The sequence below is a fragment of the Spirosoma fluviale genome (genome assembly GCF_900230225.1).
Taxonomy (GTDB): domain Bacteria; phylum Bacteroidota; class Bacteroidia; order Cytophagales; family Spirosomataceae; genus Spirosoma; species Spirosoma fluviale.
The window spans coordinates 1-57,671 of record NZ_OCNH01000001.1 but is presented as its reverse complement, the minus strand read 5'-3'; the positions used below and the strand labels follow the sequence as shown (position 1 = coordinate 57,671).

46 protein-coding genes (1 of these 46 running past the window's edge) are annotated in these 57,671 nt (G+C 49.4%); 18 read left to right on the top strand and 28 right to left on the bottom strand.

All coding sequences use genetic code 11. The annotated features are described in order from the left end of the window. From CRO74_RS00220 to CRO74_RS00190, 7 genes are all read left to right on the top strand, one after another. Positions 1-891 carry the end of a SusC/RagA family TonB-linked outer membrane protein gene (locus CRO74_RS00220; protein ID WP_097125951.1) on the top strand. The gene continues 2,361 nt to the left of window position 1, outside the view, so only the last 891 of its 3,252 coding nucleotides appear in the window; the start codon falls outside the window, past its left edge; it ends in the stop codon at positions 889-891. Between the two features lie 13 nt (positions 892-904). Beyond that, entirely contained in the window at positions 905-2,653 is a 1,749-nt protein-coding gene (locus tag CRO74_RS00215; RefSeq protein ID WP_097124006.1) for a RagB/SusD family nutrient uptake outer membrane protein, read from the top strand. Between the two features lie 126 nt (positions 2,654-2,779). After that, positions 2,780-3,040, top strand: coding sequence for a hypothetical protein (locus CRO74_RS00210; RefSeq protein WP_097124005.1), 261 nt, complete (start codon positions 2,780-2,782; stop codon positions 3,038-3,040). 90 nt (positions 3,041-3,130) lie between these two features. Further along, positions 3,131-4,336 carry an AGE family epimerase/isomerase gene (locus CRO74_RS00205; protein ID WP_097124004.1) on the top strand — a complete coding sequence of 402 codons (1,206 nt, stop codon included), beginning with the start codon at positions 3,131-3,133 and terminating at the stop codon, positions 4,334-4,336. 123 nt (positions 4,337-4,459) lie between these two features. Next, positions 4,460-6,892 carry an endonuclease MutS2 gene (locus tag CRO74_RS00200; RefSeq protein WP_097124003.1) on the top strand — a complete coding sequence of 811 codons (2,433 nt, stop codon included), beginning with the start codon at positions 4,460-4,462 and terminating at the stop codon, positions 6,890-6,892. 109 nt (positions 6,893-7,001) lie between these two features. After that, positions 7,002-7,664, top strand: coding sequence for an HAD family hydrolase (locus tag CRO74_RS00195; RefSeq protein WP_097124002.1), 663 nt, complete (start codon positions 7,002-7,004; stop codon positions 7,662-7,664). Between the two features lie 124 nt (positions 7,665-7,788). Continuing rightward, entirely contained in the window at positions 7,789-8,568 is a 780-nt protein-coding gene (locus tag CRO74_RS00190) for a peptidase associated/transthyretin-like domain-containing protein (protein ID WP_097124001.1), read from the top strand. A gap of 19 nt (positions 8,569-8,587) precedes the next feature. On the opposite strand, the gene CRO74_RS00185 is transcribed toward CRO74_RS00190, so the two are convergent. Continuing rightward, the gene (locus tag CRO74_RS00185) at positions 8,588-9,076 is read right to left on the bottom strand and encodes an MOSC domain-containing protein (RefSeq protein WP_097124000.1); all 489 of its coding nucleotides are present in this window, start codon (positions 9,074-9,076) and stop codon (positions 8,588-8,590) included. A gap of 696 nt (positions 9,077-9,772) precedes the next feature. On the opposite strand from CRO74_RS00185, the gene CRO74_RS31870 reads away from it, so the two are divergent. Together CRO74_RS31870 and CRO74_RS31865 are read left to right on the top strand one after the other, a co-directional pair. Next, positions 9,773-10,153: a hypothetical protein gene (locus tag CRO74_RS31870; protein WP_245877717.1), complete on the top strand. Its 381-nt coding sequence runs from the start codon at positions 9,773-9,775 to the stop codon at positions 10,151-10,153. 7 nt (positions 10,154-10,160) lie between these two features. Beyond that, complete coding sequence (locus tag CRO74_RS31865; protein ID WP_245877716.1) at positions 10,161-10,364, top strand: transposase; 204 nt, start codon at positions 10,161-10,163, stop codon at positions 10,362-10,364. A 171-nt stretch (positions 10,365-10,535) separates the two neighbouring features. Here the strand turns inward: CRO74_RS31865 and CRO74_RS00175 are convergent, their stop codons facing one another. From CRO74_RS00175 to CRO74_RS00140, 8 genes are all read right to left on the bottom strand, one after another. Beyond that, positions 10,536-11,459 carry a metallophosphoesterase family protein gene (locus CRO74_RS00175; protein ID WP_097123999.1) on the bottom strand — a complete coding sequence of 308 codons (924 nt, stop codon included), beginning with the start codon at positions 11,457-11,459 and terminating at the stop codon, positions 10,536-10,538. A 531-nt stretch (positions 11,460-11,990) separates the two neighbouring features. After that, complete coding sequence (locus CRO74_RS00170; RefSeq protein WP_097123998.1) at positions 11,991-12,407, bottom strand: DUF1842 domain-containing protein; 417 nt, start codon at positions 12,405-12,407, stop codon at positions 11,991-11,993. A gap of 350 nt (positions 12,408-12,757) precedes the next feature. Continuing rightward, positions 12,758-13,264 carry a hypothetical protein gene (locus tag CRO74_RS00165; RefSeq protein ID WP_097123997.1) on the bottom strand — a complete coding sequence of 169 codons (507 nt, stop codon included), beginning with the start codon at positions 13,262-13,264 and terminating at the stop codon, positions 12,758-12,760. 694 nt (positions 13,265-13,958) lie between these two features. After that, positions 13,959-14,756, bottom strand: coding sequence for a tol-pal system YbgF family protein (locus CRO74_RS00160; protein ID WP_097123996.1), 798 nt, complete (start codon positions 14,754-14,756; stop codon positions 13,959-13,961). Positions 14,757-14,764: 8 nt separating this feature from the next. Further along, positions 14,765-15,340 (bottom strand): RNA polymerase sigma factor, encoded by a 576-nt coding sequence (locus CRO74_RS00155; protein WP_179830088.1) that lies wholly within the window; start codon positions 15,338-15,340, stop codon positions 14,765-14,767. Positions 15,341-15,557: 217 nt separating this feature from the next. After that, positions 15,558-18,686: a CHAT domain-containing protein gene (locus CRO74_RS00150; protein WP_179830087.1), complete on the bottom strand. Its 3,129-nt coding sequence runs from the start codon at positions 18,684-18,686 to the stop codon at positions 15,558-15,560. Between the two features lie 973 nt (positions 18,687-19,659). Next, positions 19,660-20,286, bottom strand: coding sequence for a hypothetical protein (locus CRO74_RS00145; RefSeq protein WP_097123993.1), 627 nt, complete (start codon positions 20,284-20,286; stop codon positions 19,660-19,662). Between the two features lie 486 nt (positions 20,287-20,772). After that, on the bottom strand, positions 20,773-23,475 hold the full coding sequence (locus CRO74_RS00140) for a DUF5686 and carboxypeptidase regulatory-like domain-containing protein (RefSeq protein WP_097123992.1): 2,703 nt from the start codon (positions 23,473-23,475) through the stop codon (positions 20,773-20,775). Between the two features lie 219 nt (positions 23,476-23,694). On the opposite strand from CRO74_RS00140, the gene CRO74_RS00135 reads away from it, so the two are divergent. After that, on the top strand, positions 23,695-25,056 hold the full coding sequence (locus tag CRO74_RS00135; RefSeq protein WP_097123991.1) for a M24 family metallopeptidase: 1,362 nt from the start codon (positions 23,695-23,697) through the stop codon (positions 25,054-25,056). Positions 25,057-25,160: 104 nt separating this feature from the next. On the opposite strand, the gene CRO74_RS00130 is transcribed toward CRO74_RS00135, so the two are convergent. The 3 genes from CRO74_RS00130 to fbaA form a co-directional block, all read right to left on the bottom strand. Beyond that, positions 25,161-26,291: an efflux RND transporter periplasmic adaptor subunit gene (locus CRO74_RS00130; RefSeq protein WP_097123990.1), complete on the bottom strand. Its 1,131-nt coding sequence runs from the start codon at positions 26,289-26,291 to the stop codon at positions 25,161-25,163. Further along, on the bottom strand, positions 26,272-29,586 hold the full coding sequence (locus CRO74_RS00125) for an efflux RND transporter permease subunit (protein ID WP_097123989.1): 3,315 nt from the start codon (positions 29,584-29,586) through the stop codon (positions 26,272-26,274). The genes CRO74_RS00130 and CRO74_RS00125 overlap by 20 nt, the downstream gene beginning before the upstream one ends. A gap of 381 nt (positions 29,587-29,967) precedes the next feature. Beyond that, positions 29,968-31,047, bottom strand: a complete 1,080-nt coding sequence (fbaA, locus tag CRO74_RS00120; RefSeq protein ID WP_097123988.1) for a class II fructose-bisphosphate aldolase — start codon at positions 31,045-31,047, stop codon at positions 29,968-29,970. A 207-nt stretch (positions 31,048-31,254) separates the two neighbouring features. Here fbaA and CRO74_RS00115 point away from each other — a divergent pair, with 207 nt between their 5' ends. Continuing rightward, positions 31,255-32,061 carry a TIM barrel protein gene (locus tag CRO74_RS00115; RefSeq protein WP_245877715.1) on the top strand — a complete coding sequence of 269 codons (807 nt, stop codon included), beginning with the start codon at positions 31,255-31,257 and terminating at the stop codon, positions 32,059-32,061. 120 nt (positions 32,062-32,181) lie between these two features. Then, positions 32,182-33,753, top strand: coding sequence for a hypothetical protein (locus tag CRO74_RS00110; protein WP_097123986.1), 1,572 nt, complete (start codon positions 32,182-32,184; stop codon positions 33,751-33,753). On the opposite strand, the gene CRO74_RS00105 is transcribed toward CRO74_RS00110, so the two are convergent. Beyond that, positions 33,722-33,952 carry a DUF2905 domain-containing protein gene (locus tag CRO74_RS00105; RefSeq protein WP_097123985.1) on the bottom strand — a complete coding sequence of 77 codons (231 nt, stop codon included), beginning with the start codon at positions 33,950-33,952 and terminating at the stop codon, positions 33,722-33,724. The genes CRO74_RS00110 and CRO74_RS00105 overlap by 32 nt on opposite strands. A 201-nt stretch (positions 33,953-34,153) precedes the next feature. After that, entirely contained in the window at positions 34,154-34,387 is a 234-nt protein-coding gene (locus tag CRO74_RS31215; RefSeq protein WP_144035861.1) for a hypothetical protein, read from the bottom strand. A gap of 21 nt (positions 34,388-34,408) precedes the next feature. Between CRO74_RS31215 and CRO74_RS00100 the strand changes: the two genes are divergently transcribed. Then, a complete protein-coding gene (locus CRO74_RS00100; RefSeq protein WP_097123984.1) occupies positions 34,409-36,601 on the top strand; it encodes a DEAD/DEAH box helicase in 2,193 nt (730 codons plus the stop codon). A gap of 111 nt (positions 36,602-36,712) precedes the next feature. On the opposite strand, the gene CRO74_RS00095 is transcribed toward CRO74_RS00100, so the two are convergent. From CRO74_RS00095 to apaG, 3 genes are read right to left on the bottom strand one after another with little or no spacing between them, the layout of a single operon-like run. Then, entirely contained in the window at positions 36,713-38,077 is a 1,365-nt protein-coding gene (locus tag CRO74_RS00095) for a monooxygenase (RefSeq protein WP_097123983.1), read from the bottom strand. 57 nt (positions 38,078-38,134) lie between these two features. Beyond that, positions 38,135-38,914: an O-methyltransferase gene (locus CRO74_RS00090; protein WP_097123982.1), complete on the bottom strand. Its 780-nt coding sequence runs from the start codon at positions 38,912-38,914 to the stop codon at positions 38,135-38,137. A gap of 3 nt (positions 38,915-38,917) precedes the next feature. After that, positions 38,918-39,304 carry a Co2+/Mg2+ efflux facilitator ApaG/CorD gene (apaG, locus tag CRO74_RS00085; RefSeq protein ID WP_012924864.1) on the bottom strand — a complete coding sequence of 129 codons (387 nt, stop codon included), beginning with the start codon at positions 39,302-39,304 and terminating at the stop codon, positions 38,918-38,920. 145 nt (positions 39,305-39,449) lie between these two features. Between apaG and ung the strand changes: the two genes are divergently transcribed. Further along, on the top strand, positions 39,450-40,115 hold the full coding sequence (ung, locus tag CRO74_RS00080; RefSeq protein ID WP_097123981.1) for a uracil-DNA glycosylase: 666 nt from the start codon (positions 39,450-39,452) through the stop codon (positions 40,113-40,115). 87 nt (positions 40,116-40,202) lie between these two features. Here ung and lepB read toward each other — a convergent pair whose 3' ends face one another. The 9 genes from lepB to CRO74_RS00035 form a co-directional block, all read right to left on the bottom strand. Next, positions 40,203-41,375: a signal peptidase I gene (lepB, locus tag CRO74_RS00075; RefSeq protein ID WP_097123980.1), complete on the bottom strand. Its 1,173-nt coding sequence runs from the start codon at positions 41,373-41,375 to the stop codon at positions 40,203-40,205. 133 nt (positions 41,376-41,508) lie between these two features. Further along, a complete protein-coding gene (gene dapB, locus CRO74_RS00070; RefSeq protein ID WP_097123979.1) occupies positions 41,509-42,243 on the bottom strand; it encodes a 4-hydroxy-tetrahydrodipicolinate reductase in 735 nt (244 codons plus the stop codon). A 102-nt stretch (positions 42,244-42,345) separates the two neighbouring features. Next, positions 42,346-43,209, bottom strand: coding sequence for a DUF5683 domain-containing protein (locus CRO74_RS00065; RefSeq protein ID WP_097123978.1), 864 nt, complete (start codon positions 43,207-43,209; stop codon positions 42,346-42,348). A gap of 79 nt (positions 43,210-43,288) precedes the next feature. Continuing rightward, positions 43,289-44,203: a ParB/RepB/Spo0J family partition protein gene (locus CRO74_RS00060; protein WP_097123977.1), complete on the bottom strand. Its 915-nt coding sequence runs from the start codon at positions 44,201-44,203 to the stop codon at positions 43,289-43,291. Between the two features lie 116 nt (positions 44,204-44,319). Next, on the bottom strand, positions 44,320-45,102 hold the full coding sequence (locus tag CRO74_RS00055) for a ParA family protein (RefSeq protein WP_041615784.1): 783 nt from the start codon (positions 45,100-45,102) through the stop codon (positions 44,320-44,322). A gap of 176 nt (positions 45,103-45,278) precedes the next feature. Continuing rightward, positions 45,279-46,316 (bottom strand): SPASM domain-containing protein, encoded by a 1,038-nt coding sequence (locus CRO74_RS00050; RefSeq protein ID WP_097123976.1) that lies wholly within the window; start codon positions 46,314-46,316, stop codon positions 45,279-45,281. Between the two features lie 24 nt (positions 46,317-46,340). Next, entirely contained in the window at positions 46,341-46,820 is a 480-nt protein-coding gene (locus tag CRO74_RS00045) for a Uma2 family endonuclease (protein ID WP_097123975.1), read from the bottom strand. Positions 46,821-46,875: 55 nt separating this feature from the next. After that, on the bottom strand, positions 46,876-48,861 hold the full coding sequence (locus tag CRO74_RS00040; RefSeq protein ID WP_097123974.1) for an alpha-amylase family protein: 1,986 nt from the start codon (positions 48,859-48,861) through the stop codon (positions 46,876-46,878). 163 nt (positions 48,862-49,024) lie between these two features. Further along, entirely contained in the window at positions 49,025-49,606 is a 582-nt protein-coding gene (locus CRO74_RS00035) for a hypothetical protein (protein WP_097123973.1), read from the bottom strand. Positions 49,607-49,711: 105 nt separating this feature from the next. Between CRO74_RS00035 and CRO74_RS00030 the strand changes: the two genes are divergently transcribed. After that, positions 49,712-50,779, top strand: a complete 1,068-nt coding sequence (locus CRO74_RS00030; RefSeq protein WP_097123972.1) for an Ldh family oxidoreductase — start codon at positions 49,712-49,714, stop codon at positions 50,777-50,779. Positions 50,780-51,005: 226 nt separating this feature from the next. Further along, on the top strand, positions 51,006-51,992 hold the full coding sequence (locus CRO74_RS00025) for an aldo/keto reductase (RefSeq protein ID WP_097123971.1): 987 nt from the start codon (positions 51,006-51,008) through the stop codon (positions 51,990-51,992). Positions 51,993-52,032: 40 nt separating this feature from the next. Here the strand turns inward: CRO74_RS00025 and CRO74_RS00020 are convergent, their stop codons facing one another. Continuing rightward, positions 52,033-52,644, bottom strand: a complete 612-nt coding sequence (locus CRO74_RS00020; RefSeq protein ID WP_179830086.1) for an outer membrane beta-barrel protein — start codon at positions 52,642-52,644, stop codon at positions 52,033-52,035. 132 nt (positions 52,645-52,776) lie between these two features. After that, positions 52,777-53,454, bottom strand: a complete 678-nt coding sequence (locus CRO74_RS00015) for a PepSY-like domain-containing protein (protein ID WP_097123969.1) — start codon at positions 53,452-53,454, stop codon at positions 52,777-52,779. Positions 53,455-53,797: 343 nt separating this feature from the next. On the opposite strand from CRO74_RS00015, the gene CRO74_RS00010 reads away from it, so the two are divergent. Together CRO74_RS00010 and CRO74_RS00005 are read left to right on the top strand one after the other, a co-directional pair. After that, entirely contained in the window at positions 53,798-55,303 is a 1,506-nt protein-coding gene (locus CRO74_RS00010; RefSeq protein ID WP_097123968.1) for a circularly permuted type 2 ATP-grasp protein, read from the top strand. Positions 55,304-55,455: 152 nt separating this feature from the next. Further along, positions 55,456-57,671: fibronectin type III domain-containing protein (locus CRO74_RS00005; protein WP_097123967.1), on the top strand; the 2,216-nt coding region annotated here is incomplete at its 3' end.

The following is a 57,671-nucleotide window of genomic DNA, read 5'->3' as shown; positions in this document are numbered from 1 at the left end:
TCGGTAAACATTGGGGAAATGAGAAACAAAGGAATTGACCTTCAGGTAATTAACCGAGGAAAGATTGGCGGTGAAGTAGGCTATGAAGTCAACGTAACGGCCAGTGTTTTAGATAACAAGATTGTCTATCTGGCTCCTGGTCTGACTTATCTGACGACTGTAAATCCAGGCTTCCGGGGTATCAACCCTATCCGGAATCAGTTGAATTACTCCATCTCGTCCTTCTACGGGTACCAGACTATGGGTCTCTTCCAGAGTAAAGAGGAAGTTGCCGCTGCACCCAAACAGGACGGAGCCGCTCCAGGCCGTTTCCGTTTTGCCGATCTCAATGGCGATGGTAAAATTGATGCCGATGACCGGACGTACTTAGGTAGCCCTGTTCCAAAATTCACGGGTGGTCTTAACCTACGGTTTACCTACAAGGGCTTCGATGTTGAAACCTATGCCTATACCTCGATTGGCAACAAAATCTTCAACGTCTCGAAGTGGTTCACCGATTTCTACCCATCGTTTGCTGGTGCGGCCATCAGTGCCCGCGTGAAAGATTCGTGGTTGCCAACCAACCCCAATCCAAACGCAACTGTACCCATTTTCGAGTCGGCAGCTAACTTTAGCACCAATGGCCAGTCGAACTCCTACTACGTAGAAGATGGTTCGTACTTCCGGTTACAGAACTTCTCTGTCGGGTATAATTTCCCGGCTTCGATTCTGAATCGCCTGAAGCTACAGCGTGTGCGGGTATTTGCTTCAACCAACAACTTGATCACGATCACGAAATACTCGGGCATCGATCCAGGTGTAGGTGGTAACGCCGATACGAACTTCGGTATCGATGTAGGAAACTATCCTTTGACACGACAGTTCACGGGCGGTTTGAGCATTGGCTTCTAATCAAAAACATCAAATGAATCTTAAAAAACAAATTCTCATTCTTGGCTCTACCGCAGCGATATCGCTGGTGGGAGTTGCCTGTAAGGATACCTTTCTGGAGGTACCCGTAACGGGGCAATTGAGTGTTGCCCAGCTTAATACCAAAGCAGCCATTGAAGGTTCGCTGGTTTCCGTTTACTCACTACTCAATGGCCGGGGAGACCGCAATGCCTCTTTTGCCAACTGGGTATGGGGTGGCATGCGCGGTGGCGATGCCAACAAAGGCACCGACTTTGGTGACGGTACGAACTTCGTACCCATCCAACGCTTCGAGACGATCCCAACGGGTGACGTTGCCGGTACATGGGCCCGGAAGTATGAAGGTATTTCTCGCGCAAATACAACCCTACGGCTTTTAGCTACGGCTGGTTCTGATGTATCAGCTGCCGACAAAATCCGTATTACTGCCGAAACGAAGTTTCTGCGTGGCCTCTACTACTTCGATCTGAAGCGGCTCTACAACATGGCTCCGTATATTGACGAGACGGTAGACTATGGATCGGGTATCGAGAAAGTGGCGAACAACACGGACCTATGGCCCAAAATTGAAGCCGACATTAAATTTGCCTATGAAAACCTCCCCGAAACACAATCGGCGGTGGGACGGGTAAATAAATGGGCTGCTGCCGCACAATTGGCCAAAACGTATCTGTATCAGAAAAAATTTACAGAAGCCAAAACCTTGCTCGACCTTGTTATTGCCAATGGCAAAACGTCCAACGGCAAAAAATATGGTCTGGTAGCCAAGTTTGCTGACCTGTATAAGGCCACGAATGACAACAACGAAGAATCGGTGTTCGCTATTCAGGCTGCTGCAAATACCGGTAGTGTCAATAATGCTAACCCGGAGTTCGATCTGAACTACCCATACAACACCGGACCGAACGGCCCAGGAAACTGCTGTGGCTTCAACCAGCCAAGCTTCGAGTATGTAAACTCGTTCCGCACCGATGCCAATGGACTACCTTTACTCGATAACTCGTATAACACCGGTGCTAACCAGGTGAAAAACGATATGAATATCTTGAGTAAAGATCCATTCACGCTCGACCAAGGTAACCTCGATCCCCGGCTTGACCATACGGTAGGTCGGCGCGGTATCCCATACCTCGACTGGCAGGATCACCCAGGTGCTGACTGGATTCGTCTGCAAACCAGCGGTGGCCCTTACTCGCCTAAAAAGTTTACCTACTATAAGTCAGATCGTGGTTCGCTACAAGACAATAGTTCGTGGACACCAGGTTATACTGCGCTTAATTTCCCTCTTATTCGTTTTGCTGACGTACTGCTAATGGCTGCTGAAGCTGAAATTGAGGTGGGTTCGTTAGCGAAAGCACGCGACTACGTAAACATGGTACGTAAACGGGCTGCTAATCCGGATGGTTATGTAAAGCGGGCTGATGGAACACCAGCCGCTAAGTACGTGATTTCGGAGTATCCAGCCTCGGTGTTTGGTTCGAAAGCATCCGCTACAACTGCGCTTCGATTCGAGCGTCGTTTAGAGCTGGGCGACGAAGGACACCGTTTCTTCGACCTCGTACGCTGGGGTGTTGCTGCTCCTGTGCTTAACGCATACCTTCAGTATGAAGGCGCGTCGGCAAGGCTTCCAACAGCCCTGGGCGGAGCAGTCTTTACCGCCGGACAAGATGAGTATCTGCCAATTCCACAGGCACAAATCGATATCCAGGGCAAAGATATTCTGAAGCAGAACCCCGGCTACTAAGCCAATCGCTTACTTAGCCAATTCCAATATAAAAAAGCCTGATCTGCTATGCAGATCAGGCTTTTTTGCGTTAAACATTTTTTCCGCTCAATTGTTAAAAGCCTACTTAATAAATAGACATTTATCATGGCAAATAACAAAACCACAGACCAGCCCGGTTCGAACGACAAACAGGCAAACAGCCATCGAACCCGAAATTATGAAGCGCATGATACGGGTAAAGATCGTCCGAATGCGGAGCGAACGATGACTGATTCGGACAAGAGTGTACAGGGTGAAGAAGAAAACCATGACATCGAAGCAAAAAGCGTAAACGAGCTTGCCGATGAACGCGGAGGCCACGGGCACTCGGGTCATAGCAGCAGCCGGAATGGCAGTAGAAAATAGGGTGTAATGAATTATGAATGAAGAATGATGAATAACCTGTCGACAACCCTATACGCATCATTCATCACTCTTCATTCATAATTGACACCCATGGACGTAAAGCAACTTCGCGCCGAATTGCGGCAGGAACATAAAGACATACTTGCTTACTGGAGTCGCTACGCTCCCGATCCTGAGCATGGCGGTTTTTATGGCCGGGTCAACTACCAAAACCAGCCCGATCCCAAAGCCGAAAAAGGCATTGTCCTGAACGCCCGCATCCTGTGGACCTTCTCGGCCGCCCTCCGGCACACACAGCATGAGGAGTATCGCTCCATTGCCGATCAGGCTTTTCAATACATTCAGAAATACTTTGTTGACCCACAGTACGGCGGAATCTATTGGTCGGTGGATGCCACCGGTCAGCCCAAAAACACACTTAAACACCTTTACGGGCAAGCCTTTACGCTGTATGGACTAAGTGAGTACGTTCGGGCGACTAAATCGGCACCCGCCCTCGCTCTGGCAAAAGACGTGTTTCAAAACATGGTGAAGCACGCATACGACCCAAAGAAGGGCGGATTTGTGGAAGCCCGCGCCCGCGACTGGTCACCGGCCAAGGACTATATTATCAGCAAATACGATAATCAGGAGATAAAGACGATGAACACGCATCTCCACATCCTGGAATCGTTTACGTGTTTGTATCATGTCTGGCCTGATAAATCCGTAGCCGAACAAATGCGCGGTATGCTGCACATGTTCCAGATTCATATCATCGACCCGACAACTTACCGGATGAATCTATTCATGGATATGAACTGGAAAGTCCGGCGAACGGCTGTTTCCTACGGTCATGACATTGAAGCCTCGTGGCTACTTCCCGAAGCGGCCGACTTACTGGCCGCCAAAAATCCGTCCGATAAGCCGCTAAAGAAAGCATTTCAGCACATCGGCGTAAAAATGGCGCGGGCAGCGTCCACCGGTTTCGACCCAACGGATGGCGGTATGAACTATGAACTTGAGCCCGACGGCCACCTCAACAAAGAACGCTCGTGGTGGGTGTTGGCCGAAGCCATGGTCGGGTTTATGAACGCCTACCAACTCACGCATGAGAAGCAGTTTCTGGATAAATCGGTCAAAAGCTGGGAGTTCATAAAGAAGTATTTGCTCGATGTCAAAAACGGAGAGTGGTATCTGGGCGTCAGCGGTGATCATAAAATACTGGGAAACGATAAAATCAGTATGTGGAAATGTCCGTATCACAATAGCCGTTCCTGCCTTGAAATGCTCGAACGACTGGAACATCTGCATTGACAAAAAGAACCCACTGTCCTCCCTTACTGTTATTCATATAGCACCATCCCAATTGGGTGGGCATCAATCACTTTTTTAGCTTATTTTTTCCATCAGCCGATAAGGCAGCGATGGCGCTATAGAATGCTTTATCCCAATACCTTAGAACATAAATTAGGTTTCAGCACTATCCGCGAACGCCTAAAAGAGGCCTGTGTCAGTCCACTGGGGCAGGACTATGTCGAGAAAATTCGATTTACGGATAACGTTCAGCTCATTGACAAACTTCTCCGCCAAACCACAGAATTTAAACAGATTGTTCAGTACGAACCCGACTTCCCGACGAGCAACTACATTGACGTTCGCCCTCATCTAAACCGGGCGCGCGTGGAAGGACTTGCGTTGACGGAAGCTGAATTCTTCGACCTGAAACTCGCCCTGCGAACCATCCAGGACTGTCTGCGCTTTTTGTCCAAACGGGAAGAAGACAACAATTTCCCGTTTTTACGCGAACTGGCGGGTCCGGTTGGCGTGGATAAGAAGTTGACGGATGCCCTCGAACGGGTGATCGACGACCGGGGCAACATTCGCGATTCGGCGTCGCCGGAGTTATCCCGCATTCGTCGGCGCATTATTGGCGAACAGGCTAACCTTCGTAAACGACTGGATAGCATTCTGCGGCAGGCCCGGCAAAACGGATGGATTCCGGATGAGCTTTCCCTCACAGTACGCGGAGGACGGTTGGTGATTCCCATCGCGGCTGAGCACAAACGAAAAATCAAGGGATTTGTCCATGATGAATCCCAAACGGGACAAACCGTTTTTCTGGAACCGGCCGAAGTATTCGATGCCAACAACGAGATTCGTGAGTTGGAGTACGAAGAACGGCGCGAGATCTACCGGATTCTGCTCGCCCTCACTGATCAGATCAGACCTCATCTGGAGGAGTTAAAGAGGGCCGTCAATTTCCTGGCGCAGATCGACTTCATCCGGGCCAAGGCCAAACTGGCGATTCAGTTAGATGCGATAATGCCCAAGCTGCACGAGCGTCCGTTCATCAACTGGACCAACGCCCGGCACCCGCTGCTCCATTTGTCGTTTTCCAAAGTAGGAAAAACGGTTGTGCCCTTGGGCGCTCGGCTGGATGAAAAGGCCCGAATCCTCATTATTTCCGGACCCAATGCCGGGGGTAAATCTGTGGCACTGAAAACCATTGGCCTCATTCAGTACATGCTCCAATGCGGCCTGTTGGTCCCCATGGCCGACTATTCTGAAATGGGTGTTTTTCAAAATCTGTTTATTGACATCGGCGACGAGCAATCGCTGGAAAACGACCTGAGTACCTACTCGTCGCACCTCACGGCGATGAAGCAGTTCCTGATTGGTGCCAACAAGCGGACACTCTTCCTGATCGACGAATTCGGAACCGGTACGGAGCCGGGTCTGGGCGGTGCCATTGCGGAATCTATTCTGGAAGACCTCAACAAATCGGGGGCCTATGGTGTCGTGAATACGCACTATACCAACCTGAAAGTGATGGCCGATAAAACGTCCGGCCTGATTAACGGAGCCATGCGTTTCGACGGCGAGCATCTGGAACCCCTTTATCAGCTGGAGATTGGCCGACCGGGCTCCTCGTTTGCCTTTGAGATCGCGCAGAAAATCGGTCTGCCGAAAGGTGTCATTGACCGAGCCAAAGAAAAACTTGGTACACAGCAGGTAAATTTTGAGAAGCTACTGAAAGAGCTGGACATTGAAAAGCGCGTTTTCTCCGAAAAGAACATCGAAGTTGGGATCAACCAGCGTAAACTCGCCCAGCAACTTGCCGAATATACGGCACTAAAAAGCCGTTTGGACAATGATCAGAAACAGATCATTAACGAGGCCAAGCAAAAAGCGAAGGCCCTGGTTCAGGAGGCAAATCAGCGCATTGAAACTACAATACGGGAGATTAAGGAAAATAAAGCGGAGCGAGAACCGACCAAACAAGTTCGGCAGGAGCTGGAACGATTCGAGCAAAAAGAACTCAAACCCGAGCCTGTTGCCGTTGACATCCCGAAACAACGCGAAGACGAGTTCGAGAAAGACAACGGCGTGATTTCGGCAGGAAGCTATGTGCGAATTATCGGACAGAACACCGCATCCACGGCGGCCATTGGCGAAGTGCTGGCCATTCGGGGGAAGGATGCCGAAATTCGCATTGGCGATCTGAAGTCGAACGTCAAACTGAACCGGCTCGAAAAAGTCAGTAAGAAGACCTTCGCAGCCGCTACCGAAGTCCGGGACGACCGACCCCGGAGCCAGGGCATCGATATGAACGAGAAGATGCAGAACTTCAGCTTCAACCTCGACATTCGGGGGAAGCGCGGAGAAGAAGCCATTGGCGAAGTGGATCGATTTTTCGATGATGCGCTGATGCTTGGCTATCCGGAACTGCGTATCGTTCACGGCAAAGGCGACGGTATTCTTCGCACCCTCGTCCGGAATCACCTTCGCGGCTACAAGCAGGTAGGCAAGATGGAAGACGAACACGCCGACCGGGGCGGTGCCGGGGTTACCATTGTGAAGATGAAGTAGGAGATTTGGTTTACGGTATTCGGTTTATGGTTGGCTGACGCTTAATGAGTGTTCGCGTCAGCCAACCATAAACCGAATACCGAATACCGTAAATCATAAACTGCAAAATATGAAAGCTGTAATTTTTGACATGGACGGGGTTATTGTCAACACAAACCCGCATCACCGCATTGCCTGGCGCGATTATTACCAGCGTTACGGTAAAACATTGAGTGATGAGGACTTTGTACAGTATGTTTCGGGAAAACATAACGACGATATACTCAAACACCTTTTTGCCGGACAAGACCTTACTACCGACGAAGCCAAACGGCTGGCGCACGAAAAGGAAGCTTTATTCCGGGAATCGTACCAGCATGAGATCACACCGATCGACGGCCTTATTCCGTTCCTAAAGGCATTAAAAGCAACCAATGTGCTTACGGCTGTAGCCACATCGGCCCCGGTCGAGAATCTGGATTTCATCATGGATGCGCTTGGGATTCGAACGTATTTTGATGTATTGCTCAACGAAAGTATGGTTAGCCATCCGAAACCGGACCCCGAGATTTATCAGAAAGCAATGAGTCTGCTGGGCGTTGAGCCAACGGAGAGCGTTATTTTTGAGGATTCGATGACGGGTATTCAGGCCGCTAAAGCAGCCGGTGCTACCGTGGTGGGTATGGCAACGACCCAATCGCCCGATGAACTCTGGCCTTTTGTGGATGATGTGGCTCAGGACTTTACAACCATGACCGTTGATCGGCTCGAAAAACTGGTTAAGGTTTTTTAACAGGATTAAATGCAACCAAGCTGTATTTTTGTGTAAAAATTAGCAAGTCAGTAAGTGGCTGACGCATACAAACACTTCTGGTGTCAACCACTTACTAACTTGCCGACTTACCAACTTAACCCAAATGCGTATCAAACCCCTGCTTTTCCTTTGCTTTATCTGCCTTCTGGGCTGGTCGGGGAGTGCGTTGGCGCAGGGGAAGTACGTGGTGGGGACGGTTGTCGACCAGACGACAAAAAGTACAGTAGACAAAGTGACAGTCGTAAACCAGCGAACCCGTCAGCGGGCTCGCACGAACGCGTCCGGGCGCTTTTTCTTGACGATTCAACCCGGCGATTCACTTATTCTGACAAGTCAGTTATACACCCGAACGGGTATTCGCTACGACGGCTCGGATAACCCGACGATCGTGGCTCATGCCCTGCCGCCCATGCCGTATCGGGTGGTCGATCTGGCCGAGGTGACTGTGAAGGGCAAACGCTATGAAGAAGTAAAGCGCGAAATTCAGCAGGTGCTCGACGAGCCCACGGCTTCCAAGAAAGTAACCGGCGAACAGGCTTTTGACCGATTAGCCGACGGTGCCGGTGTAACACTCTTGTATGAGCTGTTCGCTAAACGGCCCAAATCTGATCGAAAAGCCTACTACATCATGCAGCAGGATCGTAGGCATGCACTGGCGCTGGAACGGTTCCGGCTTCTGGTAGAACAATCGACCACGCTGAAGCCCGACGAAGTAGACCGTTTTTATGACTTCTGCGATTTAGATGATGAATTTTTGCTCAAAGCAGAAGATTACGACCTGATCAATACCATTCAGCAGTTACGCAATCGGTATGGCAATGGGTTCAACCGCCCCAGCCGTATTTCAGCCGAACCGGCAGCATCGGCACCAAAGCAACCGTAACCCATCCCCAAACCCACAATCAACCGTTCGGCGGCAGCACGACAACCTCCGCCCCTATCCGAATTGTGCCCCCCTGCACAACTCTGGCCGTCATGCCACCGTGTCCACGCATGGCATTATACCCGCCAGCACCCAGGGCCGTTTCCATCTTAGAGCAGGGATGACATTGGCCCGTGATGTGAAGAACAGCATCGCCAATCTGAATTTCCTTGTCTTTAAGCGCCAGTAGATTTATCCCCGACACAACGATATTTCGGCGCACCAAAGCCGGGTCCAATACATCACGACCCGTTAAGGCGGCTACAACGGGCAGGTGTTCTGCCTGAATAAGGGTGACGTGTCGATTGCCACTTTGACCGCTATAGTGATCGCCCAGAATACCTTTTTTTTCGGTGACGTCTATCGAGTCGACAACCGTAACGGGTTCGCGTCGTACGGGCCGGATGCCGATCCATTCGATACGACCGGGGCGGGGGAATACGTTGAATAAATCGTTGATATTGTCCAAAACTGGGATTTTTATGATTTACCTGATTACTATGATTTTGCTTTCAGAGAAAGTTAAGAAATAAATCATGGCCTGTGATAAAAATCAAACAAATCCCGCGGGGCCGCCCTTTAGGTTTGTGGCGTGGTAAGAAACCAAGATTTGGTAGCTTGCCAATAAGTGAACAGGGTGGGCTACCCTAGGGGGCCGCAGAGTTCCAGCTCTAGGCACGGATTAAGGACCCACCCTGTTTTACTTGCTTTAGACTCAACGGGGTGGCCCGAGCCATGGAAATTCGGGGATTTAGCCCCATTAGCAAGGGTTTGAGCACCAAAGCAAGAACTTATTAACCACCGCACAGGCGGCCCTGCCTAAATTACGATCTTGCATGGACATGTGCTATTTTATCGGTGTTGACGTTTCAAAAGCCACCTTAGACTGGGCCGTCTTCGATGGTAAAACTCTACTCTTGCAAAGCCAGTCTGAGAATACCGAAAAAGGTATCAAGGCCACTCTTAGACTCATCAGGGCACTACCAGGTTTCAAGGCTAGTCAGTCGGTTTGCTGTGCTGAACATACAGGCATCTACAATGCCCACTTATTGGCCTACCTACATAAACTTTCTTTTCCCCTTTGCCGGGCCGCCGGTGCGGTTAGAAAGTAGTCTGCAGATTAAGAAAGCAGGCGGTCTTCAACGAGGTAAATCTGACGCCATTGATGCAGTCCGTATTGCCGACCGGGTCGCCGGTGCGATATGCTTTCCGCTTTCGAGATAAAATGTGCCTGTGGCAGCCGCCACGGCCCGTTTTGCAAAAACTGGCCGCTATGAGTGCTCTTCGTCAACGGCTTCTAAGGATCCGTCAGCAACTCCGGCAACCCCTTAACGAGCAACAGGGCTTCGTAGAAAAGTCGGTGCAAAAGCAACTGGTTAAAAATTGCCAGGCCTCTCTCAAAGCTATCAATACCGATTTGGCAACTGCTGAGAAGCAAATCAATGAACTCATTCAGAGTGATGATCGCTTAAAAGAGCCGCACGGGCGGCCCCGTTTTCGGTCGGATCACTTCTGTTCCTGGCGTTGGGAATGCCATTGCGGCTGAAGTTCTGGTGGCGACCAACGAATTCAAGGCCATCAGCGATCCCAAAAAACTTGCCTGTCACGCTGGTGTCGCCCCTTTCGAATATAGATCGGGTAGCAGTGTGCGGGGCAAAACGCGCGTTAGCCGCCATGCCCGTTTGCGGCTAAAATCACTCTTTCATCTGGGGGCGATGTCAGCTATCCGGATGAAAGCGGGGCGGCCCGTGCCGTGAGTTGAAAATTTATTATCAACGTAAGGTTGCTGAGGGTAAAAATAAGATGTTGGTGCTGAATGCAGTTCGAAATAAACTGATCCATCGAGTCTGTTCAGTGGTTCACCGCCAGCAGAAATATGACAAAAATTATACGCCAACGCTTGCATAAACCATGGAAATCCGTGCGGTTCAGACATAGTTCACATACCTATTCTCGACCGTCCCGTCGTCATACAAATCGACCAGGGCGTAACCGGCTGCGGTATGGTGATAGTTACCAAACCACCACGCGCCACTCACCGCTCCATTGCAATAATACGAGACGCCATTATAGTCGACACGGTCGGTTAAATGGATATGGCCGCTGAGGGCGGCTTTCACGTTGGGGTGGTTATGAAACAAGTTCGTCAGACGAACTGTGTCGCTGTGCATCCAGCGAGCCGGAACACTCCAGTTTTCATCGGCAAATCGCTGTCCATCAAAGAACACGCAAGCTGCCAGAATCGGAATGTGAGACACCACCAGAATGGGTGTTGAGCTGGGTGTTGTTTTCAACTCCGATTCAAGCCAATGATATTGTTCGTCGTCCAGATGAGCCGTGTACCAGCTTCCATCGGCTTTGGGTTGTACGCTATCCAGCATGATAATGCGCCAGCCATTCCGGTCGATGCTATAAAAGCGCTTCGTCATTTGGAATTCATCCATTGCCCACTGACGCCCGGCTTCAAAGCAACCCTTTGTTTCCTGTTTGCACCAGATGTCGTGATTACCCACACAGCTTAGGACAGACAGGGTGTTTTCGCTGCGAAGAACATCCTGATAGAGTCGCCACTGTCGGTTTACGCTGTCTTTTCCCCGACCGTGAGCTTCCATAATGGCATCACCTCCATTGATGATGAGGTCGGGTTTATCGGGTAGGCTCTGTACATGGTGAAGGCATTTTTCAAAGCCTTTAGCCGCACCAATGATCGGCTGCATGTGTACATCGGTGAGGTGGGCAACTCGCAGTACCCGTTGCCTGGGTGGTGTTTTAGCCTGGGCAGATGCCCGAGACCTTACGGAAAGAGCCGCAAGGCCCGCGCCCATTTGTTTTACGATGTCCCGACGGTTCATACGTACGTTTTGGTTTGCGCAAAGTACGGCTCCGCCTGTGACCTCTTGATTACCTGAGTTTTATCTTATTGTTAGTGAATTAGGGGGCTTTCGTGCTATTTGTTTATATGGAATATGGGTAGCTCTGCCGAAATGGGCGTTTAACCAGCCTGCGTATTAAAGAGATAGACCGCGTAACTGAAAGACGCGTACCAAGTGAAGTTGTAACAATAAATAAGCCGCTAATTGAACGACTGTTTGAAGTCCGGCAGAGAGTAGACTTTGATTTAAACAAACGACTGAGGGTGCTCAAGACTTAACGGATAGGCGATCCCGGCAACCAGCAAGGTTTTCTGGCAAACCGTCTGCGAACCGAAGAGTGTTTTGCCCACTCCCCACCGGGGTTCTTTTGTGAGGTTAGGAAAGAAAGAGGAAGGTGAGGAGGAGGACGGTTAGAGAACGTACTGATGCCAAAAGCAGGTACACTATCAGAGCTTTAAATCCGATAGTGTACCTGCTTTGTTAATCAATTAAGCTATTGGGTTCAATGCCCTATTTTCCTTCGATGTGGAGAGGAACATTTTTAATATGCTGGCTTCCATCGGTGAAACTACCATGTCCATGAGAATTCTTTTCAATCACTATAATGGCTGAAAATTTCTCAAAATATAGCCCAATAGCAGGTGGAATAGCGCTAACAGGGAATGTGCCCACTAAGGCTATTATACGTTCAGCTTTACCAAAGCCTGTTTCGTGAATTTGTCCTGTTAAATTATGAACAATAATCTTTCCATGTGGTGGCGCGAGAGCTCGTGTAATTTCAACAAAGCCTGTAACATTTCCTGTAGATGGATTTACCACTAAAGAGAAGTGCATAATAGGCGCACCTGGCATATTTAAATTACCCAAGGTTCCTTTTAACAAATAAATCCCGATCAACGTGCTTTCATGTAATGTTTGTGTTGCCATTTTCTTGCAAATAAAAGGGTGTACTACTCGTGAGGCTTTTCGTTATCCGCCCCGTTTATTAAAGTGGGCTCTGGACTCCACTAGTAGTATTTTTATTAAGCTTAGTTATAGTTAGTAAATGCTATGGTAAATCAACCAGTAGACTTTAAAAACTACCATTAAACTTAAATCTTATAACCTGTTTAAATTTTTATAAATAGTTGGCAATAAGTATTTTTTGTCATCCCGAGGAACAAGGGATGTTCGGCAGTTGGGTTGTTTTTTGTTCCTACCGAAGATCCCTCGTTCCTCAGGATAACAAAAACGACTAACTAACCTTGAAAAATAAAAACTTAAACAGGTTCTTAATGTTACATCTCAGCAATATACTTTTCTAAAGTTTCAATGTTTTTGTCATAAGCAGTAGGATCACCTATAGAAACCATATCCATTCGTACATAAGGAAGAAAAGGCAAGGATCTCGCAGCAAAAAAATAGTCAAAGCTATCTGGTTGAAGCGTACTGGCATCTAACCCAATAGCCCAATTTTTTGATTGATATGATTTAAGTTCATCAATTGTAGTAGTGCAACTGTTTTTTTCTGCTTCTACGAAGGCACTCATATAAACTTCAAGGGTACTCACGTTCTCATCATATGCAGTTGGCAGTCCAATACTTACGCCATTGTTTTGAACATAGAACTTAAAAGAAAGGCTCCGATTTGTAAAAAAACCCAAAAATCCATCGGGCATAAAAGTGTCCCCATTAAGTCCAATTGCCCAGTTGTTTTCCTGATAAATTTTCAAATCTTTAATAACTGTCTTAACTCCTTTGGATTCATCAACTGCTGATACAAATACTTTTGGTAAGGTTGACATAATAGTGTTTTTTCTTCCTACTCTTAAGGCTTTTCAGACATCTCCTCCACAATAAATGCCCTTGTGGATAAGCCCGTTTTTTATAGTGGGTTCTAAACTCCACTCATTATTATTTTACTGCTAAACTGAAGTAAAAAAGACTTAGAAAATAGCTGAAACACCATTAGTCATATGCCATTCTACTATTCTTTCTAGCTAGCTCTCATTAGTTTATTCCAGCCGAAGCTAAAGGTTACCTCTTTAACTGAATTATTTTTTGATCAGGCCACATTATGCTAATTACCCAGTATCTATTTGCTTGGTTTGAAACGATTTATCAAATTTTTCCTTGGTGAAAGAAAAAAAGATTTTAGGTTAAAAAGCCATTTTTTGAAAGAAGATCACCGTGTCAGGCTCATTGATAGTAGTAGACAAGCCACTAATCCACTATAGTATTTTTCAGCAGGAATAAAGTAGTCCCCGGCCAAAACGCCTACGCATAGCAGCAACCTTACCCGCAGGGGCAAGTAGAGAAAAAGAGAAGATTTTACAGAATGAAGCTAAAGATCGCTTAGTGTGCTATTGGGTGGGGAGGAGAACCAAACGGTCAACTTACTATAGCACCCAGGGGGAACAAGGTTTTCGCTAATGCGTTCGAGGCATTAGAAAAGATTTTATAAGACAATCTGTTGGAGGTATACGGCTTAGATCCGTATCAATTTGATAACTCGTTCAGCATACGAGTTGCCCGCTCGCCATATGGGCCACCTTGCTGGCTTAATTCGCGGAGTAATGAACTTGCCTGTTCCTTCTGATTCAGGTCAATATACCCCAAAGCCAGATACCACTTCGCCTGTACGACATAGGCATTGTCGCCATGATCGACCACTTTCTGGAAAGCGGGAATAGCGCCCTTCGCATCGTGCAGCGCCAGCTTACATTGGCCAATGTAGAAATTGGGAACAACCTGACGAGGGTTTTCCAATAAACTTTTCTGAAAAAAGTCAATTGCTTTCCGGTATTCCTTCTGGTTATACGCCACAAAAGCAGTCTTAAGAATAGGTGCCTCATCTTTACCGCCAGATCGAAAAACAGCCGGGGCTTCGTAGACGGTGAAATTACCGGCCACCAGTTCCTGATTTGAAACCGTTGTGGTGTTATTTACATAAAACAAGCCCGCTCCCATTACCAGCGCCAGACCAACAGAGGCTGCCATCCAGTACCAGGAGGGTACATGGCGTGATTTCTTACTGGCTGTCGCCTGCGGCACCACAACTTCCGGCTGCGACTCATCGGCAAAATAATCATTGGCTGCTTTTTGTAAAGCCCGCGCCATCAGGTTATCCGGCACTTCATTCCGTATCGCTTCGTACAAGTGGCGATGTATTAGCACTTCATGAGCCATTACCGGATCTTGCTGTAGTGTCCGCTCAAAAGCCTGCTGTTCATCTGTAGACAGTGAATTGGCCAGGTATCGCTCAATGCGTTCGTATTGTTCTTCTTTCGTGTCCATTGCCTCGTTCAGTATAAATCCCTATACCGGCTGTCTTCTTTTATTAAACTTATCAGTTTCTCCTTGCACTGAAACTTACGTTTCTTGGTGTACGACTCGCTGCTATATCCCAGCAAGGCCATCAACTCTTTCACACTCCGATCTTCCATGAACAAGCGTAAGAGCTTCTGACAGTCGTCGCCCAGCTTACGAAAATTATCCTGATACAGTTTGTACTGTTCATTCCGGGTAATCGCTTCCAGAAGCCCCTCTTCCATAATATCCATCGTTTCGGTTATTTCTACCTCTCCCTTGGTCGAACGATTTCTGAGTTGTTTGAGCCAGAGCTTACGGCAAACCGAATACAAATACGTATAAAAGGCCACCGTTAAGGTAAAGTCCGGGCGTAGCGCCTGCCGGTAGATGATCATCAAGGCATCCTGAAAAATGTCTTTGGCATCATCCAGACTTCCCGCGTTGGTTTGGATCATCTGTTTAATTCCCGAAAAGAAACGGCTGTATATTTCCTTTAGCAACACAGCATCGCCCGTTCGCAGGCCATTAATAAAGAGCGTATCGACTTTAGGTGTATCAGAGGTATTCACAAATGTCAGGTCTTGGCGGGAAATTTTGTAAATATACATATATGGCCCACGTAGTCACTATGATAAATACGTTTTCTACGGCCTATAGGCTATTTCCCTTACTCGACAAGTCCAGCTATTTGTTTGCCAAACCCTACCCTGTTCACTTGTAAACGAGTCTTCCTAATGTTGATTTATGATTTCATTTTCTGACTTTTAATAAATAGAGCTTCTGAACTTAGTACGAAGACGTAGATTGAAACTTGGCTTTCGTAAAGAAGTACATGTTCAACATTGTCTTTCCGTGTCGCCATGCCAGGATCGTTAGTAGTATAAGTACCAGTGAGCTTAGCCACAACAGAATCTTGTGCTTTGGTAAAACCAATGGGGAAGCGTCGCCTATAACCACAATACCCGACCAGAACAAGGGGTGACCCGTCAAGTCGTCACTCTTATCTATATACGTCAACTTAGCCTGCCGTAAGGCTTCGTCTTTTGACAGGCCATCAGCCAATCCTTTGTAGAATAAATCCATGATGCTGGCGCTGGCTCTATCCTCTGCCTTCCACAGGCTCATCACGACGCTTTTACTACCAGCCAGGATAAAACTTCGGGCAAGACTAAGCACCCCTTCGCCAACCTGATACGTCCCATACCCCGTTTCGCAGCCACTCAATACAGTCATGCGGGCATTCAGTTGCAAACCACCTACTTCGTAAGCATCCAGGTGGCTGTTGGACTGTTTTTTTTCCGGTGTAAAAAAGAGCGTGTTCTGGTTTGAATTCTGCTCATCGGCCCGGCTGTGCATAGCCAGATGAATAACATCGTATCCTTCAGCCAGTTGTAGAAACTGGCTTTTGGTTGCGGACTTATCCAGATAAGCTTGTCCGTTAAAATAACCAGTGATTTGTTTTACTTCCTGCTGCGTTTCAGACAAAGGCGTTTCTCCAGCCGTTTGATTGCCTGACCGGTACATGGGGCTTACCGTCGTGCGTTGATTAGCGGATGAATAAGCAGGCGCAAAAGCCAGTAAGGTACCTGCCTGGGTTGTTGATTTCACCGGCGATACATCGACAAACAAACTGGCCGAATACGCGTAACTAATAGCCGTCTTACGCACTAAATAAGGCAATCGGGCATAAGACGATGACTTCGAACGAACAGGTGAGGCATCCAGCAGATTGTCGAAGGGCACATAGCTCAAACTACCTATGGGAACTATGGTCAAGTGTTTTGGAAAAGCGTTTTGTATGGGTACAACCGGCTTAATGAGCACGTTGTAGAGTTGATAGGCACTTTGCGTAAACAGATTATAAGCCTTGCTCGATGACTCTGTCACCATAGCATAATCCGTTAAACTGGTCCGTAAGCGATTCACCTGTTGCTCAATAGCCCTAATTTTTCCGATGCGAACAACGCGACGGGTGGTTGGTGTGATACAGAAGGCGTACAGATCATCTACGCCTTCGGCATATTCAATAAAACTCGACTGAGACCGGCTTAGTCTCACCTGCACTGCCTGCAACGAAACCGGCCTGGTATCGTGCCGGAGTTGGTAATATTCGGGGTAGGTCTTCTGAAAGTTGGTTGTCAACGCTTCCAGCTTTCTGCGGTTCTCGAACAGATACTGCTGATAGCGGGTCATTCGTAACGAATCCTTGGAGGCAGTCGCTTCAATCAACTTTCGGGTATAGAAAATAAGGTTGATGCGGAGTCGTTTTTCATCGTTCCAGACTTTTTCGGGAATATCGCCATGTTGCCGGGCGTGGGTATCCGCTAAGGCATCCTGTAAAACGACAGCTCTATTTTTTTCGGCAAAACCAAAGGCATGGTTCAGGTATAGCTCCTGGCCAATTAGCTGATGCAGTTGTAAAGCCACTTCCATAGCCCCCTTATAAAACGGACTGGCCTTTTGAGCCAGTAAGTACTTAGAATTTTCCCAGGGGTAGTTAAGCCGGAGGGTGTCGTATAAGGTCGTAATGGTTTGATTTAAGCGATGGCACGTTTGCAGTCGTTGTTGCCGTATCGGTTGCGTTATTGCCGTTACGGCCCATTGCTGGTAAATTTTACTTTTGAGACATAGTAATTCCAGAAGCGAGAGCCGGTCACCCGTCTGGCTTAGTTGGAATGCGTTTTCGTCTCCGCCTTTTCTACGACTTGGATAAACAATGGCCAAACCCTGCTTCACCTGTTGCAAGGCGTCGCGGTAGTTCTTTTGCTGTAGATACACATCGGCCATCTTCTGCCGAATGATCGTCTCTGTAGGCGCATTCTGGTTATGCTGCGATGCCTGTATGGCTACCTCATAGGTGTCGAGCGCTTGTTGAAACTGGCGCTGCAATACATAACATTCTGCTTTTCGCAGGTAATAAATCTCAATATCTTTCTGCTCGTTTTTCTGAAGCAGAGCTCCTTTCTGTAGATAATAGAGAGCCTGTTGACTATTCTTTTGTTTGATAAATAGACCGCTTATTTTGAAATAAATTGCGGCAATCTGCTGAACATATGCGCCCTGAGTATATTTCATACTTTGCATATAAAAAGCCATTGCCCGGTCCGTATTTCCCTGCTTATTATAAGTTGAGCCTATATTTTGATAAATACTCAGCAGCGTAGGCACAGGAGGGGATTTTTGCCTCATAGCAAATTGTAACGCCTGAGTGTAGTAATCAATCGTTCGGTCATAGTCGCCCTTTGAGTAATACATGGCTCCTATGTTATTATAAAATGTTACAACGTATGAAGAATCCAGTGAGGTTAACCGAGGCTTGGCAAGTACAGCCCGCAAGCCGTCCTGAGCAACCATAATCGCCTTTTCATAATCGCCCAGCGCATCATACATAACCCCTTGCAACCTGTAAATAACACTAAAGGTATCGTTGGTCTGTGGTAATTTTTGTTTGGCCCGCTGTAGAGCCAATGATAAACTAACTTCCATACATTTGAAATTGGAGGCATAGTAGTAGTCACCGGCTCGCAGTATTTCACAATACGTAAATTTCTCCCAGTCCTTTATTTTGTCAAAAACAGGTTCTGCTCTGTTCAGAAAGTAAGTAACACTATCCGATTTTCGCATGGGAATATACAGTTCTGCAAACTTCAGATCTATATCAGCTTTTAACCGATGCAGATTTAATTTAGGATAGAGGCTGGCATAATTTTGAGCTTTCCGCAGTGCTTGCATGCACTGGATTGGAAGATCAGCCGCATCCAGAATACTTGCGTATCTAACTAAACAGTCTATAACCCGCACCCTATACTTTCCCCGTTCATATATACGTTGAGCCGTTTGGATAGCTTTGATGGCCTGACTGTATTGCCCTTTGTCTCTGAGCGAATCGGCCTCAACCAGCTCCCGATAAGCCATAAGCGTATCTACAGTATTCGGTTGAGACCAATCAGTCAATTGATTTTTAGTATAGCCAATCTGTTTCCCTATGCTTAAGGAAATAAAGAAAAAGAAACTGAAACGGACTATAACTATTTTACCCATGACAAGGCGGTTGTTTTAAGCTTTGTGATAATTTAGCTAGACAGATGGGTCAAACGTAAATGATTTGAAGAGAGTATGAGTACCACTAATTGTCGATCCCTAAAGCCGTAACCCCTTATTCCCAAATTAGCTAAAGAAAATTGACTGATCATCGTTGGTTAAAAATACAATTGTATGTCCGTGTCTAATTTGCGAATTATGTTGTTGCCGCTTTGAAAATGAATTTTTAACAGGTTCAATAGTAAATTGGTACTATAAACGTTGGCAATTCAGTTGTTAGACCCTGGGTCACACAAGCGATGCAGGTGATTAATTGTGAGTAGAGTCATACTATCCCATAGTAATGGCACTTGATTAATCACCGAACATACCTGACTCAGAGACCCAGGGGTAACTTCTTCATCGTTTGCTATGCAATTGCGGGTTTTGTAATAGGAGGATTTGGTTGTTTTGCGCTGGAGTCCTCTGTGGTTTGTGGTTCTTCGGTTTTCATAAAAATAAAATTTAGAGTGTGTAAAATGGTTTAATTATGGAAAATGGTTTTAAAAATTCATTCTTTACATATTTCCAGCCATTCTGCCAAAGGTCTGCCCAAAAGATTACATTCACTTTCTATTTTGGGACATAATCTATAAAATTGGAGACATTATAACCAAAAATGTGACATGAGTAGTTAAAGTAGACCAGTTTGTGCGCTGGCCGTTGAAGGAAGCTCGCTTTTTAAGGAGCGATCCTCAACAAGCCAATCAATTGAAATAGTGTGGATAGAATACCTAGCGAAGTAGATCAATGCGAACCGGTTGCTCCGAAGGGTTCGGCTCACCAGAGCAACCGGTGGAAATAACTCCTAATCAGTTAGATTGTAAAATTCCTTGACAGCTTCGTAGTTATTAAAATCAACGGCGGCTTTCCGGCCATTAACTACAGTAGCTGCCGGAATAATTAATACCCTTGCCAGACTAATCTGTGTCAAAGAAACACCTGAACTTGCTGTGCGATAGACATTAATAGTCTGAACAGTTGGGTAAGAAGCATAAATAACATAGCCAAACACATCGCCATTTACTCCACCCATATTTCCAGGTATTTGATACACTTGGGGCCCTAAAGAAGGAGACTGTAGATATACGACTACCAGACTCTTATCAATAACTGCTTTCGTTATGTAACCTGGTAAATTGAGATTAAAGTTAGCGTTTGCTGCAGCAAGAGAAAAGGAGCTGGCATACGTAACTTGGGTGATACTGGAAGGTCCGGTAGGCCCAACAGCACCAGTTGCCCCTTGTGGCCCGGTTGCACCGGTAGCACCTGTCGTACCCGTAGGTCCTGTAGCACCTGCTGCACCCGCAGAACCCGTAGCACCGGTGTCGCCCTTTGGGCCTACTTCCCCTTTACAGGCGGCTAAAAAAACAACAATTGTTAAAGACAGAAACAGAGTGTTGATAAATTTCGAAAATGTAGTGTTGAACGACATACGTTTGGATTACTATAAATTATGTGGAAAAATGTACCCGCTTTGGGTAGAGCAAAGGTTAGTTTAAAAGATCAGAGGGGCTGTCTGTTTTGGGACATTATCTATCAAATTGGGGACATTACGGCCAAAAGAGTAGCCTTATACACCAAATAGCCTCTGTTTATGAAGGGTAGCACAAGCTAAATCGTCTATATGAGTGGTCTTTTAGAAAGTTTTATCTACTCGTTGTCCAACTTTCCGATTTCCGCCTTTACTGGTCCTTTAAGCGAACTTTCGTTTGTTTATTCCAACTGAGCGGAAAGGTTACCTGCCTGACTTAACCTTTTTTCAACAATGTACTTGTACTTGTTACGCCACTTCGTCCAATTCAGCAATAGCGAGGGTATGACTTACGGGCAAAAAAAGCGTCCCACCTGACTAAGCAGTGGGACGCTGATGTTAAGAATACATGCCTATAAATTGTACGCCGGCCAGGCTACAAACGCGCTACCGCCCAAACTTCAGCGTTGTGCCAATCCGGAAGCCCAGCCCCTGGTATTTGGCGTCTTGCCATTGCGAAATAACTTCGACCCGAAAAAAAGGCAGAACCTGCGGAATCAGGCCATCCAGACCATAACCTACTTCGGTGTAGTTCTTGGAGGCCGGTGTGTAGAGGTAATGCACGAACAGGTTTTCCTTCAGTCCGAGCAGCCTAACCAGCGTGAGCTGGGTCACGAAAAACTTACGAAACTCGGCCAGCACGTGGGCTTCGGCAAAGCGTTTGCCCGTGCTGTACTGGTAATACGGCAACAGCCGGTAGGTCGACACAACATCGCCCTGCTGGAAGAAAAACTGATTCCCTTCGAAATGCTTGAAGTCCGGGAAATACACCTGCCGGTCATTCAGAAAAGACCCAGCGCTGAGTTTGTAATTCAACCGGCTTCGGATGCCCGTTTCGAACGAATGGCTAATACTGGCCTGTAGAAAATCATAGTCCACATCCTGCATCCCTTTCCGGTAGTTGAGCGTCAGCAAGGGCGCATCGTTATCCCGCCGGGCAATCCGCCGACCATTGCGGATTGTGTATTGGGTAGCACCCAGTTTGGCGGAAGCCGTCAGATTAAGCACTAACGCATTATGGGAGGGGAAAGCCGTCGTTTCCACCTCAGCATTGTCAGGCCGATTTGGCGTAAACGTCCGCTCCCGCCAGTTGATCCACGGTTTCAGGTCTTCCCGGTAATTGGCCAGTTCTGTGCGTTGGGCATATTCCAGACTTCCCGTCAACGAGACCCGGTCTTTGAACGGCGAGGCCGTAACCGTCAGGTTCAGGAAATCCTTCTGGTAAAGCTTGGCGAAATTCTGCTCGAAGAACAAGGTCGTCAACGAATTCAGAAACGGACTGATGGGGTTATCCGGGTTGTATTGATAGAGGTAACGCCCGCCCGATACACTCAGTTTCGTGCTCTTGTATTGATAACTACCTAGTCCATACCCCACAAACCCCTTTCGGCCGAACTGATACCGCCCGGTACCGCCGATGTTCCACTCCCCTAGCGGAATCTGCCGGAACCGATTCAGTGAATCGACTTTGGCCCTATAGCGCAGGTTCAAGGCTCCTTCTACTGTATATCCCTCAACAGTGTTGTATTCGACGCGTTCCAGCGGGCTGGTGTAAATCAGCGAACTCTGTTTGGTAAGCCGCCAGGTATGCCCGCTCAGCAATTGACCCGGCGAAAATTTATTGGGCGACTTTTTCTTTTTCGCCGACGCGAGACTATCCTGCTTAAGGCTATCCACCTTGGTAAGCACCTTTATTTCTTTGACCAAACCCAGGCTATCGGCTTTTCGGTAACTCTTGATTTCGGCCGTTGTCAGCGGCACCGAGCGCAGTGAATCCCAGAACACATTCGAGCGTTTACGTGCCAGTGAATCGACTACCAGCGAGTCATCCCGCACCACGGTAACGTCTTCCTTCCGATTCTTCCGCGCCTGTTTCTCCTGCTTTTCATACTCCTTAACCATCTGACGCAGGTTTTTGGTCGAGAATTCCTTTTGCTTTTTGACTAGTTCGTCCATATTGCGCCCCTTGATTTCGCCTTTGGACAGGGTTTGGGTAGGTGGCGCTTTCTTCTCGTCGGCCACTTCAATATCTTCCACAAAAGCGGGGTTGACCACAAACTCGCTGAAGGTCAGATTCCGGATATAGTAGCCCGCAGCTTTCACGCCCAGGTAAGTTCCTTTACCCTCATACCGCTGGTTGGTTGGCATCCAGACACCCTGAATGGGCGTGCAGATATGCCGCACCGTAATAGACACCCCGATGTTGTTAACGGTCTCCAGTTGCAGACTGTGAATGGCCCAGGTGTTCTCCAGAATGTAGATTGTACCCCGAAAAACGCCTTCGCCATACTGCCGGGGAATCACCTGAATTTTACTCACCTCTACCCCACCCGGCTCCCGGAATGTGCCTTTGTACTCGAATTTATAATAGGCAAATGCTTTAGGCGACAACGGCGATACCGCCCCGGCAATGGTCGGGCTGTAGAAACTGGCGTTATAAAACTGATTGGGGCTGAGAAAATCACCCTGCGAATTTCGGTTGGCAATGATCCGCTGCCGGTAGGTATTGGGCTGGCTGAACGTTACTTCGGCAACGGTTTCATTGAGCAATGGCACCCCCACTTTAAAATTAGCTTCTTTTTCAGCCTCTTTCAGTTGCTTTCGGAAGGCCATTTCGGCCAGGTTAGGCAGGTCAATGACGGTAAAGGATGATTTCGTATAAACCCGCGCCTTAAAGCGCTGCACCTGCAACTGGTGGAACCGACTTTTGGCAATGGCCCGGCGCATAATGGTGTAAGCCGGATCTTCGTTACCCGCTTTGGTCTGCACCTCGGCCAGCCGAAGTGCCTGTTCCTCTAGGGTGGCATCCATCGTAACGAAGCCAGATGTAATCTCAACGGGTTTCTGTATCGTCTGGAAACCCAGATATTGAAAAATGATGTCGTATTTACCCGGTTCCAGCGCGATTTCATACCGACCTTCTGCATTGGTAATCGTTCCTTTTGGGGTACCTTTTACAATTACAGCTGCAAAAGGAAGAACGTCGCCCTGTGCATTTTTAACGGTCCCACGCAGGCCGGTAGTGGGCGTTTGTGCATTGGTGGGCAATATATACAGGCATATAAGCAACAGGAGTAGTAAAGACTTCATGCAAGCGGGAGTTGACAAGTGTACGAATGTACTCGTTAAACGAAAAACAGGGTATATTTTTTCTACAAACAACCAATTTCCATCGACAACCAGTCAGCACTATCAGTGGCTGCCTTAAAGGCAAGATGCACACAGAAACGAAAACGTTGTCTACCCAATTGTTAAAAATCTGTAACGTCTTTGTGTATCTTGCTACAAACTGTTGATAACCTGAACTCTATGCACAAATCAGTACACTTTCTGATAAAATTATTCACATTTTCGCTTATCCTGGGCACGACCTTCGCACAAAGCCCGTCACCATCCACTGTTTTATCCGAGCGCGACCGGTCGCGGGTGATCGACGAAATTCTGGACGACCGCTTCACCAATTTTCTGCCTCAGCTCATGCGTCGCGAGGGCATCGATATGTGGGTGATCATCTCCCGGGAATACAACGAAGACCCCGTGCTGCGAACCATGCTGCCCAGTACGTGGCTTTCGGCCCGTCGACGAACGATCATCGTTTTCTTTGATAATGGAAAGGAGTTGGAAAAGCTGGCCATTGCCCGCTACGATGTCGGCAACCTGCTGAAAGGCGCGTGGGACATCGACGTTCGACCGAATCAATGGGAAGCGCTGGCGAAGATCATCGAAGACCGCAAGCCGAAGAAAATCGGCCTGAACATGTCCACCAACTACGGCCACGCGGATGGTCTTTCGTTCTCGGAGCACGAAGAGTTCATAAAAAAGCTCCCCGGCGATTATCAAAAACGCATTGTGTCTGCGGAGAAAGTAGCCGTTGGCTGGCTCGAAACGCGGACGGAAAAGGAAATGGCCATTTACCCGCTCATCTGCCGACTCTCGCACCAGATCATTCAGGAAGGGTTTTCGGAGCAGGTAATCCAGCCGGGCGTAACCACAACCGACGATGTAGTTTGGTGGTTTCGCCAGCGCATCACGAACCTGGGTCTCGACACCTGGTTCCACCCAACGGTTGATGTGCAACGAGCCGACGAGACGGATTTCAACCACCTCCGCACTTTCTCCAAGCGCCCCGACAAGCAAGTCATCATGCCCGGCGATTTGATCCACGTCGACTTCGGCATCACCTACCTGCGCCTGAACACCGACCAGCAGCAACACGCCTACATCCTGCGCCCCGGCGAAACCGACGTTCCGGAGTCGATCAAGGCTGCATTCAAACAAGGCAATCGCTTACAGGAAATCCTGACCGAGCAGTTCAGCGCAGGTAAAACCGGCAATCAGATGTTGCTGGCAGCTCTGGAGCAATCGAAGAAAGAAGGCATCAACGGAACCATCTACTCCCACCCCATCGGTGTGCACGGCCACGCGGCCGGCCCGACCATTGGCTTATGGGATCAGCAAAAGGGCGTTCCCGGCCCCGGCGATTATCCGCTGTTAGCCAACACTGCCTATTCCATCGAGCTCAATGCCGCCGTAGAGATTCCGGAATGGAAAAAAGTAGTGCGCATCATGCTGGAAGAAGACGGCTTTTTCGACGGCAAATCCTTCCGCTACATCGACGGTCGGCAAACGGAGATTTATACCATTCCGAGGAAGTTGGGCTATGTGAAGTAGAGACCGCACCGGCGGACCGGCAATACTTTGCGTCTCATTCGTCCGGATGGTTTTTGCTGACGCGAAATGAGACGCAAAGTATTGCCGGTCCGCCGGTGCGGTCTCTACTTCACACTAACCGACGAACCATCGCGAATCTCTTCGGTAGCCGATGTGATCAGTTTGTCGCCTTCGTTAACGGCACCGAATATTTCGATTTTATTATCGGCCTCCAGCCCCTTTTTGACGGGCACCCACTCTGCTTTCTGATTATTGACCCGAATGACGAAAACGCCCGTCGAAGAGTTGACAATAGCGGATTTCGGCACCACGAACGTGCTGGTTTTGGTTGGCAATGGGAGAGTTACTTCAGCGACCATACCCGGCAACAACTTTCTGTCATTGTTCACTACATCCACTTCCACCCGCTCAGCGCGCAGGCGCTTGTCCAGCGCGCCGGAAAGCCGTTTAATCTGCCCCGTAAATTTTTTATCGGGGAACGTCTTAACGCTGAAACTTACCGGGTCATTCTGATCGACATAACCGGTGTACGCTTCCGGCACGGAGATTACCAGACGCAACCGCTTCTGCTCTGTCAGCACAAACAGGGGAAATTCGGAGCCTTTGCCCGATGGCCCGATGTAGGCACCGGTGCTGGCGTTACGGGCACTGATAATCCCGTTGAACGGTGCTCTGATTTCGAGGTACTTTTTCAAATCAGCCACTTCGCGATAGGCCGATTTGGCGGCATCCAACTGGGCCAGATCGGCATTTCGTCGGGCTAAGGCCAGATCAACGTCGTTCTTCGAAACGGCTCCGGAGAATTTGCTGGCTTCGAGTACCCGCTCATAATTGGCCCGACTACCGATAGACGTGGCCTCCTGCGCTTTCAATCTCGACTCAGCCGAGGTAAGCTGGGCACTCAGTTCCGGGGCTTCGGCTAAGGCCAGTAATTGCCCCTGTTTCACGTCAGAGCCCACATCCACATGCAGCGATTTGATGAAACCACTGACTTTAGCATAAATATCTACATCACGATAGGCAACCAGTTCGCCGGGTATATGCAATGACGAAGACAGCTTGCCCCTGCTCAGCGAAAACGTTTCCAGTGCTGCGGGAGCCTCAACTTTCTCATCTTCTTCTTTTGCTTCCGCTTTACTTTCCGAGGAATGACAATTCGTGAGCGCAATGGCCAGTAACAGACTACTTGTCAGCACAAGCAGACCGCGTACTGGTTTATTTAGTGACCGTTTCATACGAGGGAGAAATGTAATGTTTACTGTCTTTATCTTCGGGATCGAGCGATACCGATTCGGTTGAGGTTTTGCCCTGTACCCAGGCGAAAGCCAGTGGCAGAATAAACAAGGCTGCGAAGGTCGAAGCGATCAGACCGCCAATAACGGCCCGGCCCAGCGGTGCCGACTGCGACCCGCCTTCACCCAAACCCGATGCCATCGGAATCATACCCACCACCATCGCGACGCTGGTCATGAGAATAGGGCGCATCCGTAACGATGCCGCTTCCCGAGCCGCCAACATTGCATTGCCGTTCCGCATACGCAATTCTTCGGCATTGGTCACCATGAGTACCGCGTTGGAAATGGACACCCCCACCGACATGATCATGCCCATATACGATTGCAGGTTGAGCGTTGAGCCGGTCAGCATCAGCAGCACCAGCGAACCAACCAATACGGCAGGCACCGTACACAACACCACCAGCGATACTTTGAAGGACTGAAAATTGGCGGCCAGCATCAGGAAAATAACCATGATAGCTGTGATCAGACCCGTTTGCAGGCTATCGAGCGTGTCGATGAGCACTTGCGTCAATCCCTGCATTTTCACGGTCAAGCCACGCGGTAGCTCGCCCAGCGAGTCGATGGCTTTTTGCACGTCACGGGCGGCTGTTCCCAGATCAATATCATTCAGGTTAGCCGTTACCGACAGCACTGGTATGGCTCCAATGTTATCGTTTTCGCCGTAGGTAGTCCCTTCCTGTAAAGTCGCTACATCGCTGAGCACCGGCCGGTTTGAGTTCGGCAGAATGGGTATTTCGCCCAGATCATTAACGCTGGTCATCCGGTTTTCGGGAACCTGCACCTGAACTGTGTAGGTCTGGCTTGATTTGGGGTCGATCCAGACGCTTTTCTCGGTATAGCGCGACGAGGAAGTGGCGGCAATCAGTGAGCGCGAAATGGCCGATATATCGGTACCCAGTTGAGCGGCCCGTACCCGGTCGATATTGACGTTGATGGATGGAGATTTCGTAGCCTGGCCAATCTGCACATCCCGCAGGTACGGAATCTTGTTCAGTTTGGCGATCACCTTGTTGGCGTATTCTTCGTTCTGCTGCTTGTTCTTCCCCGAAAGTTTGACTTCGATGGGCGTAGGCGACCCCTGGCTGAGAATCTTATCGGTCAACTCAATGGGTTCGAAGGAGAGTTTCACCCCCGGCAGCGCTTTCTTCATGCTGGCTCTAAATCGGTCCTTCAACTCATCCAGATCAACATCGTAGTCGTGTTTCAGACTCACCTGCAAAACACCCTCCTGAGGTCCGGCCATGAATAGGTAAATAGGGCTCGTCGAGAATTGGGCACCGTGCATACCCACCATGGCGGAGGTGATTTCAATGTTTTCCTTTCCAACCATCTTATTCAGCACGTCGATGGTCCTGAGCATGGTCGCTTCGGTCTTTTCGAGACGGGTGCCGTCGGGGTTACGAAGCCGAACCTGAAACTGACCGCCACCCGCTTTGGGCAGCACATCGCGGCCAATGGAGTTGATCAGTACAAAGGCAACTGCCAGTGCACCAACGACATAGACCACTACAATGGCTTTACGGTAAGGCAGCATCCGGCCGATAGACCGCACAAAACGGGCGCGTACCCGCTCAAAGAAGCTGATTTTACCGTCATTATTCAGGTCGATCCGATGCGCTATTTTTATCTTTTCCTGTAGTAAGTCATCCTGCGTGTGCTTACCGTTTACGCCCGCCTTTCCATTGCCGTTAGCCGAAATCGCATGGCCGTTTACAGCCTCTGGCTTACTGGCTTTCCCATTGCTGGCGGGATGGTGCTCTTTCATCATCCAGTTGGCCAGCACCGGCACCAGCGTTTGCGCCATCAGGTACGACGTAACCATCGAGAAGCCAATGGCCAGTGCCAGCGGCAGGAACAGCGCCCCCGGAATACCCGTCATGGTGAAAGCCGGGGCAAACACCGCGAGGATACAAAACAGAATCAGCAGCTTCGAGAAAGCGATTTCCTTACAGGCATCCCAGATAGCCAGGGCTTTGACTTTGCCCATATCCATATGCTGGTGAATGTTCTCAATGGTTACCGTACTTTCATCGACCAGAATCCCGATGGCCAGCGATAGACCACTCAGGGTCATAATATTGATCGTCTGCCCGAATAGGGAGAGGAACAGGACGCCGGAGATAATACAGGTCGGAATGGTAATGATCACGATCAGCGCCCCCCGAACGTCGCCCAGGAAGAGCAGGACCATCAACCCCGTCAGAATAGCACCAATGGCCCCCTCGGTCATCAGACTTTCGACCGCATTGATCACATACACCGACTGGTCGAAGGTGTAGGTGAGTTTGACATCTTCGGGCAGCAGGGCCTGAAAACGGGGCAAGGCCGCTTTTAGATTCTGTACCACCTCCCAGGTCGACGCATCCGCTGACTTGGTGATGGGCAGGTACACCGAACGCTTCCCATTGACCAGTACATACCCTTGCGTAATATCGGCGCCATCCTCAATGGTGGCAACGTCTTTCAGATACAGGTTTTGAACCGTCCCGGTATAAAGTGGAATATCACCGAAATCCTGAATATTCTTGACGGTTGTATTAGCGGGCGTAAAATAGTTGAAATCACCAATCCGCACGTTTCCGGCCGGGGTTGCCTGGTTGTTGATCCGCAGGGCGGCTACCAACTGATCGGGCGTCAGGTTGTGCGACCGAAGTAACTCCGGGTCGGCTTTGATCACAATAGACCGGGCATTACCCCCAAAGGGAGCGGGCGATACCAGCCCCGGAATAGACGTAAAGCCCGAACGAATGTAAACGTTGGCTAAGTCTTGTAGTTCGTTGTTGGTTCGTTGCGGACTGCTCAATACCAACTGCCCGACCGGCAACGTCGAGGCATCGAAGCGGAGAATAAATGGCGGCTGCGAACCCGGCGGAAAGCTGGACTGCGCCCGGTTCGAGTAGGCAGACACCTCCGCAGCGGCCTGCGCCATGTTGGTACCTTCATAGAACGACAGTTTCAGGAGCGTGATCCCCTGAATGTTCTTCGTTTCGATGCTTTTTACCCCCGACACATACAACAGCAGGTTGACGTATTGCTTCCCGAAGAACGACTCCATCTGGTTGGGTGTATAGCCACCAAACGGTTGGGAAATGTAAATAACCGGCAGATTCAGGTTCGGGAATATGTCAATCTTGATGGTGCGAACGGCACCTATACCGAAGTAAAACAGGCTGGCTACGAGCACCAAAATGGTTATTGGCTTTCGTAACGCAGAGCGGATCAAATTCATATTAAATTAAAATCATCTTAAATGAATAACGTTGTTGAGTTAACCAATCCTGTTCTTTACGGAAGTATATTGACCATGTAAACGAAAAATCAGATAAAACCCAATTTTTTCCACAATACATCACATAAAGCGGTATATTATACTGAAAGTTAAGGATTTTGTACGATACTCCCCCCGTCTACTTTCTATCATTTAGAGGCTTTTAGGGATTACTTTCTACTATAAAATCATCGACATAATTTATACTCAGGTTACTACATAAGTAAAAACACTTATTGCTTTGAATTGCTGTTGGTATGCTTACCATTGGCTGAAAACAGCATAAAAAAAGTGCCGGGTTGATTAACCCGGCACTCGTCTAAACCCTGAACCGAAAACTGACTAGGCCAGTCGGTTGATGCAGTTCAAATCTTCGAACGCGATTTTCAGGCGTTGCACCATGCTTTCTTCACCTTTACGCAACCACACCCGTGGATCATAATATTTTTTGTTTGGCGAATCAGCACCTTCGGGGTTACCCAGCTGCGATTGCAGATAGCCTTCTTTCGACTTGTAGTATTTCAGGATACCTTCCCACATGGCCCACTGCATGTCGGTGTCGAGGTTCATTTTCACGGCACCATAACGGATGGCTTCCCGGATTTCTTCGCGGCTTGAGCCCGATCCACCGTGGAATACGAAATTCACCGGCAGCGGTCCCGTGTTGTAATGCTCTTGAATGTATTTCTGCGAATTGTCCAGAATGATTGGCGACAATTTCACGTTGCCCGGCTTGTATACACCGTGTACGTTGCCAAAAGCAGCTGCAATCGTGAAGTTCGGCGAAATCTTGCTCAGTTCTTCGTAGGCGTAGGCTACTTCGGATGGCTGCGTGTACAGTTTCGAATCATCAACGTCCGTGTTATCGACGCCATCTTCTTCACCACCCGTTACACCCAGTTCAATTTCGAGCGTCATGCCGATTTTAGCCATGCGCTCAAAGTATTTCGAGCAGATTTCGATGTTCTCTTCGATAGGCTCTTCCGACAGGTCGAGCATGTGCGACGAGTACAAGGGTTTGCCCGTTTGGTCAAAATGCTTTTCACCGGCAGTCAGCAGACCATCAATCCAGGGAAGCAGTTTTTTGGCGCAGTGGTCGGTATGCAGAATAACGGGAACGCCGTATAGTTCAGCGATATGGTGAACGTGCAAAGCTCCCGAAATAGAACCGGCAATGGCAGCCTGTTGCTTATCGTTAGGCAGCGACTTACCGGCGTAGAAAATACCTCCACCGTTCGAGAACTGAACGATTACCGGAGAGTTAACCGCTTTAGCTGTTTCCAGTACGGCGTTGACGGAGTCCGTGCCAACAACATTGACGGCGGGAAGGGCGTAATCATTTTCGTTGGCGTGACGGAAAATTTCGGTAACGCCTTCTCCGGTCACAACGCCGGGAGCAAAACGGGTGGCTACTTCACTCATAATTAGGATTAATTTTGGATTCGTTCAAGAAATAGTTTACCGAAAAAGAGGACGGCTAACCTATTTGACTTCTGTTGGTAAAGTTGGGGATATTGTAAAAAAAATACTAATCTTACAGAAAGGCTTCTGGAGAAACGGACAATTAATATTTACAAATAGAACGATTTTTCCACCACCTTTGAACCTATAAACTAAGCCTTTAAATCTGTGAAAACCCTTTTCTTCTGCCCGCTCTGGGGTATGGAAAGTCTCGGCTATACCGAAGCCGCCAAACGTGTGAAAGCCGCCGGGTACGACGGCATGGAAATCTCAGCCGGCCCCGATAAACGAAATGAAGCCGTCCAGATCACGCACGACCACGATCTGCAACTCATTCTCATGGCCTTTGGCGGTGGTAGTAACTTTGTCGAGCACAAAAAGAAGTATCACGACGACCTACTGGACATTGCCAGATATAAACCCCTGTTCATTAACGCCCACACCGGCCATGACTACTTTACGTTCGAACAAAACGTCGAGTTAATTCAGGTGGCTATTGCTGTGGAGAAACAAACGGGCGTTCGCATTCTGCACGAAACACACCGGGGTCGGTTTTCTTACAGCGCGCCCGCCATTCAGTCCTACCTGCTCAAGGTGCCGGAGTTACGCCTGACCGCCGACTACTCACACTGGGTCAATGTGGCCGAATCCTATCTAACTGACCAGATGGACAACGTAAACCGGGCCATCAGGGTTAGTGATCATATCCATTGCCGCGTTGGGCACCCTGAAGGACCACAGGTGAATGACCCGCGTGCGCCGGAGTGGAAAGACGCCCTCGAAAGTCATGCCAAATGGTGGGATGCCATTCGCGACAGATTTCAAAAGGCGAATGCTCCTACTTTAACCGTTACCTGCGAATTTGGTCCGGCGGGGTATTTGCCAACCATTCCCTTCACCCAACAACCCGTTGCCAGCCAGTGGGATATAAACGTATTTATGAAAGATTATCTGAAAAAACGCTGGGCGGTGTAATTCGTTTACGGGTAACGCTCACAGCATGTCTTATTCCTGAGGTATGATTTTTGTTACATATTCTGACTAACTTCGTAGAGCCTGATTTTAGCCAGGTTGATCAGTCGTAAATTCAGTTCCATGCGCCTTTTTTTATCCATCATCTGTCTGTTTCTGTTAGCCATTGGTGTCAGGCCTGTGCGGGCACAACTGGAACAGTCCATGCGGATCGAGATTCCGTCGGACCCGAATGAAGCTGAATCATTTGACGTAACGCCCCTAGCCGAGCGCGGAGTGCTGATGACGATTCGGACCGGCAGTTTTGTGGATAATACACCCGTCAGGTTACACTTTCAAAAGTACGATACTAACCTTAAATCCGTTTGGCATACCGAATACAAACAGGACCTCAAATACAAGCCGGTTACCACTTACGAGTCCGACCAGTATGTTTATCATCTCTTCCGGGAGTACGACGGTAACCAGTACCAGTTCCTGCGGCTGCACCTGGATGATGGCGTGATTGAGACTTTCGAAGGTGAGCTCATTGACCAACTGGATGTGAATGAGTTTAAGGTAATGGGGAGCCAGGCCTATATAAGTGGCTTTCACCACGGTCGCCCGGTTGTTATATCGTTCTCGTTCTTCGACCAAACCGTAAAGGTGCTGCCCGGCCTGTATGCGAACCGAACGGAGATCAGCAGCCTCGAAATTGACGAAGCCCGGCAGGAAGTCAACGTGCTGGTGCACTCCCTCCGACGTCATTGTAAGTTTTCGATTCGGACGTATAATTACGACAGTAAACTCCTGCGAACCCTGGATTTCGACGGGGCGAAAAACAGCCTGATCTCAGGGAAACTATTACCCGTCAATCAGCAGGAGTCCATCCTCGTTGGCAATTACTCCACGGATTGCACGCCCTACTCGCAGGGAATCTATGTAACGCGAATCCATCACGGTGAAGGCGGCAGCGTATCGACGACGGAAACGATTAATGACATTCAGTACATCGAATTCTCCCAGCTCCAGAACTTCTTCAATTACCTGAAACCACACCGGCAGCAAAAGCTGCTGGCCAAAGCACAGAGAAAGAAAGAAGAAGGCAAGGACTACAAATTTCGTTACCGATTGCTGGTTCATGATCTGAAACCGACATCTGATGGTCTCACGCTCGTTGCCGAAGTGTATTACCCTCAATACAGAGGCAGTACCCTGGCCTATGGGGGCTACCTGCGGGGAGGAGATCGCTACGAAGGTTTCCACTACACGCACGCCTTTATCTGCGGGTTCGACAAGCAGGGTAAACTGCTGTGGGATAACTGCTTTCCCATTAAGGAACTGCTCAGCACCGAATTAACGGAGATGGTGCAGGTGTCGCAGCAGAACGATAAAATGGTGCTGGCTTACCCCAACGATGGCGAAATCACTACAGAAGTGATTCAAGGGAGTAAGATTCTGAAAGAGACGGAAAAATTCAAATTGAAAACGAACGCCGAGAACGAGAAAGTAACATTTTCGGCACAGGACAACTTAATGGCCTGGTACGACCGGCATTTCATCGCCTGTGGTTTTCAGAAAATTGCTGCCACAAAAAACCTGAACGCAGGCCAGCGGGAAGTCTTCTACCTGAACAAGTTGACTTACAGCGAAGACAACAGTTCTTCGGGAGCGGATAAGGCGACTACTCGAAAAAACGACGGATCAGAACGATAATCAGGTTCAAAACGATACTAACCACAATACAGGTCACGATGGGAAAGTAAAACCCGCCACCGTCCTTCCCGTTAATGCGAATATCGCCGGGTAAACGTCCCAGCCAATGCAACTTATCGCCGAAAAAGTAAACTAGTATACCAACCAGTACAATAACGGCTCCGATAAGAATAATGTATTTTCCGGCGACAGGTGTCATGCGCTACTATTGATAAAAGCCAATCACATCTTAGAAACAAGCGAACATACACAGTCGTTTCTCAAATAAATACAATATTAATAGTATATCCCTTGCTTTTTGATAAATTAATTTGTACTTTTGCACCAGATTTTACAAGCGACATCCGTTCGCGTCTCTGTTTCTCTCCTTTTTTACGTGTTGAGTTAGGTCTGACAGAGCTTATGTACGGATGTACAGGATGGGTTTCTGTGTGGACGCTCCCGAGTGGGGCACTTGCGCGTGGGCTAATCGTCGAATGGTCGTACCGGTAGATCCGGTCGTTGTCTTTATCCCCCTTGAAGAGGTTTGGGGTGGTGGTCCTGTTGGGTCGTTGGGGCAGCTTGGTTCGTTGGGCAATTCTCGCATTATCGCGCCGTTCACTGGCACATACTCGTCTTCGTTTGGATGATTCATTTATTTAATCATTTCCAATTAATGAAAACGAAAACAAACAAATCAGCTGATCAGGATGACTTCCTGGATATTGAAAAAATAGCTACGGAGATGGCCGCCAGCGCGGTCGTTCCTGCTGAGTCAGCTACAGCCGAAGCAAAAACGGCTAAGGTTCCTAAAAAGAAAGTGGCAAAGCCAGCCGTTGAAGCTGCTTTTGATGACACAGCAGCAGAAATCGTTGCTGAAGGTGTGGCCGATAAAGTCGTTATCGTGGCCGATGAACCCCTTGCCCACGTTGAAGACACCACAATGGCGGCTCCCAGTACGCCTGCCGTTGCGGAAGTAACAACGCCTAAAGTTGATCCAAATCAAATTTTGTTCTCCAGCCTGGCCATTTCAGCTGAGGTATTGCAGGCCGTTACGGATATGGGTTTTATTAGCCCATCGCCCATTCAGGCCGAAGCCATCCCGCCTATTCTGGCTGGTCGCGATGTAATCGGACAGGCACAAACGGGTACCGGTAAAACGGCAGCCTTTGGTATTCCTGCTCTTGACCTGATCGACGTTCAGGATCGTTCGGTGCAAACACTTATCCTTTGCCCAACACGTGAATTAGCGCTACAGGTAGCGGAAGAGATCAAGAAACTGGCGAAATACAAACGCGGTATCCGGATCGAAGCCATTTATGGTGGTGACTCCATTGAGCGGCAGATTCGGTCACTCAAAAGCGGTGTGCATATCGTGATCGGTACGCCCGGTCGTGTTATGGACCACATGGAGCGTAACACCCTCAAGCTCAACAACGTTAAGATGATGATTCTTGACGAAGCAGATGAGATGCTGGACATGGGCTTCCGTGAAGATATTGAGAGCATTCTGGAAGAGATGCCCGAAGAGCGGCAAACGATTCTGTTCTCGGCGACGATGTCGAAGCCGATCATGCAGATTACCCAGAAGTTCCAGAAAGATCCTGTGCTGGTGAAAGTCGTCAAGAAAGAATTGACGAACGTAAACATCGAACAGGTTTATTTCGAAGTAAAAGCGAAAGCGAAAGTTGAAGTGATGTGCCGTCTGATCGACATGTACGATCTGAAACTGCTGCTGGTTTTCTGTAATACGAAACGTAAAGTCGACGAAATCGTTGAAGACCTGCAAATCCGGGGCTATCAGGCCGAAGGCTTGCACGGCGATCTGCGCCAGGCCCAACGGAACAACGTCATGAGCAAATTCCGCGCTGGTACGACCAACATTCTGGTTGCCACCGACGTAGCCGCTCGTGGTATCGACGTTGACGATGTAGACGCGGTTATTAACTTCGACATTCCGCTCGACGAAGAATATTACGTACACCGGATTGGCCGGACAGGCCGTGCGGGCAAATCGGGCCGGGCGTTCTCGTTCGTGGGCCGCGATGAAAAATACCGTTTCCGCGAAATCCAGACCTATACGAAAGTTAAAGTTGACAAAGGTGTCATTCCTTCCTTCGAAGACATCGTAGGTGTTCGCAAAGCCCGTTTCATCGAGCAACTGCAACAGACAATTCAGGAAAGTAAAGACCTGAACCTGTATGACGATTTACTGACGCAACTCAACCACGCCGGTTTCTCGACTGAGCAGGTTGTAGCCGCCCTGGTAAAACGCAGCATGGGTCTGGAGAAAAACGAATTCGCTGATCAAAACCTTAACCTGGAAGATGATCGCCGGAATGGCCGCGACAAATACGCTGACCGTGGTGGTCGGGGTGAAAGTACCGGACGTTTTGAAGATCGTCGGGGTGGTGCGTCCCGTTTTGGCGACCGCGATGAGCGTGGTAACAGCTCGCGTTTCGGTGATCGTCGGAATGACGGTGGTGGCCGTGGCGACGGAGCGTCTCGCTTTGGCGACCGCCGTCCTGAAGGAGGAGATCGCCCACGCTTTAATGGCCCCGATCGGGACCGTGCAGGCGCTGGCAAGCCTTACTTCGACCGCGATGACCAACGTGTTCCCCGTGAGCGCGAAGCGAACATGACCCGCCTGATGGTGAGCATTGGCCGTAAAGATTTCGTCCGTCCGGGCGACATCGTAGGTGCCATTGCCGGTGAAGCCAACATTCCTGGAAACAGCATCGGCAGCATCGATATCTTCGACAAGTTCACCTACGTTGACGTACCGAAAGATGTAGCCACCCGCGTTGTCGACGCTATGGAAGGTAACACCATCAAAGGACGCCGGGTTAATATTGAAGTAGCACGGTAGTTTAGTGCAGTAAGTGAAATAGGTGCAGTAAGTAAAATGGCTGACGCGAGATCAAAACTCCTGCGTCAGCCATTTTACTTATTACACCTATTTCACTAACTCCATAAAACTCTATTCTTCATAATAATATCCGAAAATAATCCCCATTTCGTCTTCGCTGGTCAGGCCGAAGCTGACGGCTTTGCTGGTGGTGTTGTTGTAGGTTATTTCGGACATAAGCCCCTCCCCTTTCTGCAGGTCGATAGGCGTTTTGAAGGTGATAATTTCGGGGTTCTCCCAGTCGGTGGAGGTGTAAACGATTTCGCCGTTGCGGGCTCCGCCAACGATTTTGATCACGAACTTCTCGCCCAGCTTGTGCATATGCGACGTTAGCGTCAACACTTTGCGGGCCTTATTGAAAGTAAACGTTTTCGTAAGTGTTACCCGGGTTTTAGCGGGTATAGACAGGCTTGTATTACCCAGATCAAGCGTCTGAACGATGTTCTTCACCTTCGCTTTATCGACTGTGTACAGATTAAGCTGAGCCTCCCCTTTTCGCACGGCTGTTGTCTTGTTGACAAAGTGGGAATTAAGGTCGAAGGAAGCACCCGCCGGGATCAGCAAGGCAACTCCCTCCGGAAACACATAATCCTGATACTGCGCCTGCGAACCAGCCAGATAAACGTGGTTCGACATGGTCAGCACCGTCGGTATGTTCAGGGAATTATCCGGGTTACGTAGATCGCGGATGTCATTCAGATTAGGCAGTGACGCTTTGTTTCGAAAATCGTAAGCGACAAAATGGTGGCTTCCGCTCCGCATTTTGGTCTCATAGCGATTTACGTACACGTCCTGCGTGTTGCCCAGCACTTTCCGGGTAAACAGCTCCCGTTCAAAATTTGGCTGTATATCGAATGAGGGAACAGCCATTTGAAAACCAGTTCCAGCCGCCGGAACCGTTAACGGCTCATAAGCCACTTCCGCAACGGTTTTATCGTTCAATAACGCAGCATCGGCTATGTTACCTGCTTTGGGAGCCCCGGCATCAATCCAGCGACGAACAAACTCAACCTGTCCGTCAGACAGCGATAATCCCCCTAAAGGCATAGGGTTACCGTATTGTTTGCCACTATGATGGCTGGCTGTTGTCGTAATCTTATGATAGAGTAAGCTCTCCAGCGAGGCAAATGCTTTTACCCGTTTGAGACCGTCGGCTTTGGCACCGCTATTTTTAGGATCAACACGTACAAGGTTCTGATACGCAACACCTTCTGCCAATACCAGTCCATGCTGAAAGTACGTGGCGTCTTTATCCGACAAGTGACAGCCCGACGTGGCGCAGGTAGGCGTCAGGATTTTTTGCTGGATGAGATCAAACGAAGATGTCTCCGTTGGGGCAAGTGTTTCGGTCGTGTCTTTGGAACAGGACACTAAATTCAGCCCAAGAGCGGAAACACCAACAGTCAGGGCTAATCGGGTATAAGTCAGGAAGTTCATAGATGATCATTGGCAACAAAGCCCTCGGAAAGGTAACGTAATTTATGGTTACTTTCGTCAAAACTGAAGCACGAAATCCTGCTTGGGCTGCTCTTTCCGAAAAAATACCAGCCCTACCCAAAACAGATCGACCGTTACACGAACGGATTGGTGAGTTTTGATATAGCCCCATGCCTGCTCCATCTCATCCGACCAATGAATATCATCAAAGACAAATACGGTATCGTTGTGGATATTGGTCAGGCAGGTTTCGAAGTAGTGCACAGTTGGCTCATAGCGGTGGTTGGCATCGAAAAAGACAAAATCAATTGGCGGAAGCGCGGCAATAGCCTGGGCAAGGGTTTCATCCAAATTACCAACCACTACCTCTATGTTCTGAATAGCTAATCGCTCAAAATTATGCCTCGCTACGGATGCCGTTTCCGGGCAGCCTTCAAATGTCAGTACATGCCCTCCGTAGGGTTTCGTCGCTTCGGCCAGATAGGCCGTTGTTATTCCCAGCGACGTACCCAAATCGACAATGACTTTTGCGCTAAATCGCTGAATCAGCCGGAACAGTAAACGACCGAAGCGCGCCGATTTCTGGGAATTTCGGGCAATATCGCCGATGCTGCGTTGACGGGATGAGTTTATTTTTGATCCAGCCCCCAAATCTGCGATTGTAACAAGTTGACGGCTTTTACGAAGTTCTCTTCTCAGGTTCTGTATAGGCGCAAACAGCACTTTCGATCCGGTTTTTGCCCGGATAACCTGAAGATACAGCGAAAAGAGAAACGGAGAATGAAGCGAATGTTCGTCGCGGGCGCGACTTAAATACCGAAGATAAGCGAGTAACAAAAATTAGTTCAGTTTATACGGCACTACCATCGTGAACTCGGGGATACTGACCCGAAGCTGTTTACCGTCAATAATTCGTTCGACAAGATACGTTCCTGCCATCTTACCAATACTCGACCGTAGATTACAGCCCGATACGTATTCGTGGACCTCACCCGGTTCGAGTACCGGTTGCAGCCCAACAACACCCTCTCCTTCTACCTCCCGAACGGTACCATTGGAATCAAAAATCAACCAATGACGCCGGAGCAACTGAATTGTGTAGTCACTCGCATTCTCGATGGTAATCCGGTAGGTAAACACGTAATGCGCCTGGAGTGGACTGGAGTAATCAGCCTGATACTCAGTCTTCACGCTAACTTTCACGCCTTCTGTGACTGACGAAACCATAAATATTAGTGTCGTTTTGCAACCTTAGAACGAAAATTAAGTTGATTAGTTTTGTTACGCAAGAACCACTCTTAAAAAATTTTTGTAAAGGGGTTTTTGGCGTTTGTAGGCGTATAATGCCGAATCACTCTTATCAGTTCCCTACATGAATGTATCTATTGCCGAATCCTGGCGAAATCGGCTACAGCCCGAATTCGATAAACCCTACTTTGCTGAACTTGCTCAATTTTTACGACACGAATACAGTACTCAGCGTATCTATCCACCAGGCGCGTTGATGTTCAACGCCTTCAACAAGTGTAGTTTCGACGACACCCGCGTCGTTATTCTGGGACAAGACCCCTATCATGGCGAAGGGCAGGCCAACGGACTGGCGTTCTCGGTAGCCGATGGTATTACCAAACCCCCTTCTCTAATCAATATTTTTAAGGAGATTCAGGACGACTTAGGCAAGCCTATCCCGAAGTCGGGTAATCTGGAGCGTTGGGCCAGTCAGGGCGTTATGTTACTTAACGCTACGCTTACCGTCCGTGCCGGACAGGCGGGGTCGCATCAGGGAAAAGGTTGGGAAACGTTTACCGACGCCGTTATCAAGCTGATTTCAGCCGAGAAAGAGCACGTCGTTTTTATGCTCTGGGGGGCTTTCGCCCAAAAGAAAGGAGCCGTAATCGAAGGCAAAAAACATTTGATCCTCAAAGCGAAACACCCATCGCCCATGGCCGCCAATTACGGTGGCTGGTTCGGCAATAAGCATTTTAGTCAGGCAAATGCTTATTTGGAGAGTAAGGGGTTAGCTCCGGTGGAGTGGTAAAAAGGAGTAAAGGGAGGAGGGGGAGGAGAGGGATGTACTTACCACCCTTTTCTCCCTCTCGTCCCTCTCCTCCCCCTCCTCCCTTTTCTAATCTATCGTCCTGAACAGCCGGTTCCATCGGATTTTATTCCAGATGTTGGCCGGGTTGGGATCGAGCGACATCCAGACAAATACAGCTTTACCAACGATGTGGTCTTCGGGAACAAAGCCCCAGAAACGTGAATCGAGGGAGTTGTCGCGGTTATCACCCATCATGAAGTAGTAATCCTGTTTGAACGTATATGACTTAATCGGCTGTCCACCGATTTTAATGGCTTCGGGCGCTACTTCCACTTTTTCATTGCCTTCATACAATTCAATGACCGGTCCATAAAGCGCAATCGTTTGCGCGTTTATTTGAATCGTTGCTCCCTTTTTCGGAATCGTAATCGGACCGAAATTATCATGGTTCCATTTGAAAGTCGGCGTGCCATAAATCATAGGGGCCATTTCGCCGGGCTTTTCGGTCATGGGCTCAATGTCTTTCACAAAGTCAAATCCTTTAAACTTCGCGATGACATCTTCTGTCGTGTTGACGCTGTAGCCCACCATCGTGGATGTTTTTGTCGAGTCGTTATACTGCTCCAGCGGTTTCCAGTTCTCGGTAGGCTGGCTTGGGTCGCGGTAGTCATTAACGATCTCATACTTGCGGAAAAACGTTGCGTCGAGAACTTCAGTCGTTTTTACAAAGTACTTCTGTTCGGCACGGGCGGGCGTGGCAAAGGGCTTGCCATTCACGAATACAGCCCGTTGGCGCACTTCCAGCACATCGCCGGGAATGCCGATACAGCGTTTGATGTAATTGGTTTTCAGATCGACGGGGTAATCAATGTTATCATTCAGGTACTTGGGCGGTACATTGAAGACGACAACATCGCCATTTTTAACATGAGTAAAACCCGGCAACCGGTACGAGGGCAACTGAATAGCGGTGCTGTAAGACGGGATATTGGTCCCCCATATTTTCTGGTGCGTCAATGGCACCTGCAAGGGTGTGCGGGGTGTACGGGTGCCATAGTGCAACTTGCTCACAAACAGGAAGTCGCCCACCATAAGGCTGTTTTCCATCGATGGGGTTGGAATCGTAAATGCTTCCATAAACAACCACCGGATGAGCGTAGCCGCCACAACGGCGAACAGGACAGAATCGAACCACTCGCGAATGGGCGATTTTCTAGCGTTTGCCGGTCTTGTTTCGGCCTTCGTTTTTACTTCAGACATGTATACTAATGCTAAATTATGACAGGGTCACCCGTAGGGCGGTAACGTTCAAACAGGTTATCGAAATACCGTGACTAAATACGAAATTACGAAGATGAACTGGTTTTATATAACCGTTCATCATTCATCCGGTTTAATTCCCCAGTAAGTCATCCATTCCGAATATGCCTTCACGGCCAACGAGCCATTCGGCGGCTATAACTGCCCCAAGAGCAAACCCCTGACGGCTGTGGGCTACATGTTTGATTTCGATACGATCAACGTCCGATTCGTACCGAACGGTATGCGTGCCGGGTACGGTTCCCTCACGCAACGACGCGATCTCTATAGCATCTTCACCAACCGGAGATGGTTCTTGACCAGCTTCGTTACTTACCCAACGCTGTTTACCGGGCAGTTGCTCCATTACCCCTTCGGCCAGCGTGATGGCGGTGCCACTGGGGGCATCTTTCTTTTCGGTATGGTGAATTTCCGTCATCGACACATGATAGGACGGGTAGTTTCGCATAAACTGAGCCAGCACTTTGTTCAACCGGAAAAATAGATTGACGCCAATGCTATAGTTGGATGCATAGAAAAAAGCCCCTTTCGTCCGCTCGCAAAGTGCTTCGATGGCCGGCCGACGGTTAAGCCAGCCCGTGGTGCCGCATACAACCGGCCAATTCCGCTCCAGGCAATAAGTAATGTTTTCGGCCGCCGATTCGGGCGAACTGAATTCAATGACAACATCTACATCGTCGGGTTCGAGGTTCGCTAAATCAGCGTAGTTATCCGCATCAATGCGGCCTGCAATCTGGTGACCCCGTTCGAGCGCGATCTGCTCGATAGTTTTTCCCATTTTGCCGTAGCCCAGTAGGAGAATATTCACGTTAGTTTCTGGTTAAACGTGGTGTCAAGTTCGCAAACCCAGCGCAGTTACCAGTCGGCACATAGTTGGATTTAAGAACCCTATACCACAGCAATTCGAAATTTATTTAAATGTAAGCGCCACCCGAACACCCGGAACAAAACCGATGCCGGGGGCAGGCAGCACATTGGGTTCGACGTTCATCGAGATGTCGTCGGTTAAATCGAATGTTTTTAAGTGAGCCGCTACATTGGCTTCGACAATGTTGATCGCCCACAAAAGGCCGGACAAGAGCAGATTCAAATCCCGATAACGCCGAAACGTATCGTAGGCATTCTTGGCATTGGCCGACGTCCGGAAGAGGACTTTGTTGTCATTAAACGGACTGACCCCAATCGTCACTCCGTCTACTTTGTACCGTATACCCTCGGTATAGGCAGGGGCTCCCTGAAGGTTTGAGTAAAGTTCGGGATTAAGGGTAGCAAAAAAACCATCACCTATGTTAAACAGTGGGTCTGTTGCTTTATCGCCGTAAAGGAGTCGTCGATACCCAACTTCGGCCTCTTTGGCTAACCCCCGGTATTTGACAAAGAGGTAGCCCATCACGCCAAAACCGGCATAAATGAAGGGTATTTTATAATACTGACGGTTGTAGGCCTGGCCTAGACCGGGCAGCATCAATGAGCGAATGGTGGCCTTTTTCGGAATAATCTTGTGAATCTTCGCTTCCTGCTGCGCCGACACACGAACGGTATCCGGATTATCCAGCGACGCGGAATCATCCGCTGTCAGCACAGATCGACCAACCTGAATCGGAATTCCATTACGCCGGATTATGGTTGGAATCGTGTCGGCTGCGGACCGGATTTGCCGGGTTGAATCAGTGGCCGCCGGGGTTTTAGCAGGAGTAATAGCCGGACGTTGGGCAAAGGATGTTGCAAAGGGCACACTGAACAGGCCGACAGTAAGTAATATGAAAAACTTCATGCTCACAAAACGACTCAACCCCCTTTCTTTGGGCCACTCATTCACCGGTTTAAGGTAATTTAACACGGTTAATCTGAGTTTAACTCTGCGAGTTCAGTACTTCCAGAATTTTAGTTAGCTCCTCCTGCGAGGTAAATGGAATCTTGATTTCGCCCTTGTGCTTTTCGTCGGCTTTTATGGATACGCGGGTACCAAACAATGATGATAGCTTAAACTGAAGGCTGCGCATTTCCTGCTTGGGCAGAGTAACACGCCGGGTACTTACCGTTTCCTGGCTCTCGTCGGATAAGTTCCGAACGGCCTCCTCTACTTTCCGAACCGACCATTCTTCATCAACGGCTCTCGTAAACAGCCGGATTTGTGCATCGGGATTTTCGATGTTGATGATGGCTCTGGCATGACCCATCGAAATCTTGTTATCCCGCAGCGATGCCTGAATTACCGGGGGTAATTTCAGTAAGCGGATGTAGTTGTTCACCGTTGTCCGGTTTTTTCCAACACGCTCACCCAGTTCTTCCTGCTTCAGACTGCATTCGGTAATGAGTCGCTGGTAGCTAAGGGCAATTTCTATGGCATTGAGGTTCTCGCGCTGAATGTTCTCAATCAGGGCCATTTCCAGCATCTGCTGGTCATTGGCCGTTCGAACATAAGCTGGAATATGGGTCAAACCGGCTATTTTAGAGGCCTGCAAACGCCGTTCACCGGCAATAAGCTGGTAACGCTCTTTCCCCAGTTGGCGAACCGTAATTGGCTGAATAATGCCTTGCGTCCGAATCGAGTCGGCTAATTCCTGTAGCGCTTCTTCATCAAAACGGGTTCGGGGCTGGAAGGGGTTTGTTTCGATCAGCGTAACGCTGATTTCAGTCATTGTACTAATCGATTCAAACGGCGACGGTTTCGTCTGTCTGCTAACCGATTCGCTATCGTGCAACAAGGCGCCCAAGCCGCGGCCCAATCCAATCATCTTCTTACTCGGTGCTTTGGTGTTGTCCATAAGACAAGTATGTATGATGTACGATGTATGATGTATGGTGTATGATATAGAATAGCCTGATTAGGCACTTTTTCCCTATATCATGCAACATACATCATACATCATACATACTTAATTTAAGCTTCCTGCGGCATCATGCCGTTCTTTATCAGTATTTCTCGGGCCAGGTTCAGGTAACTGACGGCTCCTTTACTGTCGGCGTCCTGCGCCAGGGCAGGTACGCCAAAGCTGGGCGATTCGCTCAGCCGGATATTACGCGGGATGATGGTGCTGAAAACCATTTGCTGGAAATGGCTCGTCACTTCGCCCACCACCTGATTCGACAGCCGAACCCGCAAATCGTACATCGTTAGCAGAATACCTTCGATGGCCAGATGCGTATTGAGCCGCGACTGAATGATTTTGATGGTGTTGAGCAGCTTACCCAATCCTTCGAGCGCGAAATACTCACACTGAACCGGAATGATAACCGAATCAGCAGCAGTGAGGCTGTTAATCGTAATCAGACCAAGGGAGGGCGAACAGTCAATGATAATGAAATCGTAATCGTCGCGAATGCTATCGAGTGTCGTTTTCATCTTATCCTCCCGATTCTGGAGGTTGATCATCTCTATCTCGGCCCCGACAAGGTCGATGTGCGATGGCAGCAAATCCAGGTTCGGAAAGTCCGTCTGGATTATAGCGTCCTGAGGGCGTACACCCTCAACCATACATTCGTAAATGCTGTTCTCGATTTCTTTCGGATTGTACCCGAGCCCAGACGTAGAATTCGCCTGAGGATCAGCGTCAACAATGAGCGTCTGAAATTCGAGGGCGGCCAAACTGGCAGCCAAGTTGATTGTTGTTGTTGTTTTACCGACGCCACCTTTCTGGTTGGCGATAGCAATGACTTTACCCATGGGTCTGTGCGATGCAGTCCCAAAGATGCCGGATAGTTTCCACGAAAGCAAGAACTGTTTCACGGAATGTTCCACAATGGTTAATGAGTGAATGATAGAATGAGTGAGTGAGTGAATAAAACCAAGTGTTAGTTTTCCATTCACTCACTCACTCATTCTATCATTCACTCATTAAATCAGGCCCACACCTTGGTGCCTTCGGTGCAGTTACGGCACATTTCGATTTCGGAGCGGGAACGCAGCAGGGTTTGCCGGAAGTCAGTGTAAGCAGGCCCCTGCCAGAGATCGGCGAAGGATTGGGTTTGAAGGTCGCCCAGCCGATGATGCGCATCTTTATCGAAGCAACAGGGTACCACAAGTCCGTCCCAGGTGATGACGCAGGAGTGCCACATTTTCCAGCAATGGTCGCCGAAACCATTTTTGATGCGGTAAGTTCCGTCTGCCTGGGGAGCGTAACGGCTGTACTGGTCTATGGTTGGAATGAGTTCGGAACCCTGCTCATAGTCGTAAATCTGAGCCGTTTTGAGGCCCACTTCATCCACGCCCAGTTCGCGGGCTAACTTATTTACTTCGGCAATCTGGTGTTCGTTGGGTTTTACGACCAGAAACTGAAAAAGCACATGGGGGGTCCGTGACTTCAACTCCTTTTTCCAACGAATAATATTCTTTGTTCCCTCCAGTACTTTTTCGAGCTTCCCCCCTACCCGGTATTGCTCGTATACTTCCTGCGTAGTGCCGTCAATCGAAATGATCAGCCGATCCAGGCCCGACTCCACCGTTTTCCGGGCGTTGGCATCGGTCAGGTAATGGGCATTGGTGCTGGTAGCCGTGTAGATGTTCCGTTCTGTTGCATAACGAACCAACTCCAGAAACTGTGGGTGCAGATAAGGCTCGCCCTGGAAATAAAAAATCAGGTATAAAAGTGTGTCGTGGAGTTCGTCGATGGTGCGTTTGTACAGTTCTTCGCCAAGCATACCAGTTGGCCGCGTAAAGGAACGGAGTCCACTGGGGCACTCCGGACAGCGCAGGTTACAGGAGGTCGTTGGCTCAAAAGACACCGACATGGGCAGCCCGCGGTGCGTAGCTTTGCCCGTTCGCCGTGACTCATAGTAACTGTACACCACTTTCAGCGCATTGGCAATGCGTTTGGGCGTTAGTTTGGAAGCGAAGTTAAGGCCGTCGCGGTAACGACCGACCGTTTGGTTACGATTCATGCCGTAAAGGTACGGTTCAGCCGTTTACCGGAATACCTTTTTCAAATCAATCGAAATCCCATTCGTTGGATCCGTGAGGATATCGTTGTGAAAAACTAACTCTTCATCACCTGGCAAAAGCACAAAAATGACCCGAAGCATCGGCTGTACAAGCCAGTATGACTTTACGCCAGCGGAAAAATAGGTTAACGACTTCTCAATCAATTCAGTAACCGATTGAGAAGGTGACAGAATTTCAACTACTGTTAACGGCACACGGGCAACCTTAATTTCGTCTTTTGTCCAATTAGATGGCTGAGAAGGAAAAATGCTTAAATCAGGAACAGTTGATGGATTCGGGCTTTGTAACGTTACCTCACTAACAATATCAAATGTATCACGATAGTGATCCATTACCTCAAAGATTATTCTGGCTTCTAGTAATCCGTGATTAAAACTAGGCACAGGTTTACCTCTCTCAATTTCGTAATCCGTCAGGGCGGGTTGTTCAACAACTGCTTCCATTTCGTTGACTGATTTAATTTCTTGAAATATACTGAAAAGTAACTGTAGCGCCAATCTAAGAGATTCTATAAACCCGACAGCCTTCTTCCTCAAAAATAACCTCTCCGGCCACTAGACCCGACCCTGCTTTGGGCAACGTGCCGGTCATACTAGCTGCAAAGGCGTAGTTTATGGATTCGGTATGCGTCCAGACGATGTAATTCTTCCCGTCGTTGGGACCCACCAGCCAACGCGTTTCTTTCCCTGCGATAGCGGGCCAGATACCTTCGGCAAAGGCCCGCATCCGGCCAATAGCGGTAAACTGTTCGGCGTTCTGCCCCCAGATGAACGGCCCGTGCGTCACTTTATCGGGCTGGCGGTCGTCTTCAATCTGAAATACGTAGAGTTTCGAGTATTCTTCGTTTTCGCCCCGCTGTTCGTGCAGATTTCGTACTTCAAACCCCAACCCTACATAACTCGGCATGTCGGTCAGGAAGAGCGCCGTGAAATACCGAAATAGATTTCCGGTACGATAAAACGCGTCGAAACGCGGGTCGTCCTTATCGGCGGTCATGACCGTGAAATTCGGGGCGAACCGGCGCGTTTTCAGGTAATCGGCATAATCGGCAAAGTGTTTTTTGAACGTCGGCGAACCAACCACCATCGACTGTAAATCGCCCAGGGTTGAATCGGCTTCAATGGCTTCCAGGTGGTCGAGTTCGTTGCCGTAGCCCATAGTATCCGGCGGTGCCAGAAACGTCTCGGCAAAAAAACCGTAATGTGGTACACTTTGCTGAACGTACTTTTTTATAGCCCGTAAGGGATCATAAAACGCATCGGGCGTAGCTGGAACGCCCTCCGGCCGAAGCTGTACATGAGCCATATCGCCCCGCATGAAATCGAAATTGTATGTCTGCTGACAATCCTGAACGTTCCGGCAGATGTAGTTCCAGGCAGGTATATTGGGTCTATTGAAATCAAGTTCCCAATTTTGGTTATTATCCTTCGATTCATAGAACCGATACCGCGCCAGAGGACCAAACACCCGCGACATTTCCTGAGGCTGGTCGAATGCATACTGGTACCAAATCTGGCCAAAATCGTCCACCACAAAGTCGTTTGGATCGATATGGAGGCCACGATAAGGCGGTGCCATGGTCATGGGCAACGTCTCCAGTCCCAGTGAAATCAGGTGCCGAATCAGGGCAAGCCGTCGGTTAAGACGTCCATTATAATCATTGGGTAGTCCGAACAAAATTCGTTGTCGCTGTTTATCGCTCAGGGTGGCGGTGCTCCCTTGTTGGTCTGTCGAAAAGAATACCTCTTTGGTAAAAGTCAGCGGTGTTCCATCAGCCGCTCCCATACACTTTAGAAATTGCCAGATCGCTTCCTCGGCGTACCGGTATACCAGACTGGAATGATCGAGTAATGTATCCGGCTTACCGCCTTTTTCATCGCGCTGCACCCACTCAAACAGGGCGGGCATTGTGAGTACCATTTCGGAGAAGCGATCGGTGTGGGGAATAACGTCCATGCCAACCGTGCGCCCTAAGGCATGAAGCAGGTTTGTTACCACTTTCAACTGCTTTTCAACGGTATCGAGCGCGGGAACGAAACGGGCCAGTTCAACATCAAAGAACTCCGGGTTGATTTGCCAGCTCACCATCCCGTACAAACTCCCCACCACGCCCGGCTCCCAGATCGGCAACAAATGAATACTGTCATGACTGGCCGGTATTGTCATGACGTAGTTAATGATTTTCCAGAATGAGCCGAGAGTTCGAACGTTTACCCCAACCATATTGCTGCGCTTCAGCCAGGTGCCATCGGTATGAATCCGGGCCGGACTCTCAATCATATCTGCCGGATCAAGGGCCCGGCGCAGAATTTCGTTCCCCAGTCGTTTATGCAGGATTTCCAGCGTTTGATACACTGAAAACTGCACCGCCGTTTGGGGCAGCAAGTTCATAATGAACGACGAACGCCCCGATTGATAGGCTTCTGTATGGCTAGCGTAGTACTGGGACCAGTCTGTCTGTAACGTATCGATGGAGGTTGGCATAAGGCAAATGTAAAACGGTTTTTAGAAAACCAAACACTATCCTTTTGTGTCAAAAGGACACAGAAATAACCGTTTCACCCACAATTCTTATTTAAAACTGTCTTTTTCAAGGATACGGTTACATGTATACCAACGCAGCCTTTCTCAGCGATACGGTATACCATCAATACGTTCGAAGTACTTTAAGTCGATGATTTTTGTTGATCCGAATGCGTGGATTACTGATGATCTGAAAGAACGCCCCGCTTAGTACCAACGTCCCTACAACAGGCAATGTATTGCTGTAAAAGCCTCTGTTATTAACAATATCGGCTAATAAATAGACGCCACCAGCAATGGGAAAGAGCGTGCCCGCAGCGGTGATGAATGGGATACGCCTGTTCAGATAAACCATCTGCACATCGTTGAACCGGAAGGTTACGGGTTCATCCCGATTCATGACCTGATTGGCCATCAGTACACTGAATGTACTGTCCGTTACATCGTACAATTGTTCCCGGTATTTTTCGTCCCCGGCTTTGAAATGCAGTTCATCCCCCACAAAAAAACGGTAGCGCCGAAAGCCGCCAATCACATGGTTTACGTCGAGAGCCAGATACCGGGACGGGCGGATCAGGGCAGCGAACGCCGTGCCCTTACGTTGCAGAAGTTGCTCCGTTGTGAGCGTGTCCTGCGGTTGAGCAATGGCAAAGTGCCCCACAAAAACAAAAACCAGACTAAAGAGCCATCGAAAGTTAAATTTCATAAAGCGACTAGTTGAACTTGTTGTCAATAACAGGAAAAATAGGATAGCGGGCCCGTTTTTTAGAAAAATTTAACCCATTCGCGAAGTGTTGGCTAATTTGCGGGCATGATTACCGCCAACCAACTCCGAACGTTTACCGAACAAATATTCATAGCACTCGGCTGCTCAGAAACCGATGCGCGTTTAGCTACTGACGTCCTCGTTAGTGCCGACTTGCGGGGCGTCGATTCGCATGGGGTAGCCCGTTTACCAGGGTACGTCCGCCTGTACGACCTGGGCCGCATCAACCCAACCCCGCACATTCGCGTGGTTCATGAAACCCCATCCACGGCGGTCGTTGACGGCGACCGTGGCCTGGGTCTGGTTGTTGGACCCTGGGCCATGCAGGTAGCTATTGAAAAAGCCAGGGTTGCCGGAACCGGCTGGGTGGCGGTGCGCAACTCCAACCACTTCGGCATTGCCGGGTACCATGCGCTGCTGGCAACAGAACACGATATGATTGGTCAGGCCATGACCCACGCAGCACCACTCGTAGCGCCTACGTTTTCGCTGGATAAACTACTGGGAACCAACCCCATTGCCGTGGCGATTCCGGCCGCTACCGAACCAACGTTTTTGGCCGATTTTGCCTCAACGGCGGTGGCCTATGGTAAACTCGAAATCCTGCAACGCAAAGGACAGGATATTCCCGAAGGATGGGCGCAAAACGCCGAAGGCCAACCCACTACCGATGCCAACGCCGTTCGAAATGGCGGGGCACTACTGCCGCTCGGCACCGACCGCGAACACGGCTCACATAAAGGTTATGGGCTGGGTGCTATTGTCGATATTTTTTCGGGCGTGCTGTCGGGGGCGAACTACGGCCCCTGGGTTCCGCCGTTCGCGACCGCCGGGTTTATGCAGTCCAACGAAGGTGTGGGCGTTGGAACCGGGCATTTCTTCGGGGCCATGCGCATCGACGCCTTCCGGCCCGCCGACGAGTTTAAAACGCACATGGACACCTGGATTCAGCGATTTCGGCAGGCCAAAGCCGTTGACGGAAAGCAGGTATTGATTCCCGGCGATCCCGAACGCACGATGGAAGCCGAACGATTGGCCAACGGCATTCCCGTGGTAGAGCCGGTCATAAAAAGCCTGGAAGAACTCGGCGAACGATTCGGCGTGAAATTGTGAACCTGTCTATACTTTCATAAATAAGTTAGCAATAAGTACTTTTTGTCATCCCGAGGAACGAGGGATCTTCGGTAAGAATAAAAAAATAGTCCTCCTACCGAAGATCCCTCGTTCCTCGGGATGACAAGAAACGCACAATTCAACTTAAAAAATAAAAATTTAAACAGGTTCTGTAAAAATCTTATAGGCTTTAGTTAACCCTTAGCAAACTAACTGTCAATCATTTATGAACTATCGAAAACTTGGCAAGACCGGTTTTAGCATTTCCGAAATCAGTCTGGGAACCTGGCAGGTTGGCGGCAAATGGGGCGACCCATTCAGCCACGAAAACGCCGACCGTATTCTCAACGATGCCGTTGATGCCGGTATTAATTTCATCGACACCGCCGATGTGTATGGCGATGGCGAAAGTGAAAAAGCCGTTGGGCGGCTGGTTCGCTCCCGGTCCGAACAGATTTACGTGGCTACTAAATGCGGTCGGCGGTTGCAGCCGCACACGAGCGAGGCCTACCAACCCGCTGCCTTGCGCCAATTTGTGGAAGACAGTCTGCAAAACATGGGGCTGGAAACCCTGGATCTGATTCAACTGCACTGCCCGCCAACCGAGGTTTTCTACCGGCCCGAGATTTTTGAGCTGTTTGACCGATTGAAAGACGAAGGTAAAATTCAGAACCTGGGCGTTAGTGTCGAGAAAGTGGAAGAAGGCCTGAAAGCCATTGAGTTTTCCAACGTGACTACGGTACAGATTATCTTCAACATGTTCCGGCAACGACCGGCTGAGCTTTTCTTTACCGAAGCACTCCGACGCGATGTTGGCATTATTGTCCGGGTGCCGCTGGCGAGTGGTTTGCTCACGGGCAAGTTCAGCGCCGACACTACTTTTTCGGCCGACGACCACCGAAATTTTAACCGGCAGGGAGCTGCTTTCGATAAAGGTGAAACGTTTTCGGGCGTGGATTATGAAACGGGACTGGCGGCCGTCAATAAATTACGGGCTGTCTTTCCCGACGATACCAATCTGGCACCCGATGCCCTACGCTGGATATTGACCTTCGATGCCGTGAGCTGCATTATTCCCGGTGCCTCGAAGCCCGAGCATCTGACTTCCAATCTGCAAGCGATGGACCGCCCCGTTCCTACGGCTGAACAACTGGCTACCGTGAAGAAAATCTACGACGAGCACATCAAAAATCCGGTTCATTACCTGTGGTAAGAACTGTAGTGGCGGGTTTGAGAATCCGCCACTACAGTTCTTACTGGCCCAGAAAAATCTGAAAACCAATTCCCAGACTCATGTAGTTGGTTGTTGACACAGGAACCTCTATCTGAGTACCACCGCTGTTATAATAGGCATTGGCTGTCTTGTATTTCTGAGAGATATAATTCACACTGGCATTCAACGCAACGGTACGATTGATAAAGTAGGCAACACCCACGGTTGGCGTAAGGGTAGAGGTAAAGCCCTTTCCCTTAAGGTCCTGATTTGAATCGCGGTTGCGTATACTTGTCCAGGAATAGCCATACGCCAGACCAACGAAAGGCTTTAGCTTAGAACTTCCGAAATAATAGCGCACGTAAGGAGACAGCCCAAAAGAGACATTGCTGGCTTTTGCGTCCCCATTGAAATTTGCGTATTTACTCTTGCTTAAACTAAGCGGTATACCGGTACCGACTTCCAGATTATTTACCGGGAAGTAACCTGCCGATGGGGTCAAATTAGCCGAAAATGAACGATACGTGTCTTTCTTGTAATATGTAAAATTGCCAACGGTGGCGCCAACGGTCCAGCGTCCTTTCTCGGTTTGGGCACTTACCACGGTTAAGCTCGTTAAAAGGATCAGGCAGGTACATATGAATGCTTTCATAAACATTGATTAAGTAGTTAATAAAGCACAATAGTACATACAGCCCTGTTCTGGCTCGTATCCGTTAATAAGATTTAACGAAAAAAGCCTGCATCTGACGCAGGCTTTTTTCGTTAAATCACTCACCAATAATCACTTATTTCCTTTTACGGCTCGCTTGAACGTACCGTCCGAACCAAAGACTAAAACAACCCGCTTGTTATCGGCGGTGGTTATGTAGACGATGTAATTGTTGGTCGTTGCTTCCTGAGCGGCTTTATTGATCGTAGCCCCGGCATAGTTCGTATTGATGTATGCTGTAATGGCCGCTGGCAGACTCGATGCCGCTACGATTGTCAAGCTCGTGCCTTTTCCGGGACGAGGGCGATGGAGCGTATCGCCGGGCGCATGATGCGTTGAATCACCACGCGTGTGACGGAGTGAGTCCCGCCGTACATGATGTGCAGAATCGCCAGGAGCGTGGCCCCGTTTACCGTCAACGGCTTTCACAAACGTACCGCTGGCGTTGAATAACAATAACTTGACCGAGCTACCTACGGTAATAGCGACTACATAATTCCCCTGTTTATCGTTGAACGCTTCTTTAACGGTTGCTCCCGTGTAAGTCGTTGTAATGTATGTTGTGATGGAAGCCGGTAGCGTGGCGACATCTACGGCTGTCAGGCTACGCGGCCCGGTAGCCGATGTGCTGGTCACACCAGCCGTACGAGCAGACGCAGTAGCCGATGTAGGGTCGACAGCATTTTTGGTACACGCATTCAGGCACACCACGAGGGCCGCTATAAAACTAAACACAAGCAACTTTTTCATAAAAGCTCTGGGTTGTTTTGTTAAAAAAATACAATAAGAAACTAAACGATATCCGAGCTCGTTTTTCGGCATTTCTCACTATACGACCCTCAAGGGGTTAGCGTTGCAACCTAAAGCGAATTTTAATTAAACTGATCAATAGGCGCTCCCCAGGTTGCTGTGCAACAAAGGATATTTACAAAAGCCAAAAACTGGCTACTTTCGGTACCTCAGATGTGATGAATTTATAACCGATGGCAAATAATGGAACTCAGAACTTTACTTTTACAATCCTTTATTTGTACATTCCAGCGGCCAAGTGGGTTCTGTTTGGCAATTAAGCATCGTTACAATATATTGTTCCATGAAAAAACAAAACGCCCGTCAATCCCAATCGCAGACACTCAACGGCAAGACCCAGTCACAGGGCCAGGCCAATGCCAATTTTTCGTTCAGCGATTACCAGACTGAAAACTTTTTTGATGAGATGTTCGCCAGTGAGATGCAGGTACGGGCAGGCTACGCTCCTTTCCAGCAGCGCGTTGAGCAACTTACCCGCGAGGATCTCATTGGGCGACAGCATGCAGCCGAACGGGCGCTCATGAGCATGGGCATTACCTTCAATGTCTATTCGGAAGGCGAAGGTACCGAGCGGATCATGCCCATCGACATCATCCCCCGCATCATTGAATCGGCCGAGTGGGACCGGCTCGAAGCGGGACTCATCCAGCGGATTAAAGCCATCAATATGTTTCTGGACGACGTCTACAACGATCAGAATATTCTGAACGACGGCGTTGTTCCCCGCGATCTTATCGAATCCAGCAAATCATTTTTACCGGGTTGCCTGGGTGTAAAACCGCCTAAAGGCATCTGGTGCCATATTACCGGCACGGACCTGATCCGGGGCGAAGATGGCACCATGATGGTACTTGAAGATAACCTCCGTTGTCCGTCGGGGGTATCGTACATGCTCGAAAACCGCGAACTCAACAAGCAGACTTTCCCCGATGTACTGGCCCAAACGGGCGTTCGACCGGTTTCTGACTACCCAACGCGACTATTGCAGATGTTGCAGTACATTGCCGACCGCCCAAACCCAACCGTAGTCGTTCTGACACCGGGTATCTATAATTCGGCTTACTTCGAGCATTCGTATCTGGCTCAGCAGATGGGTGTTGAACTGGTCGAAGCGCGTGATCTGGTCGTATCAGGCGGTTATGTTAAAATGCGTACAACTAAAGGCTTTCAGATCGTCGACGTCATTTACCGCCGTATCGATGATACCTTTCTGGACCCCAAAGCCTTCAACCCGGATTCGATGATTGGCGTACCGGGCATTTTTGAGGTCTACAAAAAAGGGCGTGTTGCACTGGCCAACGCTCCCGGAACCGGTGTTGCCGACGACAAAGTGATTTACGCGTATGTACCGCGTATTATCAAATACTACATGGGCGAAGAAGCCATCATTCCCAATGTAAAAACGTACATCTGCCGAGAAGAGGAAGACTGCGCCTATGTCATGGAAAACATCGAGAAACTGGTGGTAAAAGAAGCGAACGAAGCGGGGGGCTACGGTATGCTTATCGGCCCGAAAGCGACATCGGAAGAACACGAATTATTCCGTCAGAAGATCAAGGAGAACCCCCGTAATTACATCGCCCAGCCAACGATTTCGCTGTCGCGCGTGCCCTGCATCGTCGGCGACCATGCCGAAGGCCGACACGTCGATCTGCGACCATATATCCTCTATGGCGACGGCGTCAACGTTATTCCCGGTGGTCTTACCCGTGTAGCCCTGCGCAAAGGCTCCCTCGTGGTCAACTCTTCACAAGGCGGTGGCGGTAAGGATACGTGGGTGTTGTATTAGTTATTGGTTATTGGTTATTGGTTATTGGTTATTGGTTATTGGGAAATAGTCCAGCCCCACTATCATCTACTCATTAACTAATCACCATTAACCAATAACCATCATATACTCTTTCCCGGCCAAAAACGTTTTAGCTGAAACAGCTGGAATCTATGCGGCCTATCTACTTACTCAACGTTATACTACTTTTTTTTTGCATTACCCTAAAGCCTACACTCAGTCAGGCCTCCCACGTACGGGCGGGTGAAATTACGACCAAGCGAACCTCCCGAACCGCTTTAACCTACGAGATTACTTTTACGGCCTACTTCGACGAAACTCCCGGCGGTAAGCTAGCTGCCGATGCGGCAAACAGCTACACCATCTGCTTTGGTGATGGCACAACGGCGGTGGTCGAACGTAGCCAGCGAATTTTTATCAACCGAAATACTTCCTCCATCAATACCTACAAAACAGTCCATACTTACCCCGGCCCCGGCACCTACACCATCGGGATAACGGTCGTTAACCGCAATAACAACACCCTCAATCTTCCCCCGGCGGGTCAGTCGGAACGGCTTCCCTTTTTCGTTTCCACAACGATCAGCATCAATGCCGCGCTGTTGGCCAACTCAACCCCGGTAATGCTCAACCCACCGCTGGATTCAGGTCGGGTGGGCCAGAAATTTTGCCACAACCCGGCCGCCTTCGATGCCGATGGCGATAGCCTGGCTTACCGGCTGAGTGTACCCAAAACATCGCCAACCGAAAATAGTTGTACCGGTCGAAATATCCCTTCCTATCAGAACCCGACGCAGTTCAGTACCGCCAGTGAAAATGGTGGTACGCCAACCTTCAGCATCAACCCGATCACCGGCGAACTCTGCTGGGACGCCCCCGGTCAGACTGGCCAGTTCAACTTTGCGTTCATCATTGAGGAATGGCGAAATGGCGTGCTCATCGGCGAGATCACCCGCGACATGCAGATCATCGTGGTCGACAGCCCGAATAAACGGCCTCTTATCCAGCCGATACCGGACTTGTGCGTGGAAGCGGGGGCCCTCATCACCCAGCCCATCACCGCCACCGACCCCGATGGCCAGCGCGTCATCATCGCCGGTTTCGGGGGCGTCTTCAACATCGGTGCCGACCGACTGCCCCTGCCCGCCAACGAACTGATCCCGCCCGCCTACGCCCGACTCATCAACGGCGACATCATCCAGAACCAGCCCGCCACAGCCACCTTCTCCTGGCAAACCAGCTGCAATCAGATTCGGCAGGCACCTTACGATGTGACCTTCAAAGTCACCGATGTGCCTACCAGACCTACCCCGGCCCTGACGTCGTTCCAGACCTTCCGCATCCAAATTGTGGGACCCTCCATCAAGAACCTCACGGCCCGGCCCACCGCCACGGCCAACGGACGAGCCATCCAGCTAAGCTGGAGTCCCTACTCCTGTGGCAACCCCGGCACCTTTATATCGATCTATCGCAAGGAGGGTTGCGAAGACGTGCCACCAGAGCCTTGTGTAACGGGTGTCCCGGCGGGCTACGTCCAGATTGCCCGCGTGCCCATCACGGCAACAACTTATACCGATACTTCTTCCCTACGCCGGGGTATCGCTTACGCCTATCGGCTGGTGGCGGTCTACCCCGACGTTAACGGCGGCAGCAATGGGGGCGTTTCACTAGCCTCCAACCAGGCCTGTCTTAACTTACCCCTGCTGGCACCGGTCATCACCCAGGTCACCGTCGACTCCACCCGAGAGGTCAACGGACAGATCACCGTCCGCTGGACCCGACCCATCGGACTCAACCCCGGCGACCTGGGCGGACCCTACCAGTACCGACTCCAGCGAGCCACCGGACTGACCGGCACCGACTTCTCCCCCCTCGCCACCATCAACACCACCCTCAGCCCAACGGCCGCCGACACCCTCTTCGTTGACCGGGGCACTTCCACATCAACCCTCAATACTACGGCCAACCCCTACCGCTACCGCATCGAGTTCTTCTACACCGACCCCGCCACCGGCCAGCTTACCCGGCTCGACGTCACCGAAGCGGCTTCTTCCGTCCGGCTCAGCGCTACCCCCGCCAACCGGCAGGTCACCCTGAGCTGGCAGGCCAACGTGCCCTGGTCCAACGATGCCCGCGTCCATGACGTGTATCGCAGCCGGAGCGGCCCCAACGGCCCCTTCAACAAGATCCGGGAAGTAACCGTCCAGACCCAGCCCTACTCCTTCACCGATGATGGAACCGACACCTTCACCGCCGATGGCAACACCAGCCGGGTCCTCTCGGCCGACTCCAGCTACTGCTACCGGGTGATGACCCGGGGCCAGTACACCGACACCCAACTGGCCCGCCTGGGCGTGCTGCTCAACTA

What these genes read in the sequence shown, in the direction of transcription:
- CRO74_RS00215 (WP_097124006.1), top strand. Translation starts at nt 905, where the DNA reads ATGAATCTTAAAAAACAAATTCTCATTCTTGGCTCTACCGCAGCGATA.
- CRO74_RS00210 (WP_097124005.1), top strand. Translation starts at nt 2,780, where the DNA reads ATGGCAAATAACAAAACCACAGACCAGCCCGGTTCGAACGACAAACAG.
- CRO74_RS00205 (WP_097124004.1), top strand. Translation starts at nt 3,131, where the DNA reads ATGGACGTAAAGCAACTTCGCGCCGAATTGCGGCAGGAACATAAAGAC.
- CRO74_RS00200 (WP_097124003.1), top strand. Translation starts at nt 4,460, where the DNA reads ATGCTTTATCCCAATACCTTAGAACATAAATTAGGTTTCAGCACTATC.
- CRO74_RS00195 (WP_097124002.1), top strand. Translation starts at nt 7,002, where the DNA reads ATGAAAGCTGTAATTTTTGACATGGACGGGGTTATTGTCAACACAAAC.
- CRO74_RS00190 (WP_097124001.1), top strand. Translation starts at nt 7,789, where the DNA reads ATGCGTATCAAACCCCTGCTTTTCCTTTGCTTTATCTGCCTTCTGGGC.
- CRO74_RS31870 (WP_245877717.1), top strand. Translation starts at nt 9,773, where the DNA reads ATGCAGTCCGTATTGCCGACCGGGTCGCCGGTGCGATATGCTTTCCGC.
- CRO74_RS00175 (WP_097123999.1), bottom strand. Translation starts at nt 11,459, where the DNA reads ATGAACCGTCGGGACATCGTAAAACAAATGGGCGCGGGCCTTGCGGCT.
- CRO74_RS00170 (WP_097123998.1), bottom strand. Translation starts at nt 12,407, where the DNA reads ATGGCAACACAAACATTACATGAAAGCACGTTGATCGGGATTTATTTG.
- CRO74_RS00165 (WP_097123997.1), bottom strand. Translation starts at nt 13,264, where the DNA reads ATGTCAACCTTACCAAAAGTATTTGTATCAGCAGTTGATGAATCCAAA.
- CRO74_RS00160 (WP_097123996.1), bottom strand. Translation starts at nt 14,756, where the DNA reads ATGGACACGAAAGAAGAACAATACGAACGCATTGAGCGATACCTGGCC.
- CRO74_RS00150 (WP_179830087.1), bottom strand. Translation starts at nt 18,686, where the DNA reads ATGGCTTATCGGGAGCTGGTTGAGGCCGATTCGCTCAGAGACAAAGGG.
- CRO74_RS00145 (WP_097123993.1), bottom strand. Translation starts at nt 20,286, where the DNA reads ATGTCGTTCAACACTACATTTTCGAAATTTATCAACACTCTGTTTCTG.
- CRO74_RS00140 (WP_097123992.1), bottom strand. Translation starts at nt 23,475, where the DNA reads ATGAAGTCTTTACTACTCCTGTTGCTTATATGCCTGTATATATTGCCC.
- CRO74_RS00135 (WP_097123991.1), top strand. Translation starts at nt 23,695, where the DNA reads ATGCACAAATCAGTACACTTTCTGATAAAATTATTCACATTTTCGCTT.
- CRO74_RS00130 (WP_097123990.1), bottom strand. Translation starts at nt 26,291, where the DNA reads ATGAAACGGTCACTAAATAAACCAGTACGCGGTCTGCTTGTGCTGACA.
- CRO74_RS00125 (WP_097123989.1), bottom strand. Translation starts at nt 29,586, where the DNA reads ATGAATTTGATCCGCTCTGCGTTACGAAAGCCAATAACCATTTTGGTG.
- fbaA (WP_097123988.1), bottom strand. Translation starts at nt 31,047, where the DNA reads ATGAGTGAAGTAGCCACCCGTTTTGCTCCCGGCGTTGTGACCGGAGAA.
- CRO74_RS00110 (WP_097123986.1), top strand. Translation starts at nt 32,182, where the DNA reads ATGCGCCTTTTTTTATCCATCATCTGTCTGTTTCTGTTAGCCATTGGT.
- CRO74_RS00105 (WP_097123985.1), bottom strand. Translation starts at nt 33,952, where the DNA reads ATGACACCTGTCGCCGGAAAATACATTATTCTTATCGGAGCCGTTATT.
- CRO74_RS31215 (WP_144035861.1), bottom strand. Translation starts at nt 34,387, where the DNA reads ATGAATCATCCAAACGAAGACGAGTATGTGCCAGTGAACGGCGCGATA.
- CRO74_RS00100 (WP_097123984.1), top strand. Translation starts at nt 34,409, where the DNA reads ATGAAAACGAAAACAAACAAATCAGCTGATCAGGATGACTTCCTGGAT.
- CRO74_RS00095 (WP_097123983.1), bottom strand. Translation starts at nt 38,077, where the DNA reads ATGAACTTCCTGACTTATACCCGATTAGCCCTGACTGTTGGTGTTTCC.
- apaG (WP_012924864.1), bottom strand. Translation starts at nt 39,304, where the DNA reads ATGGTTTCGTCAGTCACAGAAGGCGTGAAAGTTAGCGTGAAGACTGAG.
- ung (WP_097123981.1), top strand. Translation starts at nt 39,450, where the DNA reads ATGAATGTATCTATTGCCGAATCCTGGCGAAATCGGCTACAGCCCGAA.
- lepB (WP_097123980.1), bottom strand. Translation starts at nt 41,375, where the DNA reads ATGTCTGAAGTAAAAACGAAGGCCGAAACAAGACCGGCAAACGCTAGA.
- CRO74_RS00065 (WP_097123978.1), bottom strand. Translation starts at nt 43,209, where the DNA reads ATGAAGTTTTTCATATTACTTACTGTCGGCCTGTTCAGTGTGCCCTTT.
- CRO74_RS00060 (WP_097123977.1), bottom strand. Translation starts at nt 44,203, where the DNA reads ATGGACAACACCAAAGCACCGAGTAAGAAGATGATTGGATTGGGCCGC.
- CRO74_RS00055 (WP_041615784.1), bottom strand. Translation starts at nt 45,102, where the DNA reads ATGGGTAAAGTCATTGCTATCGCCAACCAGAAAGGTGGCGTCGGTAAA.
- CRO74_RS00050 (WP_097123976.1), bottom strand. Translation starts at nt 46,316, where the DNA reads ATGAATCGTAACCAAACGGTCGGTCGTTACCGCGACGGCCTTAACTTC.
- CRO74_RS00045 (WP_097123975.1), bottom strand. Translation starts at nt 46,820, where the DNA reads ATGGAAGCAGTTGTTGAACAACCCGCCCTGACGGATTACGAAATTGAG.
- CRO74_RS00040 (WP_097123974.1), bottom strand. Translation starts at nt 48,861, where the DNA reads ATGCCAACCTCCATCGATACGTTACAGACAGACTGGTCCCAGTACTAC.
- CRO74_RS00035 (WP_097123973.1), bottom strand. Translation starts at nt 49,606, where the DNA reads ATGAAATTTAACTTTCGATGGCTCTTTAGTCTGGTTTTTGTTTTTGTG.
- CRO74_RS00030 (WP_097123972.1), top strand. Translation starts at nt 49,712, where the DNA reads ATGATTACCGCCAACCAACTCCGAACGTTTACCGAACAAATATTCATA.
- CRO74_RS00025 (WP_097123971.1), top strand. Translation starts at nt 51,006, where the DNA reads ATGAACTATCGAAAACTTGGCAAGACCGGTTTTAGCATTTCCGAAATC.
- CRO74_RS00020 (WP_179830086.1), bottom strand. Translation starts at nt 52,644, where the DNA reads ATGAAAGCATTCATATGTACCTGCCTGATCCTTTTAACGAGCTTAACC.
- CRO74_RS00015 (WP_097123969.1), bottom strand. Translation starts at nt 53,454, where the DNA reads ATGAAAAAGTTGCTTGTGTTTAGTTTTATAGCGGCCCTCGTGGTGTGC.
- CRO74_RS00010 (WP_097123968.1), top strand. Translation starts at nt 53,798, where the DNA reads ATGAAAAAACAAAACGCCCGTCAATCCCAATCGCAGACACTCAACGGC.